53 protein-coding genes and 1 riboswitch (1 of these 54 running past the window's edge) are annotated in these 57,671 nt (G+C 49.7%); of the genes, 24 read left to right on the forward strand and 29 right to left on the reverse strand.

Features of this window, described 5'->3' with window-relative positions; all coding sequences use genetic code 11:
- The first annotated feature begins 129 nt into the window (after positions 1–129).
- Positions 130–1,332 (forward strand): 3-deoxy-D-manno-octulosonic acid transferase, encoded by a 1,203-nt coding sequence (locus JHJ32_RS14665; RefSeq protein WP_370584524.1) that lies wholly within the window; start codon positions 130–132, stop codon positions 1,330–1,332.
- Positions 1,333–1,335: 3 nt separating this feature from the next.
- Here the strand turns inward: JHJ32_RS14665 and hemW are convergent, their stop codons facing one another.
- Positions 1,336–2,469 carry a radical SAM family heme chaperone HemW gene (gene hemW, locus JHJ32_RS14670; RefSeq protein WP_200121460.1) on the reverse strand — a complete coding sequence of 378 codons (1,134 nt, stop codon included), beginning with the start codon at positions 2,467–2,469 and terminating at the stop codon, positions 1,336–1,338.
- A 29-nt stretch (positions 2,470–2,498) separates the two neighbouring features.
- On the opposite strand from hemW, the gene JHJ32_RS14675 reads away from it, so the two are divergent.
- Positions 2,499–2,921: a secondary thiamine-phosphate synthase enzyme YjbQ gene (locus JHJ32_RS14675; protein WP_200121461.1), complete on the forward strand. Its 423-nt coding sequence runs from the start codon at positions 2,499–2,501 to the stop codon at positions 2,919–2,921.
- Positions 2,922–2,986: 65 nt separating this feature from the next.
- Here JHJ32_RS14675 and JHJ32_RS14680 read toward each other — a convergent pair whose 3' ends face one another.
- From JHJ32_RS14680 to mutY, 9 genes are all read right to left on the reverse strand, one after another.
- Complete coding sequence (locus tag JHJ32_RS14680; protein ID WP_317043122.1) at positions 2,987–3,676, reverse strand: OmpA family protein; 690 nt, start codon at positions 3,674–3,676, stop codon at positions 2,987–2,989.
- A 110-nt stretch (positions 3,677–3,786) separates the two neighbouring features.
- Positions 3,787–4,548, reverse strand: coding sequence for a carboxypeptidase-like regulatory domain-containing protein (locus tag JHJ32_RS14685; protein ID WP_079718125.1), 762 nt, complete (start codon positions 4,546–4,548; stop codon positions 3,787–3,789).
- A 58-nt stretch (positions 4,549–4,606) separates the two neighbouring features.
- Complete coding sequence (locus JHJ32_RS14690) at positions 4,607–5,005, reverse strand: hypothetical protein (protein WP_079718124.1); 399 nt, start codon at positions 5,003–5,005, stop codon at positions 4,607–4,609.
- A gap of 4 nt (positions 5,006–5,009) precedes the next feature.
- Entirely contained in the window at positions 5,010–6,422 is a 1,413-nt protein-coding gene (rlmD, locus tag JHJ32_RS14695) for a 23S rRNA (uracil(1939)-C(5))-methyltransferase RlmD (RefSeq protein ID WP_200121462.1), read from the reverse strand.
- Positions 6,423–6,457: 35 nt separating this feature from the next.
- Complete coding sequence (locus JHJ32_RS14700; protein ID WP_079718122.1) at positions 6,458–7,033, reverse strand: TetR/AcrR family transcriptional regulator; 576 nt, start codon at positions 7,031–7,033, stop codon at positions 6,458–6,460.
- The gene (locus JHJ32_RS14705; protein ID WP_079718121.1) at positions 7,033–7,446 is read right to left on the reverse strand and encodes a hypothetical protein; all 414 of its coding nucleotides are present in this window, start codon (positions 7,444–7,446) and stop codon (positions 7,033–7,035) included. The genes JHJ32_RS14700 and JHJ32_RS14705 overlap by 1 nt, the downstream gene beginning before the upstream one ends.
- The gene (pheS, locus tag JHJ32_RS14710) at positions 7,447–8,487 is read right to left on the reverse strand and encodes a phenylalanine--tRNA ligase subunit alpha (protein ID WP_200121463.1); all 1,041 of its coding nucleotides are present in this window, start codon (positions 8,485–8,487) and stop codon (positions 7,447–7,449) included.
- Between the two features lie 81 nt (positions 8,488–8,568).
- Positions 8,569–9,018 (reverse strand): single-stranded DNA-binding protein, encoded by a 450-nt coding sequence (locus JHJ32_RS14715; RefSeq protein ID WP_200121464.1) that lies wholly within the window; start codon positions 9,016–9,018, stop codon positions 8,569–8,571.
- A 24-nt stretch (positions 9,019–9,042) separates the two neighbouring features.
- Entirely contained in the window at positions 9,043–10,095 is a 1,053-nt protein-coding gene (mutY, locus tag JHJ32_RS14720; protein ID WP_079718118.1) for an A/G-specific adenine glycosylase, read from the reverse strand.
- A 139-nt stretch (positions 10,096–10,234) separates the two neighbouring features.
- Here mutY and miaB point away from each other — a divergent pair, with 139 nt between their 5' ends.
- The 7 genes from miaB to groL all read left to right on the forward strand — a co-directional run bounded on the left by miaB (position 10,235) and on the right by groL (position 17,245).
- Entirely contained in the window at positions 10,235–11,638 is a 1,404-nt protein-coding gene (gene miaB, locus JHJ32_RS14725; RefSeq protein WP_200121465.1) for a tRNA (N6-isopentenyl adenosine(37)-C2)-methylthiotransferase MiaB, read from the forward strand.
- An 11-nt stretch (positions 11,639–11,649) separates the two neighbouring features.
- Complete coding sequence (locus JHJ32_RS14730) at positions 11,650–12,900, forward strand: sigma 54-interacting transcriptional regulator (RefSeq protein WP_079718116.1); 1,251 nt, start codon at positions 11,650–11,652, stop codon at positions 12,898–12,900.
- Between the two features lie 5 nt (positions 12,901–12,905).
- Positions 12,906–13,442: an LptE family protein gene (locus JHJ32_RS14735; protein WP_200121466.1), complete on the forward strand. Its 537-nt coding sequence runs from the start codon at positions 12,906–12,908 to the stop codon at positions 13,440–13,442.
- Positions 13,443–13,501: 59 nt separating this feature from the next.
- Positions 13,502–14,554 carry a hypothetical protein gene (locus tag JHJ32_RS14740; protein WP_200121467.1) on the forward strand — a complete coding sequence of 351 codons (1,053 nt, stop codon included), beginning with the start codon at positions 13,502–13,504 and terminating at the stop codon, positions 14,552–14,554.
- 13 nt (positions 14,555–14,567) lie between these two features.
- Entirely contained in the window at positions 14,568–14,906 is a 339-nt protein-coding gene (gene secG / locus JHJ32_RS14745) for a preprotein translocase subunit SecG (protein WP_079718113.1), read from the forward strand.
- A gap of 284 nt (positions 14,907–15,190) precedes the next feature.
- Positions 15,191–15,466, forward strand: a complete 276-nt coding sequence (gene groES / locus JHJ32_RS14750; protein ID WP_079718112.1) for a co-chaperone GroES — start codon at positions 15,191–15,193, stop codon at positions 15,464–15,466.
- A gap of 141 nt (positions 15,467–15,607) precedes the next feature.
- Positions 15,608–17,245 carry a chaperonin GroEL gene (groL, locus tag JHJ32_RS14755; RefSeq protein WP_079718111.1) on the forward strand — a complete coding sequence of 546 codons (1,638 nt, stop codon included), beginning with the start codon at positions 15,608–15,610 and terminating at the stop codon, positions 17,243–17,245.
- A gap of 96 nt (positions 17,246–17,341) precedes the next feature.
- Here groL and JHJ32_RS14760 read toward each other — a convergent pair whose 3' ends face one another.
- From JHJ32_RS14760 to JHJ32_RS14775, 4 genes are all read right to left on the reverse strand, one after another.
- On the reverse strand, positions 17,342–17,668 hold the full coding sequence (locus tag JHJ32_RS14760; RefSeq protein ID WP_079718110.1) for a nucleotide pyrophosphohydrolase: 327 nt from the start codon (positions 17,666–17,668) through the stop codon (positions 17,342–17,344).
- A 52-nt stretch (positions 17,669–17,720) separates the two neighbouring features.
- Complete coding sequence (dtd, locus tag JHJ32_RS14765) at positions 17,721–18,179, reverse strand: D-aminoacyl-tRNA deacylase (RefSeq protein ID WP_200121468.1); 459 nt, start codon at positions 18,177–18,179, stop codon at positions 17,721–17,723.
- Between the two features lie 30 nt (positions 18,180–18,209).
- Positions 18,210–19,445 (reverse strand): PQQ-dependent sugar dehydrogenase, encoded by a 1,236-nt coding sequence (locus JHJ32_RS14770; protein WP_200121469.1) that lies wholly within the window; start codon positions 19,443–19,445, stop codon positions 18,210–18,212.
- 129 nt (positions 19,446–19,574) lie between these two features.
- Positions 19,575–22,040: a TonB-dependent receptor gene (locus JHJ32_RS14775; RefSeq protein WP_200121470.1), complete on the reverse strand. Its 2,466-nt coding sequence runs from the start codon at positions 22,038–22,040 to the stop codon at positions 19,575–19,577.
- A gap of 52 nt (positions 22,041–22,092) precedes the next feature.
- A riboswitch (TPP riboswitch) is annotated at positions 22,093–22,221 on the reverse strand.
- A gap of 259 nt (positions 22,222–22,480) precedes the next feature.
- Here JHJ32_RS14775 and hemA point away from each other — a divergent pair.
- The 4 genes from hemA (at position 22,481) to hemL (ending at position 27,911) form a co-directional block, all read left to right on the forward strand.
- Entirely contained in the window at positions 22,481–23,722 is a 1,242-nt protein-coding gene (gene hemA / locus JHJ32_RS14780; RefSeq protein ID WP_200121471.1) for a glutamyl-tRNA reductase, read from the forward strand.
- Between the two features lie 100 nt (positions 23,723–23,822).
- Complete coding sequence (gene hemC / locus JHJ32_RS14785; protein ID WP_233632675.1) at positions 23,823–25,460, forward strand: hydroxymethylbilane synthase; 1,638 nt, start codon at positions 23,823–23,825, stop codon at positions 25,458–25,460.
- 69 nt (positions 25,461–25,529) lie between these two features.
- Positions 25,530–26,501 carry a porphobilinogen synthase gene (gene hemB / locus JHJ32_RS14790; protein WP_079718106.1) on the forward strand — a complete coding sequence of 324 codons (972 nt, stop codon included), beginning with the start codon at positions 25,530–25,532 and terminating at the stop codon, positions 26,499–26,501.
- A gap of 30 nt (positions 26,502–26,531) precedes the next feature.
- A complete protein-coding gene (gene hemL / locus JHJ32_RS14795) occupies positions 26,532–27,911 on the forward strand; it encodes a glutamate-1-semialdehyde 2,1-aminomutase (protein WP_200121472.1) in 1,380 nt (459 codons plus the stop codon).
- Positions 27,912–27,928: 17 nt separating this feature from the next.
- On the opposite strand, the gene argC is transcribed toward hemL, so the two are convergent.
- Genes argC through JHJ32_RS14810 form a run of 3 tightly spaced genes read right to left on the reverse strand, consistent with a single transcriptional unit; the run spans position 27,929 to position 30,872 of the window.
- On the reverse strand, positions 27,929–28,948 hold the full coding sequence (gene argC / locus JHJ32_RS14800) for an N-acetyl-gamma-glutamyl-phosphate reductase (RefSeq protein WP_079718104.1): 1,020 nt from the start codon (positions 28,946–28,948) through the stop codon (positions 27,929–27,931).
- A 2-nt stretch (positions 28,949–28,950) separates the two neighbouring features.
- A complete protein-coding gene (gene argG / locus JHJ32_RS14805; protein WP_370584531.1) occupies positions 28,951–30,141 on the reverse strand; it encodes an argininosuccinate synthase in 1,191 nt (396 codons plus the stop codon).
- Positions 30,142–30,161: 20 nt separating this feature from the next.
- Positions 30,162–30,872, reverse strand: a complete 711-nt coding sequence (locus JHJ32_RS14810; RefSeq protein WP_079718102.1) for an N-acetyltransferase — start codon at positions 30,870–30,872, stop codon at positions 30,162–30,164.
- Between the two features lie 420 nt (positions 30,873–31,292).
- Here JHJ32_RS14810 and JHJ32_RS14815 point away from each other — a divergent pair, with 420 nt between their 5' ends.
- Entirely contained in the window at positions 31,293–31,526 is a 234-nt protein-coding gene (locus JHJ32_RS14815; protein WP_079718101.1) for a hypothetical protein, read from the forward strand.
- On the opposite strand, the gene JHJ32_RS14820 is transcribed toward JHJ32_RS14815, so the two are convergent.
- Positions 31,516–33,639: a S9 family peptidase gene (locus tag JHJ32_RS14820; protein WP_233632676.1), complete on the reverse strand. Its 2,124-nt coding sequence runs from the start codon at positions 33,637–33,639 to the stop codon at positions 31,516–31,518. The two genes, JHJ32_RS14815 and JHJ32_RS14820, sit on opposite strands and share 11 nt — an antisense overlap.
- A gap of 471 nt (positions 33,640–34,110) precedes the next feature.
- On the opposite strand from JHJ32_RS14820, the gene JHJ32_RS14825 reads away from it, so the two are divergent.
- The 6 genes from JHJ32_RS14825 (at position 34,111) to lipA (ending at position 40,359) form a co-directional block, all read left to right on the forward strand.
- Complete coding sequence (locus tag JHJ32_RS14825) at positions 34,111–35,739, forward strand: S8 family peptidase (RefSeq protein WP_200121475.1); 1,629 nt, start codon at positions 34,111–34,113, stop codon at positions 35,737–35,739.
- A gap of 86 nt (positions 35,740–35,825) precedes the next feature.
- Positions 35,826–36,029 (forward strand): hypothetical protein, encoded by a 204-nt coding sequence (locus tag JHJ32_RS14830; RefSeq protein ID WP_139378750.1) that lies wholly within the window; start codon positions 35,826–35,828, stop codon positions 36,027–36,029.
- 9 nt (positions 36,030–36,038) lie between these two features.
- The gene (nth, locus tag JHJ32_RS14835) at positions 36,039–36,716 is read left to right on the forward strand and encodes an endonuclease III (RefSeq protein WP_200121476.1); all 678 of its coding nucleotides are present in this window, start codon (positions 36,039–36,041) and stop codon (positions 36,714–36,716) included.
- A 125-nt stretch (positions 36,717–36,841) separates the two neighbouring features.
- The gene (gene recA, locus JHJ32_RS14840) at positions 36,842–37,849 is read left to right on the forward strand and encodes a recombinase RecA (RefSeq protein WP_200121477.1); all 1,008 of its coding nucleotides are present in this window, start codon (positions 36,842–36,844) and stop codon (positions 37,847–37,849) included.
- A 53-nt stretch (positions 37,850–37,902) separates the two neighbouring features.
- Complete coding sequence (locus JHJ32_RS14845; RefSeq protein WP_200121478.1) at positions 37,903–39,360, forward strand: glycoside hydrolase family 76 protein; 1,458 nt, start codon at positions 37,903–37,905, stop codon at positions 39,358–39,360.
- Between the two features lie 117 nt (positions 39,361–39,477).
- Positions 39,478–40,359, forward strand: a complete 882-nt coding sequence (gene lipA / locus JHJ32_RS14850) for a lipoyl synthase (protein ID WP_079718094.1) — start codon at positions 39,478–39,480, stop codon at positions 40,357–40,359.
- 11 nt (positions 40,360–40,370) lie between these two features.
- Here lipA and JHJ32_RS14855 read toward each other — a convergent pair whose 3' ends face one another.
- On the reverse strand, positions 40,371–41,252 hold the full coding sequence (locus JHJ32_RS14855) for a bestrophin family protein (protein WP_079718093.1): 882 nt from the start codon (positions 41,250–41,252) through the stop codon (positions 40,371–40,373).
- A 27-nt stretch (positions 41,253–41,279) separates the two neighbouring features.
- Complete coding sequence (locus JHJ32_RS14860; protein ID WP_079718092.1) at positions 41,280–42,473, reverse strand: MFS transporter; 1,194 nt, start codon at positions 42,471–42,473, stop codon at positions 41,280–41,282.
- On the opposite strand from JHJ32_RS14860, the gene JHJ32_RS14865 reads away from it, so the two are divergent.
- The 3 genes from JHJ32_RS14865 (at position 42,456) to JHJ32_RS14875 (ending at position 46,687) form a co-directional block, all read left to right on the forward strand.
- Complete coding sequence (locus JHJ32_RS14865) at positions 42,456–43,019, forward strand: methylated-DNA--[protein]-cysteine S-methyltransferase (RefSeq protein ID WP_233632677.1); 564 nt, start codon at positions 42,456–42,458, stop codon at positions 43,017–43,019. The two genes, JHJ32_RS14860 and JHJ32_RS14865, sit on opposite strands and share 18 nt — an antisense overlap.
- 106 nt (positions 43,020–43,125) lie before the next feature.
- Complete coding sequence (locus tag JHJ32_RS14870) at positions 43,126–43,308, forward strand: hypothetical protein (RefSeq protein WP_079718090.1); 183 nt, start codon at positions 43,126–43,128, stop codon at positions 43,306–43,308.
- 70 nt (positions 43,309–43,378) lie between these two features.
- Positions 43,379–46,687: an exodeoxyribonuclease V subunit beta gene (locus JHJ32_RS14875; protein ID WP_200121479.1), complete on the forward strand. Its 3,309-nt coding sequence runs from the start codon at positions 43,379–43,381 to the stop codon at positions 46,685–46,687.
- On the opposite strand, the gene JHJ32_RS14880 is transcribed toward JHJ32_RS14875, so the two are convergent.
- Both JHJ32_RS14880 and JHJ32_RS14885 read right to left on the reverse strand, forming a co-directional pair.
- Positions 46,664–47,608, reverse strand: coding sequence for an NAD-dependent epimerase/dehydratase family protein (locus JHJ32_RS14880; protein ID WP_233632678.1), 945 nt, complete (start codon positions 47,606–47,608; stop codon positions 46,664–46,666). The genes JHJ32_RS14875 and JHJ32_RS14880 overlap by 24 nt on opposite strands.
- Before the next feature lie 57 nt (positions 47,609–47,665).
- Positions 47,666–48,388 carry a Crp/Fnr family transcriptional regulator gene (locus JHJ32_RS14885; RefSeq protein ID WP_200121480.1) on the reverse strand — a complete coding sequence of 241 codons (723 nt, stop codon included), beginning with the start codon at positions 48,386–48,388 and terminating at the stop codon, positions 47,666–47,668.
- A 39-nt stretch (positions 48,389–48,427) separates the two neighbouring features.
- Between JHJ32_RS14885 and JHJ32_RS14890 the strand changes: the two genes are divergently transcribed.
- Positions 48,428–51,325 (forward strand): PD-(D/E)XK nuclease family protein, encoded by a 2,898-nt coding sequence (locus JHJ32_RS14890; RefSeq protein WP_200121481.1) that lies wholly within the window; start codon positions 48,428–48,430, stop codon positions 51,323–51,325.
- Positions 51,326–51,331: 6 nt separating this feature from the next.
- Here the strand turns inward: JHJ32_RS14890 and JHJ32_RS14895 are convergent, their stop codons facing one another.
- The 7 genes in view from JHJ32_RS14895 to thiS are tightly spaced (at most 20 nt apart) and all read right to left on the reverse strand, a layout consistent with a single transcriptional unit that may run on beyond the window.
- Complete coding sequence (locus tag JHJ32_RS14895; protein ID WP_233632679.1) at positions 51,332–52,369, reverse strand: HesA/MoeB/ThiF family protein; 1,038 nt, start codon at positions 52,367–52,369, stop codon at positions 51,332–51,334.
- Between the two features lie 13 nt (positions 52,370–52,382).
- Entirely contained in the window at positions 52,383–53,534 is a 1,152-nt protein-coding gene (gene thiH / locus JHJ32_RS14900; RefSeq protein WP_200121482.1) for a 2-iminoacetate synthase ThiH, read from the reverse strand.
- Positions 53,535–53,539: 5 nt separating this feature from the next.
- Complete coding sequence (locus JHJ32_RS14905; protein ID WP_233632680.1) at positions 53,540–54,313, reverse strand: thiazole synthase; 774 nt, start codon at positions 54,311–54,313, stop codon at positions 53,540–53,542.
- On the reverse strand, positions 54,288–55,010 hold the full coding sequence (thiE, locus tag JHJ32_RS14910) for a thiamine phosphate synthase (RefSeq protein ID WP_079718082.1): 723 nt from the start codon (positions 55,008–55,010) through the stop codon (positions 54,288–54,290). The genes JHJ32_RS14905 and thiE overlap by 26 nt, the downstream gene beginning before the upstream one ends.
- 9 nt (positions 55,011–55,019) lie before the next feature.
- Complete coding sequence (locus JHJ32_RS14915) at positions 55,020–55,646, reverse strand: thiamine phosphate synthase (protein ID WP_200121483.1); 627 nt, start codon at positions 55,644–55,646, stop codon at positions 55,020–55,022.
- Positions 55,630–57,498 carry a phosphomethylpyrimidine synthase ThiC gene (gene thiC / locus JHJ32_RS14920; protein ID WP_200121484.1) on the reverse strand — a complete coding sequence of 623 codons (1,869 nt, stop codon included), beginning with the start codon at positions 57,496–57,498 and terminating at the stop codon, positions 55,630–55,632. The genes JHJ32_RS14915 and thiC overlap by 17 nt, the downstream gene beginning before the upstream one ends.
- A gap of 20 nt (positions 57,499–57,518) precedes the next feature.
- A protein-coding gene (gene thiS / locus JHJ32_RS14925) for a sulfur carrier protein ThiS (protein WP_200121485.1) crosses the window boundary here: on the reverse strand, positions 57,519–57,671 show its 3' portion. The gene runs 51 nt beyond the window's last position; 153 of the gene's 204 nt are visible here — the last part of the coding sequence; its start codon lies off the right edge, out of view; its stop codon occupies positions 57,519–57,521.

Here is a 57,671-nt window from a genome sequence, read left to right on the forward strand (position 1 = left end):
ACATAATTGCGCAGTATAACCGATTAAGGAAACGGTTTTGATATATTTGTTGCGAATATAAGGATTTACGTCAAGATGCGGGTGATCTATTTCTTCGGAATTAAAATTTATGGGCTATTAATTTGGATTTTGTCGCCTTTCAACGACAAGGCAAAAAAGTGGGTTCATGGACGGAAAGGATTGCTTGCACAGGTCGCCGAGGAAGCCGATGGGCACAAAGGTTGCGTTTGGTTTCATTTTGCTTCTTTAGGCGAATTTGAACAAGGCCGCCCGGTATTGGAAGCGATAAAAATTCATTGGCCGGATAAGCCAGTCGTTGTCACTTTTTACTCTCCTTCCGGATATGAAATACGGAAAGATACACCTTTGGCAGCAAACGTATTTTACCTACCCGAAGATACGCCCCGCAATGCTGCGGCCTTTATCCGACTAATCAATCCCGAAATAGCCATATTTACGAAATATGAATATTGGCATTTTTATTTTAGGACATTGGCCGCCAACAAGGTGCCGTTATTCCTTATTTCGACTATTTTCCGGCCTGACCAGGTATTCTTCAAGTGGTATGGAGGGTTCTTTCGTCAAACGCTTGGTTATGTAACCCACTTTTTTACCCAGAACGAGGAAAGCTGTGTATTGCTGAACAGCTTGGGCTTCACCAATGTAGAGCTCGCAGGCGACACCCGCTTCGACCGCGTAATTATGCTCCCCGAAACACGGAATCCTATCCCTGAAATCGAAGCGTTTGCCGATGGCAATCCCGTGCTGGTAGCCGGAAGTACCTGGCCGCAAGACGAACACCTATTAGCGGACCTACACAATAGGTTCCCCTCGTGGAAAATCATCATCGCTCCGCATGAGATCCACGAAGACCACCTCAGCACCATTGAGAAATTATTCCCACAAGCCATCCGGTTTTCAAACAATAGCCAATCAACTACAGGTTCTCCATCACTCACCACCGGCTCCCCACCACCGGCAAACGTCCTCATCATAGACAGCATCGGCATGCTTTCTTCGTTATATGCCTATGGCTCGATAGCGTATATCGGCGGAGGATTTGGAGCAGGTATACACAATACGTTGGAAGCGGCCACGTATGGGATTCCAGTTATTTTTGGGCCTAAATACCATAAATTTCAGGAAGCCAAAGACTTGGTTGCCAAAGGTGCTGGTTTCAGTGTGGAGGATGCGACCGAATTGGCAACTATTTTTGGCCAAATGACCAGTCGACAAAATCGGGAGCAAGCTGGAAATATCGCACGGCAATACGTATTGGCGCATGCGGGCGCAACCGATCGGATACTTAATTACTTAAAAGAAAGGTGGTAGCCCTTACGAACTTTCAACAAATAGTTCCGCAGCAATGTAATCCGCGAGTAGTTTACCCTTTTTTGTAAGTGTAGCTACCTCTCCCGCCAGCACGACTTCAGCATTCGCTATAAAAGGTTGTAGCCCTGAATAAAGTGCATCCCGATATTGGTTGTTAAACATTTGCTCCACCCTATCTAAGTGGAGGCCCCATATCGTCCGCAACGCAGTCATCACATATTCATTGAACTTATCCTGTTCGCTTAATTCTTCCCGTTCAAACGGCAACTGGCCCGCCTGTATTGCCCTGATATATTTCATGTTGTTGCTCACATTCCATTGCCGGCTCTGCCCATCGAATGAATGGGCCGATGGGCCGACGCCAAGATAAGGAACCCCCTTCCAATAATTGCTATTGTGACGAGCATAGTTTCCAGGCTTAGCAAAGTTGGATATCTCATAATGGATGTAGCCCGCGATATGGAGTGCATCCATCAAGTATTCAAACTGGGCCGCACTTTGTTTTTCATCCATAGCGGGCTGCCTACCCTTACGGATAAAAGCAGCCAGCGCGGTCTGTGGCTCCACAGTCATGCTATAAGCCGAGATATGCGGCACGCCAAATTCCAGCAATTTGCCGATGTTATACTCCCATTTGCCAGTTGTCAGCAAAGGATAGCCATAAATAAGGTCGGCAGTGACATTGGTGTATCCCACATCCTGCACGCGCCTGATCGCCGCCTGCGCGTCATCAGCAGTATGCGCACGATTCATCCAGCGCAAATCTTCTTCGAAAAAGGATTGGATGCCTATACTAAACCTATTGACAGGTGAATCCTTCAGTGCGTGCAGTTTGTCATTGCTGAGATCATCAGGATTGGCTTCAAGGGTAATCTCAGCATCAAACCGAACAGGGAAGTGAGCCGCAACGCCGTCTATAAGCTGCCGGATATCATCTGCGTCGAGCAACGAAGGTGTCCCGCCACCGAAATAAATGGATTCTACCGGCTGCCCATTTAAATAACGTGCCCGCATAGCAATTTCCCGCTGCATGGCCTGTAACATTTCCGTTTTATACTTCAACGAGGTGCTGAAATGAAAGTCACAATAATGGCATGCCCGCTTGCAGAAAGGAATATGAAAATAAATGCCAGCCATACTGCAAAGATATTCTTATCTTTCGAACCATGGAAATCTTCCAACAACAGCTTATATTGCCCGCACGGCCAAGAGGATTCCACCTCATCACAAAGGAGATAGAAGAACGACTATCCCCCATTACCAACTGGAGATCAGGAATATGCCACATTTTCATCAAGCATACATCTGCATCGCTCACCATTAACGAAAATGCGGATCCTACGGTGCGGATGGATTTTGAAACCTATTTCAACAAGGCCGTACCCGAAAACGATCCAGATTATCGCCATGACTACGAGGGAGCCGACGATATGCCCGCCCACATTAAAGCATCGATGATGGGGGTTTCGGTAACCATACCTATTGAAAATGGAAGGCTTGCATTGGGCACCTGGCAGGGAATATACCTTTGTGAACATCGAAATCACGGCGGCAGCAGGAGGTTGATGATTACGGCCTGGGGAATATAAACAGAAAAGCCGCAAACGGCTATCTCCATATTGCGGCTCTATCAGCGATTTTGCTAAATCAGGAATTAGGAATCACCTGCCTCCTTTAGTGCTTCCTCCTTCATTCTGTCGTTTGCTACGATGACTATCTCCACCCGGCGGTTCTGAGCACGCCCGGCTTCCGTATTATTATCTCCTATGGGTTCATGAAAGCTACGCCCTTCCGTCTTAATACGGCGGGCAGCTAACCCCTGCGACACCGCGTAATCCCTTACTGCTTTTGCCCTGCGTTCGGACAATCCTTGATTATAGCTGTCGGTCCCTTTGTTATCGGTATGCCCAATGACCAAGATATCGGTATTGGGTTCCTGATTGAGCGAAGCAACCAGCTTACCGATATTTTCGCGGGCAGCGGGTTTGACCTCTGTTTTATCAAAGTCAAATAATATGCCTGAATCAAACTTTACAATAATGCCTTCGTCAGCCTTGATAACTTCCGCACCGGGCACCGTCCGTTCGATCTCCGCAGCTTGCCTATCCATCTTTTTGCCAATCAATCCACCAGCCACACCGCCGATAGCTGCTCCGGCGAGCACGCCAACCGCTGTATTGCCCGCCTTATTGCCGATGATAGCGCCTAATGCCCCACCGGCCACTGCTCCCGTGGCTGCACCTTTCTGGGTATTGCTCATTGACTGGATAGTACTGCAACTTCCAAGCAGCATTGCTGATGTAGCGATTGAAAGTCCCATCAAGGCTATTTTTCTATTCATCATTACCATAACAATTGTCTTTTTTTTATTGTACGGGATAAACACAAACCAAATGCCAAACTGTACTAACCTTAAAGAGATGCGTCCAATTCACACTAAAAGAGACTTATGCACTATTTGACGGGGTTGGCCTCCAGTTTAGGCAGCTTTGGGGCAGCCGGGCGACCATCTCGGTCGAACTGTTTAAACGAATCAACGATGTAAGCGGTGATGTCGTACTCACCCCAATACTGCGCCTTTTCGAAAGATGGGCGGTACCAAATCATGAAGTTAGTGAGATCGTCACCATCAAGACCGGTCAACTCCCGAATTTTGCTCCTGCTGAACTTTCTGTCTACCTCGGTCTCCTCAAGTTCTTTTTCCATGTAATTACCAAAGCGCCGTGCATTCCGCGGTGTACGCCCCAATAGCTCATAAAGCGAAGTGATCGGATTGAATATATAGGCCAATGCCGGCGGCTTACCATCGTAATATACTCCTTGCTTCCTATAACTACGCATAGCATCACGGAGTTCGGCCTCCTTACTCATCCGGTTTACATCCACCTGTTCCAGCATGATACTCCCCGGCCGCATATCAATCAAGATATCGCTCAATGTTTTCACCTCAGTGGTCATCGACTGGTAACCCATGCTGTTTGCGATAAGCGTGTCACCAACCGACGCGTTTATCTCGAAGGTACCCAAACTACTGGAGGCCGTTGATTGACCGGTACGTTGATTCACAATGGTCACGTTCCCTATTCGCTTACTCGTGCCCGCCTCGACCACAATGCCCCGGATTATACCCGACTCTTGAGCGTAAAGCCAAAACGGCAACAGCCAGACGGAAGCAATCAGCGCTATTTTAGTACGGCGACTCATAGTTATTTCCATTTGACTGCTTTTTTTCCTAAACGTTTAACGGCTTTGTTTTCTTATCCGAGCGGGCAAATCATACGTTATACGGATAGAACACAAAATTGGCTCCTTCGGGAACGATAACAAACACACACATAAAATCCTCCGGCTTTTTGTACTGTTTGATGAAATGAGTTTTCCGTTCTTCCTTGATAATTCCACGGGACACGAATTCCTCCACAGTGGAAGCGTGGATAGACCATGCGGTACCCAATTCGTTCTTATCCAATATCAATTCACCCAGATTGACCTCGTGCTGATGAGCAATAAAAATCGGGTAAGCGGACAACCCTTCCGCCATAATCTCCACCGCAATTTCTTTAATGGACTCCCTATAAAAATCCAAATCCGCCTTAAGGCTTTTTAACGGGCTTTCTTTCTTCGGCTGCCCATCATCACCCGCTTGAGCACCAAGCAAATCTTGTAATTCCATAACCTTATCCTTTGAGTGTAAGCAAAGCTACATTTTCGACGTGTTGCGTATGCGGAAACATGTCCACCGGGCGAATCCGGCTTACCTCATATTTCTCACGAAGTAACGCCAGGTCCCGGGCTTGCGTAGCAGCATTACAACTGACATACACAATCTTAGCTGCCCCAATGGCTAAAAGCCGCATCACCACATCGGGATGCATTCCAGCCCTCGGAGGGTCAGTGATAACGACATCCGGCTTGCCCTGTGTTTCAACAAATTGGTCGGTTAGTACATCTTTCATGTCCCCCGCATAAAACCGAGTGTTTTGAATGCCATTAATCGCGGAATTGATCTTTGCATCTTCAATTGCGGAGGGTACATATTCCACGCCAACGACCTCATGTACGTGCCGGGCAACGAAATTGGCAATGGTGCCTGCTCCCGTATACAAGTCGTACACCCGTTCATTGCCCTCAAAACCGGCAAAATCACGGGTTATTTTATAGAGTTCATAAGCCTGTGCGGAATTGGTCTGGTAAAATGATTTTGCGCCGATTTTGAACCGTAACCCTTCCATCTCTTCGAAAATGTGGTCACGACCGGCATAGACATGGATCTCTTGATCAAAGATCGTATCGTTTTTCTTCTGATTAATGATATAAAGCAAGGAAGTAACCGCCGGAAATTCCAGTCGGAGGAACGCCATGGTTTGTTCGATAACATCCCGATCGGCGTAGGCAAACACAACAATAACCATCAGCTCGCCGGTAGAAGCCGTACGGATAATCAAGTTGCGCAGCGCCCCTTCATGCTGCCGGAGGTCGTAAAAGGATATCCCCCGCGCCAAAGCAAACGCCCTCAATTTATTGCGGATATCATTTGACGGCGGTTGCTGCAAATAGCAATGCTCAATATCAAGAATCTTATCGAAACGGGATGGCACGTGAAAGCCTAACGCGTTCATCTCCAGGCTTGCCTGTTCGTCGTCGACGTGGGTAAGCCATCGCTTATTTGAAAAGGTATATTCCAGCTTATTGCGGTAATATTGAGATTGTGGAGCCGGCAATATGGCCTCCATCATTGAAGTGTCGACACCCCCCAAACGTGAAAGCGCATTGGCCACGCTCTGCTGTTTGTAGGTCAATTGCGCGCCATAATCCATATGTTGCCATTTGCACCCCCCACATGTGCCGAAATGCTGGCAAAAAGGCGTCACGCGATAAGGCGACGCGTCTTTGAGTTGTGTGACCTTCGCTTCAGCAAAATTCTTTTTCTTGCGAACCAGCGTTACATCTACCACATCGCCGGGTATGGCTTTGTCTACAAAGACGACAAGTTCGCCTACGCGACCGACCCCCTTGCCTGCCTCGGCAATGTCTATAATTGAAATATCCGATAGCTGCCGTTCTTCAGGCAGCATCCTTCTTTTACTCATAAGGATGCAAAGGTACGGCGTTTTTTTACCACAACCTAATCTACCGTGGCTTTGACTAAATACGGCAAGATTTCCTTTTGGAAGGAGACAAAATTCTTCCGCACGTCGGCCTCACTAACCGATGTAAAAGCAAATGAAAACACAATGTTCTTGCTGGCCTTGATAAGAAAGGTAAGTTTATCCGGTGCCACTGCTTTACCGATTTCCGTATTGCCGATAAACGAGCTGACGAGCAAAAACTCCAAATCGTCTGATAAAGTACGGAGATACTCCTGTGTATTGGCGGATTCACGGATGAAATCCCAACCTAAAAACTCGTTGCAGATGGTGTAGGTGAGTCGGCTTACACGCAAAATGGTATTGCTCAAATACGTTTCAAGATCGGCCTGCTTGCTGTATTTACCCAATAAATCGTCTACGCTCTCACGGATGTAATCCATTAGGATAGCATGTAAAACCAGCTCCTTACTGTCAAAGTATTTATAAATGGTAGCTTTGGCGATTTTTGCTTTCCGGGCGATTTCATTGACGCTGGTTTTTTTATAGCCATAGCGCCGGAATAATTCTCGGGCTGCCTTTTTGATCGATTCTTTTACTTTGTCGGCTTCCATCAATTTGATATGATTATGGTTTCGCCATTCCGTTGTGCCCGATAGGGTTTAAGCGGGCACTCCGCAAGTTCAGCAGGCGATCCATTTATTAATAAATAGCGTGCACCGGAGCACGGATCCCTGGCAACAAGCCCCCCTTCTTCTACTTCCACAGCACACCGTCTTCCAGCATCCACCGTGCTGCAACGATCATAGGCGACATATCCTTGCCCGGTATTCACGACAATCAGCCCAGCTACACCGCCCCGCTGGGTTACGGCATACCCTCCTGGCGTATAAAGTTGAGAATACTGGACCATCGAAACCTGTTCCATGACCGGCACATCCTGAACCACATTGCACCCCCCCTTCTTGCAGGCCACTTGCAGTACTACGGCCGTTAAAAGCGCAATATACCCAGCCGCTTTAATCATCTATATAAGTTCTGTTTCAAATTGGCTTAAGAAGCGTACATCATTTTCAGAGAATAGCCTCAGATCCCGGATCTCATATTTGAGGTTGGTAATGCGCTCGATACCCATACCGAAGGCAAAGCCGCTATATGTCGAGCTATCGATGCCACAGTTTTCGAGTACATTTGGGTCAACCATCCCGCAGCCGAGAATTTCCACCCAACCTGTTCCCTTACACATCGCGCAACCCTTTCCTTTGCAGATGGTACAACTGATGTCCATCTCTGCCGAAGGTTCCGTAAAGGGAAAATAAGACGGGCGGAAGCGTACCTTGGTATCTTCACCAAACAATTCTTGCACAAAGTAGTACAATGTCTGTTTGAGGTCAGCAAAGGACACGTCTTTATCAACGTACAGTCCTTCAACCTGATGGAAAAAACAATGAGCGCGAGCGGATATCGCCTCATTGCGGTATACTCGCCCAGGCATGATGGCCCGGAATGGCGGCTCGCCGTTTTCCATCATCCTCACCTGCACAGAAGACGTATGGGTACGCAGCGCGATGTCATTGCCCTGCTGTTTCTTAATAAAGAATGTGTCCTGCATATCTCGCGCGGGATGTTCAGGCGGAAAATTAAGCGCAGTGAAGTTGTGCCAATCGTCTTCAATCTCCGGTCCTTCTGCAACGATAAACCCTAGTTTCTTGAATATCTCGACAATCTCCTTCCGAACCAGAGATAAGGGATGGCGCGAGCCAAACACAAAACCCTCGCCCGGTAAGGTAAGATCCGCTTCTGCCTTCTTTTTGGAAGTTTGCTTATTCGAAGCGAACTGCTCATGCAGATGCTGATATTTTTGTTCGGCCGCTTGTTTAAATTCATTAAGGACTTTCCCGAGGGAACGTTTCTGATCGGGGGATACTGACTTAAACTCTTCGAATAGAGTACGCACTACACCTTTAGCCACTAAAAATTTAAGCCGGAATGCTTCTACATCGTTATAAGATTGGGGTACAAACCGTTCAATCTCTTCGGAATACTGCTGTATTTTCTCTTGCAACATGACGCCAAAGATATGAAAATTCTCTTAAGCTTTTGGCTATCGCAATCAGCAGTGATATCCGCCTAATACCCCTGCAATAGGTCAAAACAAGGCATCTTCTTCGCCTTCGTTTTCCTTAAAATCCACGACAGTGCTATCACCCTCTACTTTTTTTGCAGGCTGCTGCCCTGTATTGCCCTGACCGCCCGAAGGCTCGAAGTCGCTTTTACGGCCCAGTAGGGTAAAGTTTTCAGCTACCACTTCAGTAGTATAGCGCCTAATTCCCTCCTTATCTTCATAGGTGCGTGTTCTCAGCTTACCCTCTACATACACCAGTTTACCCTTAAATAAATATTTCGCCGCTACTTCTGCTAATCCTCGCCACATGACAATATTATGCCATTCGGTCTGTTCAACCTTCCGTCCATCCTTATTAAACATTTCCGAAGTGGCCAAAGGAAAACTTGCAACCGTAACATTTCCCTCCAGATGACGAATTTCCGGATCTTTACCTAAGTGACCTACTAAAATAACTTTATTGATGCCTGACATAATAATTTAGGTATAATTGGTACGCTATTCAACCATATAATCCTTTAAAAACGAATAAATCAGCTTCGGTTTAGCTAATGTACCTAAATCTTTCGTAAAAACATAATTCCATTTCATTTTTTTGCTAACATACCCTTCATTTGCGTCGACAGCGATAAATTGGGCAAACAAGTTCTGGTGACTTAGCACGTGTTTGACCGGGCCCGCCACTAAACGCAAATCTGCTTGTTCCCCGAAACATTCAACCACTTCCTGCAGACCGGCCAATTCGTGTATCCCCATAAGGCAGGGCGTCTCTATCATCGGCAACTCATAAAGATTCTCCCAAATATCTCCTTTTCCTCGTTTATTCATCAACAATCGGCCCTCAGCTGCAACCACAAAATAGTTAAAATAGCGGTTGCGGCTGGCTTTTCCTTTTAATTTTACAGGCAACTGGCTTATCCGTTCTTCAGAAAATGCGCGGCAGTCCAAGCGAAGTACACAATTGGCGCAATCCGGATTCTTAGGTTTGCATTGCATAGCACCGAACTCCATCACTGCTTGGTTGTAAAGGCCGGGGTGCGTCCTATCAAGCAGGTCATCAGCCAACTTTAGAAAAAGCTTTTTCCCTTTCGATGAGTTGATAGGTTCATCAATCCCAAAATAACGAGCTAATACCCGGAATACATTACCATCAACCACGGCACGGGCTTCATTAGCCGCAAAAGACGCGATAGCGGCTGCGGTATACTCGCCAATGCCCTGCAACCGAATAAGATCATCATATCTCGTCGGGAAGACACCTCCATATGCTGAAACAACCGCCTGAGCGGCCTTATGCATATTACGTGCCCTCGAATAATAGCCCAGACCCTGCCAATGGAGCAATATTTCGTCCTCAGGGGCGTTAGCGAATGCGATAACATCGGGGTAATGCGACAGAAAACGGAGAAAATAGGGAAGCCCTTGTTCAACCCGGGTTTGCTGCAAGATAACTTCGGAAAGCCAGATAACATAGGGGTCACGGGTGTGACGCCATGGAAGGTCCCGTTTGTATTGCTGATACCAGCCAATGATTTCGCTTGAAAACGCCATGCTGCAAAATTCCTAATTTTTTCTTACACCCACCACCCGTGGTTCCGCCATTGTTTTGTTATCGATCGCTTCTTGCAATCTGCCAAACTGTCATTCATTAAAATTTTATTATTACCTTTGTAGGCTTAATTAACTAGCGATGTTTGAGACACCGACAAGTACGAAACAACACGACGAATCACGGCAAGGGGAGGCGCTGATCTTAGAAAAAGATCCGCAGAAAAGCAGCGGCCGTAAGTTATACATTGAAAGCTATGGCTGCCAAATGAACTTTTCCGACAGTGAAATCGTTGCTTCCATATTGCTCGACAAGGGATTTGAAACCACGCGTGACTACAAAGAAGCGGATGTGGTGTTCATCAACACCTGCTCCATCCGTGAAAATGCGGAGCAGCGTGTGCGCAATAGGCTCAAAGAATTTGAATCTGCGAAAGCCAAGAACCCAGGTATGGTTGTAGGTGTGCTGGGGTGTATGGCCGAACGCCTGAAATCCAAATTCCTGGAAGAAGAAAAGCTGGTGGATGTGGTTGTGGGGCCTGATGCTTACCGAGATCTCCCCAACCTGATTGAAAAAGTAGATGAGGGCTCCCGTGCCGTGAATGTTCTGCTGTCGCGCGAGGAAACATATGCAGACATCAGCCCCGTACGCCTCAACACAAACGGGGTTACTGCGTTTATCTCCATTATGCGCGGCTGCGATAATATGTGCTCGTTTTGCGTGGTGCCTTTCACACGCGGCCGCGAACGGAGCCGAGACCCGCAATCCATTGTCAAAGAAGCCCGTGACCTCTTTGATGCCGGATATCGGGAAGTAACCCTTTTGGGGCAAAATGTAGACTCTTACAAGTATGAAAATATAAACTTCGCCAACCTGCTCCAAATGGTGGCCTTGGTAGATCCGCTTTTACGTGTTCGTTTCTCCACATCGCATCCCAAAGACATCACCGACGAGGTATTGCACACCATGGCGAAGCATGAAAACATCTGCAAATACATCCATCTGCCCGTACAATCCGGCAACTCCCGGATATTGAAACTGATGAACCGCACGTATGACCGAGAATGGTACATGGAACGCGTAGACGCCATTCGCCGGATTATTCCGGATTGCGGGATATCAACCGACGTCATCACCGGCTTTTGCAGTGAAACCGAGGAGGAACATCGAGATACGCTCTCCATGATGGATTACGTAAAATATGACTTTGCCTATATGTTCGCATATTCCGAACGCCCGGGCACCTTGGCAGCTAAACGCTATGCCGACGACATTCCCGAGGAAGTGAAGAAGCGGCGTCTAACTGAAGTAGTCGACCGCCAACGCGAGCATAGTCTGGAACGGCTGAAAACATACGTGGGCAAAGTACACAAAGTGCTTATCGAAGGCACATCCAAACGTTCGGACAAAGATTATTGCGGACGCAATGATCAGAATACCATGGTCGTTTTTCCTATAGACGAACGTTATAAAAAAGGCGATTATGTAGACGTCCATGTCGAGTCATGTACTTCGGCAACGTTGATTGGTAGGATTATCGGTTAGCGAAATACTATATGGATATTCAGGACATCAAAAATAGATTCGGGATCATAGGTAATTCTCCCCTGCTGAACCGGGCCATCGATATTGCCCGGCAGGTGGCTCCTACCGATATCTCTGTATTAATCACCGGTGAGAGCGGCAGCGGTAAAGAAGTGTTTTCACACATTATCCACCAACTCAGCGCACGCAAACATGGCCCTTTCATTGCGGTCAACTGCGGAGCCATTCCGGAAGGCACCATAGATTCGGAACTTTTTGGCCATGAAAAAGGCTCGTTCACCGGTGCACATGAGGCCCGAAAAGGTTATTTCGAGGTGGTAAACGGCGGCACTATCTTTTTGGACGAAGTAGGTGAATTACCGCTGGGCACGCAAGCCCGGCTGCTTCGCGTCTTGGAAACGGGCGAGTATATCCGCGTTGGCTCTTCAAAGGTACAAAAGACTAACGTGCGTGTGGTAGCAGCTACGAATGTGGATATTTATGATGCTGTCCAAAAAGGCAAATTCAGAGAAGATCTTTATTACCGGCTCAACACCGTTCCGCTTCGTATACCTGCATTGCGGGACCGAAAAGAAGACATCCATCTGCTCTTTCGGAAGTTCGTAGCAGACTTCACCGACAAATACCGTAGCCCCAATGTACAGCTGACCGAAGATGCCCAACAGTTGCTGGGCAACTACCCTTGGCCGGGCAATGTAAGACAGCTGAAAAACATAGCCGAACAAATCGCCGTACTGGAAAAGGAGCGGCTGATTGACGCACAGATACTTCAGCAATATCTGCCAACGGATAACCGGAATACCTTACCGGTACATGTAGCAGCCGGAGGAAAGGACGATTTCTCTGAACGCGATTTGCTTTACAAGGTGCTGTTCGACATGAAAAAAGATATGGTAGAACTCAAAAAGCTAGTCGTCGAAATCATCCAAAATGGAATCAATTCCAGAATAGTTGAAGACAATTCTCCCTATATCAACAAACTATACCGGGAGGTGGACAGCGCTGCTCCCGAACAATTGGGGACGCCTTCTACGCTGACTATTCATCATCCGCAAGCGGGAGGGCAAAGCGAAGACTTTCATTTTCACACCCAAGAGGCCGAAGAGGTAGAAGAGGAATCGCTTTCATTGGTAGAGAAAGAGTCTGATTTGATCAAAAAAGCACTCAAAAAACACAAAGGCAAACGCAAATCCGCCGCACAAGAATTGGGAATATCCGAACGTACCTTATACAGGAAGATAAAGGATCTAAATTTGAATTGAGTAGCATGAGAGCACCAAATACCACAGGAGCAAAACTACGTCACCGCGCATTATTCTTGTTTGCTGCTATACTCATTCAAGCATGCGGCGTCAAATACAGCTTTACGGGAGGATCTATCCCCGAGGGAACAAAAACATACACCGTAGAGTTTTTTGAAAATACAGCGCCGATAGTCAACCCCACGCTCAGCCAATCATTCACCGAGGCGCTGAAAGAACGGATACGAAGCCAATCCAGCCTCAGCCAAGTAGACTATGACGGCGACGCGATTTTCGAAGGGCGGATTACCGGTTACAGTATTGCACCGGCCGCAGTGGAGGCAGGCACCGATCGCGCTGCCCTCAATAGGCTTTCGATAACAGTCAATGTAAAATACACCAATAATAAAAAGCCCGAAGACAATTTTGAGCAGGCATTCACCCGATTTAAAGATTTTTCCTCAGCGGGTGGTTCTATCCCTGCTCAGGAAGAGGCATTAATACGTGATATAAACCAGATGCTTACTGAAGACATTTTCAACCAGGCATTTGCTAATTGGTAACCAAGTCAAACACCGGCTCAACAATTAAACGTTGGCAATCTTTATATAAAGAACAGGTAGTGGAGCACATAGAAGATTATAAAGAATTATACAACAAAGCATTATCCGATCCATTGGGTGTTGATGATGAAACGCTGTCAAAACTCATTGACCGGTATCCGTATTCGCAGCCGTTGAGACACATTCAGGCACGAAAAAGCTATCAAGAGCACGGTTCATATACCGAATCTGCTTTATTATTTACCCCATTTGTCCGTTGGTTACATAACGATATCATCTCCGAGGAAAGCGAGAACCAGGATACCGGTTTGACAACGGGCGGTGTCGAGTCCGCATCTCCGGATATAGCGGCACCCGAAACAGGCTCCACGGTCATTGAACAAGAAGTGATTGACGCGGCGCAACCAGATCAGGCCCAACCTGCTCTTGGAGAAGAAGTACGTGATGATGCCAAGCTGATTGAACACCCTGCAAGTATCGACTATTTTGTTTTCGAGGAAAAAACCGAACACAAAGCCGAGCTTGAAGAAACCGAAAAGCCCCCCCAAGACGTCGTACCGCTGTCTCAGGCAACCCCGCATGAACGCGTGAGCCTTTATAACGACGAGCACATGCCATATAGTTTCCTTTGGTGGCTCAATAAAACCCGAATGGAGTTTGCGCATACTTATCAACCTTATGCACCGCTTAACAACCGGCTCCCCTATCAGAAGCCTGCGTTTAAGCAAGACGATGGGCAAATACTGGATCAACAAATCAAGGAAAACATCTTCCACTTACAATCTCCTGAAGAAAAATTGAGCGCTGAGTATAGGTCTCAAACGGTGTCTTTCCAAATTCCCAAAAAAATAAACCCCATTATTGAGCGATTTATCCGCGAGGAACCCCAAATTAAACCACCTTCTGCGGATAAAATTGATTTGGAAAATAAAGCCCGGAAAAGTGCCGAAGATCAGTTGACACTGGTCTCGGAAACGTTGGCAAAAATATATGTAGAGCAAGGGCTCTATCCAAAGGCCATCGTCATCTATAAAAAATTAAGTTTGAAATATCCCGAAAAAAGTGCTTACTTTGCCGCTCAAATAGCTGAATTAGAGAATAAATTAACGTAACGAAATACAGAACATGCAAACGTTGTTGATCATATTGATTATTTTGGCCTGTATCCTATTGTCTTTTCTTGTGCTTATTCAAAATCCGAAAGGTGGCGGATTGGCTGCTGGATTTGCCGGAGGCACCAACCTGATGGGCGTAAAGCGCACAGGCGATATCCTGGAAAAAGGCACATGGGGTTTGGTTATTGCTATCATGGTGTTTTCACTCATTTTAAACGTTATGGGACCTTCCACGGGCACTAGCGGCGGTGGCTTGACAGACCAAATCACCCCTACGGCTCCAGCAACTTCCCCTGTTCCGCCGGCCGAAATCCCCGGAGCAACACAGGATACCGACACGACACAATAAGAACGGCAACATAACCGTTGCTGACATGACATAAGGCTGAAGGCCTCCGGTAAATCCGTGAGGCTTTTTCTTTTCTTTGGTAAACAACCCAATAATTCGGGCCGCACATTACTGCCAACTACACTGACATCCTGACACCGATATGACGAAACACTTGCTCATCCACCGGTCATAAAAGTGAAAAAATGGCAAGGCCACGGGGAAGAACGAAGACTTGGCATAGTTGATGAAGTAAGGAGAGAGGAAAATTAAAAACACATATTAAAAATTAAATAAAATCAATTATGGCGTTAAGTATTAAACCTATCGGAGACAGAGTGGTGGTGGAAGCTGCCCCTGCAGAGGAGAAGACCGCATCAGGTATCTACATCCCGGATACTGCGAAGGAAAAGCCACAACGAGGAACGGTCGTGGCCGTTGGTGCTGGAAAAACAGACGAACCTTTGACTGTAAAGGTAGGCGATCAAGTGTTGTATGGTAAGTATGCCGGCACCGAAATCACTTACGAAGGGAAAGAGTATTTAATCATGAAGGAATCCGATATCTACGCTATTGTTTAGCTAGTACAATCGGACCTCGATGTAATTTTCTTCGTGGGTATTTAATAATTAATGGTAAACTTATAGGTTACGATTGCGAGATAGCGACTGGCTCATGGAGATCTCGGATCGCATGTTTAACATCTCAAATCAATTAAAAAAATGGCAAAACAAGTAAAGTATAATGTGGAAGCGCGTGATGCTCTAAAAAGAGGAGTAGACACGTTGGCAAATGCGGTGAAGGTCACATTAGGCCCACGTGGACGCAATGTGATTATCGAAAAGAAATTCGGCTCACCTTCAATCACTAAGGACGGTGTCACCGTTGCAAAAGAAATCGAATTGAAAGACGCGCTTGAAAACATGGGCGCACAAATGGTGAAAGAGGTAGCCTCAAAAACTGCCGACCAAGCAGGTGACGGTACGACCACCGCTACTGTATTGGCGCAAGCCATAATCGCCCCCGGCTTGAAAAGTGTAGCCGCCGGTGCTAACCCAATGGATTTGAAACGCGGTATCGATAAGGCTGTAGCAGCCGTGGTTGAAAGCTTGCAATCGCAATCGCAAACAGTCGGCGAAGACAATAACAAGATCAAACAAGTAGCCAGCATCTCTGCAAACAATGACGAAGTAATCGGCTCCTTGATTGCTGAAGCAATGGAAAAAGTCGGCAAAGACGGCGTCATCACTGTTGAAGAAGCCAAGGGTACTGAAACTGAGGTGAAAACCGTAGAAGGTATGCAGTTTGATCGCGGCTATCTCTCACCTTACTTCGTAACCAATACAGACAAAATGGAAGCGGAGCTGGAAAATCCTTACATTCTGATTTATGACAAGAAAATCAGCAACATGAAGGAATTGCTTCCCATTTTGGAAAAACAAGTACAAACAGGCAAGCCACTGCTGATTATTGCTGAAGATCTTGACGGCGAAGCCTTAGCTACCTTGGTGGTAAACAAGATTCGCGGCTCGCTGAAAGTAGCAGCAGTAAAAGCTCCCGGCTTCGGCGATCGCCGTAAAGCGATGTTGGAAGACATTGCAATCCTTACCGGAGGCACTGTTATCTCTGAGGAAAGAGGATTCAAATTGGAGAATGCCGACCTCAGTTACTTGGGGCAAGCTGAAAAAGTCGTTGTTGACAAAGACAACACCACTGTCATCAACGGTTCCGGTAATCCTGAGGACATCAAAGGTCGCGTAAACCAAATCAAAGCCCAAATCGAAACTACCACGTCTGATTACGATCGCGAGAAGCTGCAAGAGCGCTTAGCCAAGTTGGCTGGTGGTGTGGCGGTATTGTATGTAGGTGCCGCTACGGAAGTGGAAATGAAAGAAAAGAAAGACCGTGTAGATGATGCATTGCATGCAACCCGCGCTGCCGTAGAAGAAGGCATCGTAGCTGGTGGCGGTGTGGCATTTATCCGTGCCGGCGAGGCATTGAAAGACCTTAAGGGGGCCAATGAAGACGAAAACATCGGTATCGAAATCGTCAAACGGGCCATCGAAGAGCCGTTGCGTCAAATCTGCAACAACTCCGGCATCGAAGGTGCCATTGTTGTGCAGAAGGTCAAAGAAGGCCAAGCAGATTATGGCTACAACGCACGTACGGGTGATTACGAAAACCTCATTGGTGCAGGCGTGATCGATCCGACCAAGGTATCTCGCGTAGCATTGGAAAACGCTGCATCTATCGCTTCTATGCTGTTGACCACCGAAGTGGTTTTGGCAGATGAGCCAGAAGAAGAAAAACCTGGCGCTGGTGCTCCCCCAATGGGTGGAGGCATGGGCGGAATGATGTAACAATTGCCCCGGTGCGCCGGGGACCATCATATACGCAAAAACGGTACATCCTCGAAAGTGATGTACCGTTTTTCTTTAAAGCTCAATTTGGTTTAGTTAACTAAGCTTCTCGTTATTCCGGTGCCGATCCGCGTCCCTGATATTTTTCTTTTCAAGATTTTTAACCAAAGCGTCGGTAAGATCTATATTTGTCTGGTTTGCAAGGCAGATTAGCACAAAAAGCACATCCGCCATTTCATCGGCAAGATCCACCTGCTCATCTGATTTTTTAAAGGACTGCTCACCGTATTTGCGTGCCATAATACGGGCTACCTCCCCTACTTCCTCCATAAGGATAGCCGTATTCGTCAATTCGTTGAAATAACGGATGCCCGTCGTATTAATCCAGTGATCGATTTGTTCCTGCGCCTCTTTAATGGTCATGATAAGTGTGTTATTGATGTGCACAACACGTTTAAGGTGTTGGGCTGTTAACCTAATGATTGTCTTTATCCTTGGTATCCATAACGATGGTAACCGGCCCGTCATTGACAAGCGAAACCTTCATATCGGCACCGAATACCCCCGTCGCGATAGGCTTGCCCAAGCGGGCAGATAACTCCGCTACCATGGCCTCGTACAGCGGGATCGCTTTGTCAGGTCTCGCCGCACGGATAAAAGAAGGACGGTTGCCCTTTTTTGTCTGTGCAAACAGCGTAAATTGCGATATCAATAAAACATTGCCTCCGATATCCTGAATGGATCTGTTCATCAGTCCGTTTTCATCGCCGAATACGCGCAAGTTTGCGATCTTTTGTGCCAACCAGGCCACGTCGTCACGGTCATCAGCCTCTTCGATTCCCAGCAATACGACAAAACCCTGTTTAATCAATCCGGTGACGGCCCCGTTTACCTGGCACGAAGCCTCAGATACCCGTTGGATAACAGCCCTCATCTCCTTCGAGCCTTTTGGCAGCTACAGTGGTTACTTGCCAATCCGGTACAGCCGTCCCGCATCCGTAACAGCATATAGCGCGCCATCTTTACCCTGCTGCACATCACGAAAGCGCTGGGCTTGATCTTCCAGCAGGCGTTCTTCGCCCACCACTTTGTTGTCTTTGATGACCAGTCGAGCAATGTGCACACTGCTTAGTCCGGCAATAAACAAGTTGTTTTCCCATTCAGGAATCGAATTACCGGCAAAGAATGTCATCCCACTGGGCGATAGAACGGGGTCATAATAATATACCGGTTGCTCCATGCCTTCCTGCTGCTGGATGGCATCGCCAACCAGATTTCCGTTATACTCAATACCGTAGGTAATGGTGGGCCAGCCATAATCCTTACCCGGCTGAATGAGATTGACCTCATCCCCGCCCCTCGGACCGAATTCTGTCTCCCACAGGTCACCGGTCACCGGGTGGAAAGCAAGCCCCTGTACATTGCGATGTCCATACGAATAAATTTCGGGACGGGCATCGCTCCTGCCCTCAAAAGGATTGCCAGGCGCGGGCTTACCGTCGGTTGTGATTCGCAGTATCTTGCCCAATGCAGAGTTCAAATCCTGCGCTTGCGGCCTCGTGACAATGTCCGAGCGTTCGCCCGTGCTCACGAACAGATATCCGTCCTTGTCAAACAAAATACGCCCCCCGTAGTGCAGGTTGCCTTTGTGCGCCGGCGTGGCCTGATAGATCACCTGTGCATTTTCAATGGTCTTTTCGTCGGCAGCCAGCTTTCCCTTGGCTACAGCGGTAAGCGTTCCATTCGGCGTATCTTGGGAAAACACCCAATAAACCATACGGTTGCCCTCAAAAGCGGGGTCAATGGTAATGCCCAATAGGCCGCCCTGCCCTGCATCGTTGACCGCCGGCAGCCCTGTAATCGGTTCACTCAGCTTGCCTTCTTGTGCAGCTATCCGTAATGTACCGCTCTTTTCGGTAATCAATAATCGACCATCCGGCAGTACAGCAATTCCCCAAGGCCTATTGAGCCCCTCACTCAATACCGTAACGTCATAAGGCGTATTGGTTTTGACACCAGCTATTCGGGTCTGCCCCTCAAAAGCCGGTTTGTAATCCGTATTAGGAGCTTTGGTTTCCACAGGCGCATAGGTTGAGTCCGCCTGGACATCCTGTTTTTCCTGGGGAGCAGACGAATCGCATGAGGAAACCATCAAGGTGAGTCCCGCAAGCGCGCCTATCGATCTGAATGTATATTGCATAGCGAAAAATTTCTCTAAAGATAACGACATTTTGGCCAAAAAATCAATGCTATGGCTACACACAAAAAAACAAGTGCACCGCTATTTTCACATAGCACACTCATCATTACCACGTTAGGGCGCAAATCACTAAAACCGGAGATTCAATCCCAACAGAAAGTTAGCTGTCGCTTGTGGATAATAAAAATTGTAATCTATTCTATCGGTTTCGGACATATAGTATCCCCATGTATAACCGTTTGACGAATATCTTTCGTTAAAAACATTATTGATCAGTAACGTCATCCCGATATTTTTCAAATTCCACAAGGACGTATTGTAGGAAAGGCGGACATGATTAACCAAAAAGCCGTCAATGCTTCGACCTGCATGGCCCGTATTATCCAGGTATTGCCTCGATACATATTTAGACAACAATGCCAGTTCAGCGCGTTCCCATGGCTTAAAAAGCAGCTCGCTGGACGCCACCCAATCCGGCGAAAACGAAATGTCGGTGGTTTCATAAAAATTTTCCACATCGCCCACCACTTCAATAAAATCCTTTATTTTGTTTTGGCTGTAAGCGAGCGTTGCCCCCCAGGTAAACCAACGTACCGGTGCCCATCTACCGTCAACCTCCAATCCGATGCGATAGCTATTATCAACGTTCCGGCGCAAAGTCGCTCCTACATCATTGAGCTGTCCGGTAAGTACCAACTGGTTCTTGTAAAGCATCGCATAGCCGTTTATACCAACATTAAATCGCGGCGATCGGATGCGATAGCCAGCTTCGATATCATGCAACTGCTCCGCTTTGGGTGTTTGATCAACAGGCCAATCAGTAAAATCGCTGCGCACCGGTTCTTTATTAGCCAAGGCATAGGAAACGTACACATTGCTTGCGGCCGACAAGTGATAGGTAAGCCCCAACTTGGGGTTAAAGAAATCGAAGGTCGCATCCTGTGTAATGTCACGTAGGTCGTTGTCTATACCACCAATGGCGTAATCAATATGCCGGTACTGGATATCCGCAAATAAGAACCACTTGCCGAGTTGATACGAAGCTTTCGCATAGGTATTAAAATCCTTTTTCATTGCATCGCCGTCATAGTAGCGATAGGCCGTCCGGAATGCACCACGCACACTAGGCGGGTACATTCCCCCTGTGGCCAATGGATACTGAGACCACACAATATCGCCATAATGCCCACCTTCGTACTGATTATACCCTCCACCCCAGGTCAGTTGGAGCCCCTGATGATTCTCAAACACCAGTGAATACGTACCACCGTAAAAATGATTATCCAACCACCGTTGGCGCACCAGATCGGTAGCTGTTATGGTGTTGCCTTCTATCACCACGGGAGGCAAACCATAATCGACATAGTCATCATTGTCCCTGAATTGCTCGTAATACCCTTTACCACGTGTATAATGCAACGCTGTGTTTAGTGTCAACCTTCCATTCAAGGCTGTGGAAAACAACAACTGATAATGGGTCTGTTGGTAATTATCGGTCTCGTTGTCGTACAGGTATTTGTTATACCGCCTGTCGGAGTGCAGCAAATTATTGCGCTCATCGTCGTTCAATCCATCGTCATCGGCATAGGCATTCATCGCCGCCACGTCTCCAGTGAGCCGCGATTCCGGCGTGCCATACCAGGCTTGGTATGTTTTCTCCCTGCCTCCAAACACATTCGCACGAAGCAGGCTATTTTTGCCGTGCCAGGCACCTGAAAGAAAAAACGACTGTAAATCAGCGGTTGCCCGGTCGATGTAGCCATCACTTGTGATACGCGACAACCGCCCATCGAAACTAAACCGATCGTCAATAAGCCCTGTCCCAAGCCGTACGGTATTTTTCCATGAATTGTAGGAACCAAAAGAGTTGTCTAATTCGGCATATGGTTCAGCGTTGAGCGTATTGGTTTGGATGTTTAAGCTGGCACCAAAAGCCCCAGCACCATTGGTAGAAGTACCTACACCACGTTGTATCTGAATATTATCTATGGAGGAGGCAAAATCCGGCAGATTGACAAAAAAGGACCCCAAGCTTTCAGCGTCATTCAATGGGATACCATTGATTGTTACGTTCGTCCGCTGCGCGTCGCTTCCACGTATACGCATACTCGTGTACCCGATACCAGCCCCCGCGTCGGAAGAAATCACCACCCCCGGTGTCTGATCGAGCAGATAAGGAATATCTTGCCCCAGGTTATTTTTAGCGAGATCCGCTTTACTTAGGTTTTTGTAGGTGGTAGCGGTATTTTCAGTGGCTCGTGTTGCCTGCACCACGACTTCTTCCGTCAGCAGCGTAGCCCGTTGCAGCTCAAGGTGGATCTGTTGCTCTTGATTGAGAACGACCTGCCGAACCACCGGCGTGTACCCCAGATGGCTGATCGTAATCGTGTATGCACCCGCTTTCACATTGCGGATGACAGCCTGGCCTTCTGCATCCGTCTGTCCTTGATAAATGGTTCCTTCCAAACGTACGGAGGCTCCGGGCATAGGCCTATCACTATCCGCATGCCGTACCTGTACAATGATGTTGTGCTGGGCGATAGAAACGCCCGCGTACGTAACTAGCGCAATCCCTGCGATTAATCTTTTAAACATTTGAAGTTGTATTTTAGTTAAACATTACTGCCATAAGGGGTCATAGCAGTCCCGTCATTTAACTTACCTTCCCTACGCCGGCATTATCCGGATCAGGTGCTTGGCACCATGGCGCCAATGGGTATGATCTCAGCCTTAATTCGTGTCTGCTTGAACAAACAAGGCACCCCTAATCGAATGGACAAATCTATGCTATTTTTTACGCTATAGCAAATTGTGTATTTTTGCTGTTAGTAAAAAAGAAAGATCTATTTTGGCAGTTTCTGGGCACAGGAGCTTTTTTGCTTTATGCGCGGGGCTTTTCGCCCGCTATGCCGGACAGGCGTGGCGACCGTTAATTTATAACCATTCTAAATATCTGTGTTTTACACGTTTCTGACACAGGTCAGAACATAGATGTTGTACTTTTGTTACCGGAAATTAGTGAGCATAGTACAACCTTGAAGAATCTCAAAGTCATAGCATTCACCCACAAGCATGTGGATCTGAAGGATTTAGGCAACCTTGTTATCTGCAACGAGGAGCTGGAGAGTCGGCTAATTAATCTTAAAAACAGCTTTGACATTCCTGAAATTTTTTATATCGGCACCTGCAACCGTGTGGAGTTTGTCTTTTATGGAGCACATGAACTAAAGCCCGCGTTTGTCAAGGAGTTTATGCATAAGCTCAATTTCTGTGTCCCTTCCGAGCGGCTGGAGTGTTTTCTGGGGCAGGTAACCACATATGAAGGCCTAGACGCACTCAATCATCTGCTACGCATGTCATGCTCTTTGGAAAGCTTAGTGGTGGGCGAAAAAGAAATCCTTGCCCAGGTGCGCAAAGCCTACGAGCGTTGCCGACAGAGTGGATTTACGGGCGACTTTTTACGGCTGGTGATGAACCGTTTAGTCAAGACAGCCAAAGAAGTGTATACACACACGCGGATATCCAGGAACGCCGTTTCAGTAGTTTCGCTTGCCTATCGTAAACTACGGGAAATGAAATTGCATGAAAATCCACGCATCCTGATTATCGGCGCAGGCGAAACCAATCAAAATATAGCCAAATACTTACAGAAGCATCGGTTTTCCAATTTTGTAGTATTCAACCGCACATTAGCAAACGCGCTCGCGTTGAGCACAGAGCTCAATGCCAAAGCTTACCCATTGAGTGAACTGGCGCATTACAAAGGTGGCTTCGACATCATGATTACCTGCACCGGTGCACCTGAAGCAATAGTAGACACCACCCTTTATCAATCACTTCTCAACGGAGAGACAGACAAAAAGGTTATTGTTGATTTAGCAATTCCAAACGATGTCCACCCCGATGTACTGCAACACTACCCGACCCACTACATCGAGGTAAGCAGTCTACAGGCCATAGCCTCCAAAAATCTACAGGAGCGCTATGAAGAACTTGCCCATGCAGAACGGATTATTGCCGAAAACATCCGCGAATTTATTCCAATATTAAAACAACGCCGCGTTGAACTCGCTATGCGTGAGGTACCTGAAAAAGTAAAGGAAATCCGTTCATTTGCACTCAATGAGGTCTTCGCTTCCGAGGTCAATGCACTGGATGCCAATTCGAGGCAGGTACTCGAAAAAGTCATTGATTATATGGAGAAAAAATACATCAAGGTACCTATGGTCATGGCGAAAGACATCTTGGTAAAAACAAACCAGATTGACATCAATTAAATTGGCTAATTTCTGCTATCTGCTCCTCTTTCATCCTCTCATGTTTATATTCTTTTAATATATCCGTTCGGGGTAATACTTTTATTCATTAAATTTGCTTATGCTAATAGAAGAACCCTTGGTAAATACTGCGGCAACAAGCACACAAAAAATTGATCGAACACTTATTATAGGTACCCGCGGTAGTGAGTTGGCGTTATGGCAGGCCAACTACATTAAAGACAGGTTGGCCGATATAGGTGTCCGTGCCGAGCTTAAAATTATCAAAACCCAGGGTGATATTGTACAGCATTTACGGTTAGACAAGCTGGAAGGAAAAGGTTTCTTCACAAAGGAATTGGAAGAAGAGTTATTGAGTGGAGGTATTGACTTAGCCGTTCACTCGCATAAAGATCTCCCTACATTGCACCCTGTTGGATTGACTATTGCAGCGGTGAGCTCCCGCGAAGATCCTGCTGAACTGCTCATTATTCACAAAGATTGCGTCGATCTCAAAAAAAGGCTGGCCCTAAAGCACAATGCCATTGTGGGCACTTCGTCAAACCGCCGAAAAGCCCAGCTATTGGCCATGCGTCCTGACCTTGAGTTTGACGACCTGCGGGGAAACGTGCTGACGCGCATTGAAAAGCTGCGTGATGAAAACTACGACGCCATCATGTTAGCCAAGGCAGGTCTTACCCGCATAGCTGCAGACTTAAGCGACTTTCATGTGGAAGAATTGCCTCCCGTGGAAATAATCCCCGCTCCGGCTCAAGGCGTATTGGCCGTACAAATCCGCGAAAGCGATAAAGCGCTATATCAGGTCCTGCAAGCTATTCATGATACCGAGGTAGCTGATACCATTGCCGTAGAACGCAAAGTATTAAACTTATTCGACGCGGGATGCCACGCACCCCTTGGTTGCTATTGCCGCAAGCAGCAGGGCAAGTACGAAGTGTGGACGTCGAAAGCGGATAGTGAGGACGAATTCCCGGATCGACTCTACCTTTCATCCGACAGTCCCGAAGGCTTAGCCGAACGGATTGCCGCTAAGTTTGATAAAAACCGGAAATTCCCTTCCCAGGTATTCATCACACGGGACATCTCAGCTGCAAGCTATTTTTACCGCGCTATGGCCAAGCATGGCATTGCAGTAGACGGCCGCTCCCTCATCCGGATATTTCCAATCATTAATAAACTCGATCCCTACATCCTGAAGTACGTAGACTGGATCTTCTTCGGCAGCAAAAATGGGATAGAAAACTTTTTCCGACTAGAACCACGGCTCAGCAAACGGACAAAATTTGCCGTTATCGGACGGGGTTCGGAGGAGATGCTACGACAATTTGGGCATGCTCCTGATTTTTCAGGAGAGCGGTTAGGCATCAATATGGAAGAAATTGCTACCGAATTTGCTAAGATAGCATCCGGAACCACGGTGCTCATCCCGCGAGCCAAGGATTCGCTTGAAACCATACAAAAATCATTAACCGCAGACACGAAAATCATCAATTTACCGGTATATCAAACCCGGATGGACACAAATGTAGACAAATCCAACGCAGATGTACTCATCTTCACCAGTCCAACTAATGTAGAAGCTTATTTTGCGGATAATTTAGTCGAACCGGGACAAAAAATCATCTGCATCGGACGCTCTACAGGTAAACGGATTGAAGAGCTGGGCCTTCCTTACACGCTTCCCTATTCACCGGACGAAATTGGGTTGGCCGAAGCGGTTTTTGGACTTGATTATTAATTTTGGAATTATAGCTGTACCTGATGCCCGGCACGGCTATAGCGCACACAAAATAAAGATACTGAACACATGCTGATACGTCCTAGAAGGAACCGCAAATCGGCGGTTATACGTGATATGGTACAGGAGACACGACTAAGCGCCTCCAATCTGATATTCCCATTGTTTATCATCGACGGAAAGGATGTACAGACAGAGGTGGCGTCTATGCCAGGTATTTACCGATACTCCATTGATAGGTTACTACGGGAAGTGGAGGCGTGCTTGAACCTTGGATTACGTGCATTTGATCTGTTCCCCAATATTGACGAGGCACTGAAAGACAAATATGCGTCCGAAAGCTTACGGGAAGACAGCTTATACCTTCGGGCCATCCGTGAGGTAAAACAGCATTTCCCCGAGGCCTGCGTGGTCACGGACGTAGCGATGGATCCTTACAGCAGCGACGGACACGATGGCATTGTAGAAAATGGCGAAATCCTCAATGATGAAACCTTGGACATTCTGGCTAAGATGGCCTTGGCCCATGCACAGGCTGGCGCTGATATTATTGCCCCATCGGATATGATGGATGGCCGGATCGGCTATATCCGTAAGGTACTGGATGAAAACGGCTTCTCCAAGGTATCCCTCATGTCGTATACCGCAAAATATGCCAGCGCTTTTTATGGCCCTTTCCGTGATGCGCTGAATTCAGCCCCAAAGCACGGTGATAAAAAGACGTATCAAATGAATCCGGCAAATCAACGGGAAGCCTTGATAGAAGCCCATTTGGACACGCAGGAGGGTGCCGATTTCTTGATGGTGAAACCTGCGCTCCCCTATTTGGATGTCATCAAATTACTCAAAGACAATTTTGACCTACCAATTGCTGCATACAACGTAAGCGGGGAATACGCCATGATCAAGGCTTCTGCGCGCAACGGCTGGCTTGATGAGCAACGGGCCACGATGGAGGTGCTTATGGGTATACGGCGTGCGGGCGCCACCGCAATCCTCACCTACCATGCGAAGGAAGTGCTGGAAAAGAAATGGCTTTAGGGAATAAAGAAAAACACGATCATATTTATTATGCTGAATTCACTGAAAAAAGCTTTTGGCGGAAGCGATGACACCCGGCCATCAGCCGGAAAGAAAGGAGATATCTCACGGGAGAAGTCTGCAGAACTTTATGAAACAGCCAAAAATTATTTCCCGGGCGGGGTTAACTCACCCGTGCGGGCATTCAAATCGGTTTACGGCACCCCGTTATTCATTGAACGTGGTGACGGTTGCTTCCTTTGGGATGCAGACGGGAACCAGTTTATCGATTTCTGTTGTTCATGGGGGCCACTGATATTGGGCCACAATCACCCTAAAATACGCGAAAAGGTAACCAAAACGCTTGCGAAAGGATTAAGCTTCGGCGCCCCCACAGCACTGGAAAATGAGCTTGCCGAGCTTATACTCAAAAATAACAGGTACATTGAAAAAATACGCTTCGTCAGTTCGGGTACGGAGGCGGTGATGTCCGCCATTCGCCTGGCTCGTGGGTATACCGGGCGCGATAAGATTATCAAATTCGAAGGCTGCTACCATGGCCATTCCGACGCACTGCTGGTCAAAGCTGGATCGGGTTTGGTTACCTTTGGCGAAACCTCTTCGGCTGGTGTACCAAAGGCGTTTGCAGACGAAACGATTGTTATCCCTTTGAATGATAAGACGGCCTTGGAGACAGCCTTCGCGAACTTCAAAGAACAGATTGCAGCGGTCATCATCGAAGGAATCCCGTCAAACAATGGTTTGCTTATCCAAGAAAGCGCGTACATACAATTCTTGAGGGATATCACCAAGGCAAACGGCAGCTTGCTCATTTTTGATGAGGTCATCACGGGCTTCCGTTTGGGATTTGAGGGGGCCGCTGCCCACTATGATGTACAGCCGGATATCATCACCTATGGCAAAATTATCGGAGGAGGGATGCCCGTCGGCGCATACGGTGCTTCAACCGAACTGATGCGCCTTATTTCGCCCGACGGCGGCGTTTATCAAGCGGGTACGCTTTCAGGCAATCCGGTTGCTATGGCAGCAGGAATAGCACAACTCACCGAATTACGCACGAGCAACTTCTATAAAAATCTCAATACCAAAACCGAAGAATTTGCCGACGCTATCCAGCGATATGCCAAGGCTAAAAATTATCGGGTTAACGTGTTCAACGTAGGTTCAATCTTCTGGTTTGCGTTTACCGATAAAGCCCATATCCGGGCTGCCAGCGACATTGACCCAGCCAGCATGGAGTACTACAAAACCTTTCACCGCGAACTGCTCAATCGGGGCATTTACCTCGGCCCTTCGGGCTATGAGGTAGGATTCGTCTCCGCAGCTCATAGCAAAATTGAGCTTGAGAAGGCAAAACGCGCAATTTTTGAAAGCTTGGATGAAGTATTTCGGCATAAGCCCGCGGTTTGATCCGTAGGCTTATGCACTTAAAATGCCACGCTCTTCAATCGTAGGCCGGCCGTCTCTTCAAGGCCAAACAACAGGTTCATATTCTGCACGGCTTGGCCACTGGCTCCTTTAAGCAGGTTATCGATAATGCTTACGATAAACAGTTTATCGCCGTGCTGCTCCACATGCAGGAGGCATTTGTTTGTATTCACCACCTGTTTCAAATCGATAGCTTTCTTACTTACATGAGTAAACGGATGCGAGGCATAATATGCCTCATACAGCGCGTAAGCCTCGGTTTCACTAAGCTCGCTATCCAAATAAATGGCTGATAGAATCCCTCGAGTAAAATCACCCCGTTGAGGGATCATATTGATTCGCTGTTGTGCCCTTTGCAACAATGAGCTTCCGTCGGCCGGCAGGAAACCAGGCTGTAACGTTTCCAATGATTCTGTTATTTCTTGCAGGTGCTGATGGGTAAAGGCTTTGTAGACGGATAAGTTATTATTGCGCCAACTGAAATGCGAAGTCGCCGAAGGCTTTTGGCCCGCACCCGTAGCCCCCGTTGTCGCATTCACATGAACCTGATTCGGTAGCAGCCCGTTGGCAGCCAATGGTAGCAGCGCCAACTGGATACCCGTGGCAAAACACCCCGGGTTGGCAACATACCGTGCCGTACAAATGATTTCGCGTTGCAGTTCAGGCAAACCATACACAAAAGAAACACCTTGATAAACAGAGTTATCACTTAGTCGATAGTCTTGTGAAAGATCAACAATCCTCACATGCGGCTCAATGACATTGGCTTCCAAAAATTTCCGGGCATCGCCATGGCCAACGCAGAGAAACAGCACATCGATATCGTTGTGGTGCATGTCGCTAAAGCGCAAATCCGTATCACCAAGTAAGTCCGTGTGTACGTCTGAAACCTTATTGCCCGCATTGCTCGCACTATGCGCAAATGCAATATCGACATAAGGATGATAAATCAGGATGCGCAACAGTTCGCCGCCTGTATATCCCGCCGAACCAATAATGCCTATTTTAAGTTTGGTCATGCTCACTGCTTTTCGTTCACCTTGTGCCAAATAGACACTTGATTGCCAAATATCTTGGAGAATCCTTTTACATCATCACCGGACCAAGTATTATTCATTTCACCATAGCTTCCAAATTTATTGGACATGAGGTCATGCGGCGATTCAACACCTATTACAACAAACCGATATGGATGCAATTCGACGAAGACCTTACCGGTTACGGTTTGTTGAGCGCTTTGCAAGAATGCCTCAATATCTCGCATCACTGGATCATGCATCTGCCCTTCATGCATCCAATTGCCGTAAAACGCCCCCAGTTGATCTTTCCAGCTCAATTGCCATTTAGTAAGTGTATGTTTCTCCAGCGTATGATGCGCCTTAATGATAACCAAAGGCGCAGCCGCTTCGAATCCTACGCGGCCTTTGATACCAATAATGGTGTCGCCCACGTGGATATCCCGTCCTATGCCATACGGCTGAGCGATGGCCTGCAGTTCTTGTATGACCTTCACAGGACCGATACGGTTGCCATCCAATGCCACCGGCTCGCCTTTTTCGAAATCAATGGTCACGCGGCGGGGCGTCTCGGAAGTCACCGGTGTAGGCCAAGCTTCCTCAGGCAAGGTTTCATGCGAAGTGAGTGTCTCTTTCCCGCCTACAGAAGTACCCCAGATACCTTTATTAATGGAATAGCGTGCCTTTTCAGCATTAAACGCAACACCGTGCTTATGTAAGTATTCGATTTCTTCCTCCCGGCTCAGCTTTAGATCACGTATCGGTGTGATGATCGCCACCTCGGGGATGAGGGTATTGAAAATCATATCAAACCGCACCTGGTCATTGCCCGCACCGGTACTGCCATGGGCCACATATTCTGCACCGATTTTCTTGGCATAGTTGGCAATAGCGGTAGCCTGACTCACCCGTTCGGCGCTCACAGAAAGCGGATAAGTGGCATTTTTCAACACATTGCCGAAAATAAGGTATTTAATGCTGCTGTCGTAATAGTTTTGTGTCTCGTCTACCACGGCATGTGACTTTACGCCAAGGGAATACGCCCGCTGTTCAATTTGAGCGAGCTCATCCCCAGAGAATCCGCCTGTGTTGACAATGACCGAATGGACCTCCAGCCCCAAATCCTTTGACAAATAAATACAACAAAACGAGGTGTCGAGTCCTCCACTGAATGCTAATACGACTTTCTTCATTATTATTTTAGTAAATGATGTAACTATACCGTTCTTGGATGCCGGGCTATAAAAGCCGTAATCATCTTTTTGGTGGATTTCCACAATTTCGCTTCTATCCGTTTTAAAAGCGACGACTTCTTGGTAATCTGTTTCAGCCGTTCCTTCGCCTTCGCCTTCATTTCGATCCGTTCGCGCAATTCCCTTTCTTTTTCTACCGGATCCCAAAGCATGGCTGTACACATGCAATTTTTGCGCTGCTTGCCCGTGAGAATATCATAATTAACACAACTTTGGCAGCCTTTCCAAAACTCTTCATCTTGTGTAAGCTCGGAATATGTCACTGGCTCGTATCCCAGTTCTGAATTGATTTTCATTACCGCCAATCCGGTAGTAAGCCCAAATATCTTCGCTTTGGGATATTTCTCCCTGGAGAGGTCGAAGATACGTTTTTTTATGGCCTTTGCCAACCCTACCTTCCGGAATTGGGGATTAACTACCAGCCCTGAATTGGCCACAAAGTCGCCGTGGCTCCAGGTTTCGATATAACAAAAGCCAGCCCAGGCTTTGTCTGATTTGCGCAGCGCTATCACTGCCTTCCCCTCCCGCATCTTGTTTGCTACGTACTCCGGACTGCGGCGAGCAATACCAGTCCCCCTGGCTTTTGCCGATTCGGCCATTTCATCGCAAATCTGTTGGGCATAACCAACATGCTGTTCGGTTGCAGGAATTACCAAAAAATCTGAAAGTTCCATTGACTAAGGACCTCAAAAACTGAAAACAGCCAACCGAAGTTGTGTGTCTTCCATGATGTAAAAAAACGCTAAAAATCATTGATGATGTACAGCTATCGGACCTAATACTGTACGTTTTTCGGAAGGGATGCCCCACTATTAAGCCCGGGGCAATATGGGTCGTCGGAATCGAAGCACCGGTCGTTCGGCGGTTGATTTTTCACACAAAAAACACATCGTGTGGTGCTGAAAGCACGACACGGTAGGCGCTGCGATTATAGTTTTTGTGTTCATCGTTAAAGCTATTACAGCCTTGCTGCAATTTGGGTGCCAAATATAAGCTTTTTTTCTTTAACCAAATATTTTTTAACGAATTAATAGCTGTTTTAACATTTACCAATATTTGCAAACCATAGGTTTTCTTCCGACCTTTGTGGCATTATGACTGGAACCAGTTGGTTTTTTATCGTTATTTTCGCTATACCACTCATCGCCTTTCTCATCTGGTTGATGAAGCAGGACAGGCGCAAGGGAATCTGGGGGATCATCATTATCGTCATCCTCGCCGCAGGTGCCATATTCGCCTCTTCAAGAGCGAGCAGAAATGCCGTACAGAATTTCGAGATGCGAAAAAAAGAAGCGCAGGAAAAAAACACATCCTCGTCTACTCCCTAACCCCTTCCAGTGCCAACAGGAACGCGTATTCCAAGGCCATTTCCTTAAGGTAATCAAACCGTCCGGATGCGCCACCGTGCCCAAAGTCCATTTCGGTTTTCAGGAGGAGCACATTATTATCGGTCTTCATCGCGCGTAGCTTAGCTACCCACTTAGCAGGCTCAAAGTACTGAACCTGGCTATCATGCAAGCCGGTAGTCACCAATATATTGGGATAGTTCTTGGCCGCTATGTTTTCGTAAGGGGAATAGCTTTTCATATATAGGTATGCTTCTTCATCGTTGGGATTTCCCCATTCGTCATACTCGTTGGTTGTCAATGGTATGGTTTCGTCAAGCATGGTGTTGACTACATCCACAAACGGAACCTGTGCGACGATACCATGCCACAGGTCGGGTGCCATGTTCACTACAGCCCCCATCAATAGTCCGCCCGCGCTGCCTCCCATCGCATACAGATGTTCGGGGGCAGTATACCGCTCCGCCACCAGAAACCGGCCACACGCGATAAAATCGGTAAATGTATTTTTCTTTTTTAACATCTTGCCGTCTTCGTACCATTGCCTGCCCATTTCCTGTCCGCCCCGTATATGAGCAATCGCATAGACAAACCCTCTATCCAACAAGCTCAACCGCGCAGCGCTGAACGATGGATCCATCGTGGCTCCGTACGAGCCGTATCCATACAATAGCAATGGAGCGTTGCCATCCTTTCTCACCCCTTTTTTGTACACCAGCGAGATAGGCACCCGCGTACCGTCCTCGGCGGGAGCATACAAGCGCTCGGTCACATAATCCGCCACATTATAACCCCCGACTACCTCTTGTTGTTTCAGCAGCCTCTTTTCTCGCATATTCATGTCATAATCGTATGTAGACGAAGGCGTGGTAAGTGAGGTATAGCCATAGCGAAGTGTAGCCGTTTCATACGCGGGATTAGCGGATACGTAAGCCGTATAGGCCTCCTCCCCGAAATCCAAGTAATGCGCTGTGCCGTCTCTCAAATTTCGGATAGCCAACTGAACAAGCCCATTCTTACGTTCGGACACCACCAAAAAATCCTTAAACTCCTCCACATCCTCCAACAGCACATCCTCCCGGTGAGGGATTACCTCCTGCCAGTCTTCTACTCCAGTGCGATCCAATGGACACTCCATCAGCTTAAAGTTCTGAGCATGGTGGTTGGTCACAATGAGAAACCGATCTTCCAACGCCGTCACACTGTATAGCACATCCTTCATACGGGGTTGAAACACCTTAAAGGTACCTGCCGGATTATCCGCCTCCAAATAACGGATTTCGGATGACAGCGTACCCCCGGAGTATATATAAATAAATCTATTTGACTTGGCTTTGGCTACCCCGATATAGTTTGTATTGTCCCGCTCGTGATATATTGTAACGTCTTCTTTGCTATCGGTACCCAAGGCATGCCGCATAATCTTCTCCGTAAGCAACGTAGACGGATTGTTTTTTGTATAAAAAAGTGTCCGGTTATCATTAGCCCATACAGACCCGCCCGACGTACCGGAAATCACGTCTTCCAAGATTTCACCGGTCTCCAAATTTTTGATATAAAGGGTGTACTGACGCCGCGACACGGTATCCACACCATAAGCAAGCAACTTGTTATCTGGACTAACATTGAAGCCTCCTGCTGCATAATACGGGTATCCTTCGGCCATGGCATCGATATCAAGGAGCACCTCTTCGGACGCATCCAGCGAGCCCTTTTTCCGGCAGTATTTGAAGTACTGCTTACCTTCTTCGGTACGGGTGTAATAATAATAGCCATTTTTGAAGTATGGCACGGATTCATCTTGCTCCTTGATGCGGCCTTTCATTTCGTCGAATAGCTTTGCCTGCAACGGCTCGGTATCCTTCATCATTGTATCGGTGTACTGATTCTCCGCTTCGAGGTAGGCAATAACGGCTGCCGAATCGGGCCCCTTTTTGAAATAATCGTTCAGCCAGAAATAATTATCAATCACCGTATCCCCATGTAGTGTACGGACATGCGGCTTTATGTCCGCCACAGGCGCATCGGCATCAGGCCATTCATACGGTGTCCGACTAATTTTGGTTTGGGTACAAGCGGAAGCTATTGTGCTCATTAGCAACATATAAATAATTTTAGTATCCATGAGAGTAAAAGCTAATAATAAACCAATGTGAAACAACTATTCGCAAAGTGTGGAGCGGCACACCCAGACACGTTAGGAAAAACGGTAGCACAGTTGTCAAATAAGATGCTTTGTTCACACGGTGGTTACTCCAATACAAACTAAGATAAAATTGCTTTTTTTAACAAGTGTTTGTTTTCTTTTGTGTTTATGCGTTTGCCTGATACTGCTCTCCAACCACCGCTGAAGAATAAGTTTTATGATGATCTGGAATAAATTCTCATTAATGGATTAAACTTTTTCCCCCGATACTTATCAAAATGAGACGATTCGCGTCTTTGTTAGGTAAGTTGCCGGCCGCTTGTCCGCCATTGAACAGCTTACCGCAAAAGATGAATTTTAATCATTACGTCGCGGCAATAAACAGTATATTTGCCCGCACACTTTAAAAGAAACCACTGTATGGCGTTCCACAAATTGCTCAATGCATTTTTCATCATTCTGTTACCCCTTTTTTCTTTCGGACAAACAAAAAATACGCCGCCTGCCAATTGGTTCAATCTGGATTATGAGCAAGATGGGGTTATGGGTATTAGCACTGAGAAAGCTTATGAGCAGTTACTGAAAGACAAAAAAAGCACCCCCGTAATTGTCGCCGTGATTGACGGCGGTGTAGATGTCAATCACGAAGATCTTAAAGATATCATCTGGATAAACGAAAAAGACAGTACGATCACCGGTGTTGATGAAGACGGCAATGGCTACATCAACGACAAGCATGGATGGAATTTTTTGGGCAATGCCAACGGTGAAAACGTGCAATATGACAATTTGGAGGTAACACGCTTGGTGAGGGAACTGGAGCCTAAGTACGTATCCGTGCTGCCCACTACCCCCATGAGCGGAGAAGAACGCAGGGAATTCCAGGAATACCAAAAAATGGTCACTTACTATGCCAACAAAATGCAGGAAGCACGGTTCGGGCAGATTAGTTACACCGGCTTGAAACGTACAATCGATACGATGGTGGCCCGGATGGGCAAGGAAAACCCGACGCTTGCTGACTTTGACAACTATCGACCCGAAGGGGATTTCGAAAAGATGGCATTGAAAATTGTCCGTAAAGAACTGAAAGACAAGCCTGATTTCAATAAATTTTATGAAGAGCTCGAAGAGGGGGTTACCCACTTCAATAACCAAGTCAACTACCACCTCAACAAAGAGTACGACTCCCGTCCTATTGTAGGCGATGACTATGAAAACAGTCGTGAACGCTATTACGGCAATCCCGACGTCATTGGTCCGGACGCCGATCACGGCACCCATGTGGCCGGTATCATTGGAGCGATACGCAATAATGACATGGGCATCAAAGGCGTGGCGGATGATGTGCGCATCATGGTGCTACGCACTGTACCTGATGGAGACGAACGTGACAAGGACGTAGCCAATTCCATCCGGTATGCGGTGGAAAATGGCGCAAAAGTCATCAATATGAGTTTTGGCAAAGCATTCGCCAAAGACAAGCAGGTGGTGGATGACGCTGTGCAGTTTGCCATGGAAAATGATGTACTTCTTGTCCACGCAGCTGGCAACGAAGGCCAGGATAACGACGCCAATCCCAACTTTCCCAACCGCAATTACGTCGACAGCCTGGGCATCAATAAAGGAGAAGCCGACGCATGGATAGAAGTAGGCGCTAGCCACTGGAAAAATGACGGGGATCTGATCGCTTCGTTCTCCAACTATGGCCGCCGATCAGTTGATGTATTTGCTCCCGGTGTTGATATCCACTCGACCATGCCTGGCTCGACCTACAAGGACCAGCAGGGCACCAGCATGGCTGCTCCCGTGGTAGCCGGGCTTGCGGCGCTAATACGCTCCTACTATCCGCAGCTTCCAGCGGTGGAGGTGAAGCGCATTATCATGCAGTCTGTCACACGCGTAGACCAGCGGGTAAAAGTAACCGGACCCGACGGCCGGAGCATGCGGGTGTCCATGAATGAAATTTGCGTAACAGGTGGTATCGTAAATGCATATAAGGCACTCCAGCTCGCTGCTGAAAAAGCCGCAGAACCCGCTAATAAATAGCAAAATTTCCCAGACCATCACCAAGCATCATACTAATACGCTGTTTATGGCGTTATAATGTACGTATGACTTATTGATTGATGCTTATGACAGAAACTTATACCACGAAAATCCCTACCCAGGGAATCATCAAAAAATTAGACAAGGAAAACATCCGGCTGGATTTTGATGACGAATTGCTCTATGATCTGATAAAAGGCCAGATGGATGCACTTCTACGTCAACCACATGCCCGGAGCATCAGCAAAATCACCTCCTACTCTAAGGCCAGGCGTACGCCATTGATATGAGAAACAGCAATGCTCAAGAAGGAACGGTACCGGGCCTTTGTTGCCCATTTTTCTACTCATAATCCAGATGCTCAGACCGAATTGAATTATAGCAATCCCTATGAATTGCTCGTAGCAGTGATCCTTTCCGCGCAATGCACGGACAAACGCATCAATCAGGTAACGCCTGCGTTGTTCAGCCGTTTTCCTGACGTCGAAAGCCTCGCCGCAAGTTCTCCGGGTGAAGTCTACACATATATCCGAAGTGTAAGTTATCCAAACAACAAAGCGAAACACTTGGTGGGAATGGCACAAAAGCTGATAAGTGATTTCGGTGGCGTTGTACCACAAAAGATAGAAGACCTTCAAAAGCTCCCTGGTGTAGGCCGTAAAACCGCCAACGTTATTGCATCCGTGATCTACCACGCCCCGGCTATCGCCGTGGATACACATGTGTTTCGGGTAGCCAATCGTATCGGACTTACCGATAACGCCAAGACTCCACTCGCCGTTGAAAAACAATTGGTCAAATATTTACCGAAAGACACTTTGGCAATTGCCCACCATTGGTTAATTTTACATGGCCGATATATCTGTATAGCCCGGAAGCCCAAATGTGAGGAATGCCCCATTACATGGATGTGCCGGTACTATGAGAAAGTTGGCAGGTTAGCAGACCAGAAGACATTTCAAAATCGAGAAGATTGAATGTCCCAGAACCCGGTGCAGCCGTAGCCGAATAATAACGGCGGCCAGCCGCCAACAAAAAAAACGAAAAAAATTAGTATATAATCCGAATAAATTTTACCTTTGACCGAATAATTACTAAAACTATGAGCAACCAAGATAAATTGAAGGCTTTACAGCTTACTTTAGATAAACTGGAGAAATCGTACGGGAAGGGCACGATCATGAAGTTGGGTGATTCTGCAGTTGAGCCTATAGATGCCATATCCACCGGTTCCATCGGGCTAGATATTGCCTTAGGTATCGGCGGTGTGCCGAAAGGCAGGGTCATCGAAATATATGGTCCTGAATCTTCCGGTAAAACAACGTTGGCCACACACATCATCGCCGAATCTCAGAAAAAAGGTGGTATTGCTGCCATCATTGATGCGGAGCATGCGTTCGACAAATATTACGCGAAAAAGCTGGGTGTAGACATTGAAAACTTATTGATTTCCCAGCCTGACAATGGCGAACAGGCATTGGAAATTGCGGACAACTTAATTCGATCTGGAGCTATCGATGTTATCGTCATAGATTCTGTCGCTGCACTTGTACCTAAAGGTGAAATTGAGGGCGAGATGGGCGACTCCAAGGTAGGACTCCAAGCCCGTTTGATGTCCCAGGCCCTACGTAAGCTTACCGGCACGATTTCCAAGACAAACTGCTGCTGCATCTTTATCAACCAATTGCGCGAAAAAATCGGTGTCATGTTTGGTAACCCTGAAACAACCACCGGTGGTAACGCCCTCAAATTTTATGCCTCTGTACGTTTAGACATCCGCCGCATGGCACAAATCAAGGACGCAGACGAGGTAGCCGGCAATCGGGTAAAAGTAAAGATTGTAAAGAACAAAGTAGCTCCCCCATTCCGTGTCGCCGAGTTTGATATCTTGTTTGGCGAAGGCATCTCCAAAGCCGGCGAAATCATTGATTTGGGAGTAGACTTCAATATTATCAAAAAATCCGGATCCTGGTTTAGTTATGGTGACACCAAACTCGGGCAGGGACGCGACGCCGTGAAGAATTTGCTCCTTGACAATCCTGATTTAATGGATGAACTGGAAGCGAAAATCAAAGCGGAAGTAACCGCTGAAAAACTAGAGGAGCTATAAAGCTCCTTTTTTGTTTCCCCAAGGGTACTGCGTGACTTACAAAACTAAAAAACATGAAATCGCTAATACTCTTATATTTGTCACTTACATTAGCCTCGGTTACCTGTAGTGACGGTCCAAGCAGTTGGAAAAACCAAGGCCCTGCCGGCGATGGCGGGAATATGACTGATACCGCCAACGCCGATATTTCGGGGCGAAATTTAATGCGCGCCATCGAAATCGCCGATGAGGCCGTTGCTCGTTACTTCAGCGGCGACGACATGGCCATGGCACGGTTCTACAATCCCTATACCGACGTACGTTCGGAGGAAAAAGGAAGTGTATGGATGTACACGGCTGCAATAGAAGCCGTCAATGCTATCCTGCATGCGTTGGAGACGCAACAGGCACAGGGGCAGCATGCACGTTATGATGCGCACTTCGGGCGTTATTGCAATCTGCTCCACCGGCTGTATGACAACTTGGCCTACTACCAGGGCACCTTCGAACTGACTTCATTTACCCAAACCCGCGAATGGTCGGTCTATGGCGTGCATCGTTCCTCCAGCAAGGGTACCGCCAACGTTGCCGGTATCGAGAATGTATACGACGACCAGCAATGGCTGGTCAGGGAGCTACTACATTCCTATCAGCTCACCGGAGAACCCCGATATCTTGAGCAAGCTGAATACCTGACAAGCTACGTGTTGGATGGGTGGGACTGCACACGCGATGAATCGGGCGAGGAGCATGGTGGTATCCCATGGGGTCCCGGCTATACCACCAAACATGCCTGTAGCAACGGTCCCTTTATTAGCTCGTTGGTATGGCTACATGAACGATATGCCGACAATAACGAAGAAATTACCCACCGCTACATCGGCACTAACGGTAACCGTGAAACAAAAGCGATGAAAAAGAGCGACTACTACCTACAGTTTGCGGAAGCCGTGTATGCCTGGCAAAAAAAACACCTGCTACGGGACGATGGTGTGTATGACGACTTTTTAGGAGGCTGCAGAAATTGTGAAATCACCTACGAAATAAATAATGGCGTTCGATACCGTGCCAACACGCCTTTGACCGACCGCGTGGGGCCACCATATTCCTACAACACAGGGGCGATACTCTCCGGCGCAGTAGATCTTTACCGTGTAACCCAAAAAGCAACTTACCTGGATGACCTAAAGAGCCTGTCCAACAACAGTTTTTGGCACTTCGCCAAGATGAGCGAAACACTACCTGGATATTACGTATACGACGTAAGCGGTTTCAACAACTGGTTCAATGGGGTACTTATGCGTGCGTATGTAGCGGCTTATCCCTTTTATGACCAAGTTGGCCCGTATATCAATACATATCAGCAAAACCTTGACTACGGGTACGACAATTTCCTGCATAACGGCTTACTGCCTCCCGACCTGCTGCAGGGATGGAATGAAGACAACCACAACGTTGAAGGGATGTTTGAGTTTGCCTTTGCGGCAGAATATGCCCTGCTTGCAGGGTATGAGTCGACAAAGGAAAATTAAACAATCTGTGCAAGGGCGGCGGGCTAACGTGCCGATGTTTGCTTACCGAATGTCAGAATATCGGGCACCGGGGAGTAGGTATAGACAATTTCAAGATTAATCCCTAACTTTGCCTTTATGATTGAACTTCCCGTCATTCCAGCAAACCAATTGCAACGTAAGCCCGATTGGTTGCGCGTAAAGCTACCGGTAGGTAAAGAATACAGGCATGTGCGCGGATTGGTAGACGAACACAAACTCCATACCATCTGCGAGAGTGGCAACTGCCCCAATATGGGTGAGTGCTGGGGCGCCGGCACGGCCACCTTCATGATATTGGGCAACATCTGTACCCGCTCTTGTTCATTCTGTGCCGTGGCTACGGGACGGCCCTTGGCGGTTGATTGGGATGAGCCCAACCGGGTGGCTCAATCGGTGAAACTCATGCAGGTGAAGCATTGTGTGATCACTTCGGTAGACCGCGATGACCTCAAAGACGGGGGCTCCACCATTTGGGCCGAGACCGTCAATGCCATCCGCCGCGAAAGCCCCGGCACTACGCTGGAAACCCTCATCCCCGATTTCAAAGGCAACTGGGAAAACCTGGAACGCGTGCTGGCCGTGCGGCCTGAAGTGGTATCGCATAACCTCGAGACTGTACGCCGTCTTACCCGCGAGGTGCGGATACAGGCCAAGTACGACCGAAGCTTGGATTGCCTACGCCGCATCGCCGCTGCCGGGCTGCGTACCAAATCCGGTATCATGCTCGGTTTCGGCGAGACAGAATCTGATGTCATCGAGGCGATGACCGACCTCTATGAAGCGGGCGTGCATATTCTCACCCTTGGTCAATACCTGCAGCCCACCAAGGCACACCATCCCGTGGTGGAGTGGATTACTCCCGACCAGTTCAAGTATTATCAAGAAGTCGGATTACGGATGGGCTTTAAGTACGTAGAAAGTGGTCCGTTGGTACGATCGTCCTACCACGCAGAGAAACACCTGTTTGATATGCAATGAGCGGTCGTCCCTCAGCGGATAATCTCTTCTATATGTTTACGGATATTCTCTCCCATTTTGTCAATGGGTAGGTCGTCGGGATCTTCCCCAAACGGATCTTCAATGGATTCGGCGATAATTTCCAATGATGCCATCACGTAAAAGACAAATGGCACCGCGGCAATAACGAAATACCCCATGGAAAACACATAACCCAGCGGTAGGGTAACGACGTAGAGGATGATAAACTTCTTGATAAACGAGCTGTATGACCAGGGTATGGGCGTATTTTTGATCCGCTCACAAGCGCCGCAAATATCGGTCAGCGCCAACAACTCGTTGTTAACCACAATCAATTGGTCGCCGGTAAGCAAACCTTCCTTATACAGACGATTCGTACGGGTGTACAGCAGCGCAGCCACCTGATTCGGCCCATGCTTGCGGCTGTCCAGCACTTCAAATTCGGAGTGGTATTTTTCATCGAGCATAAACTTCGTCCTATTTGAACGCAGGTGCTCAAACAGCGTATGGGCGTACATAGCAATGGTTTTCCGGAAAAAATCCCGGTTGGCCTCATCTTGTGGTGTAAGGAAGGCATTTAACTTAATTGCCATGTTGCGGCTCGCGTTGGTCAATGCTCCCCATTGCTTCCGTGCCTCCCACCAGCGATCATATGCTGTATTAGTACGAAAGACCAGCAGGATAGACATAACAAACCCCAATAGATTGTGCAAAATCGTGATGTTTCTTACCCAGCTCCGCTCGGACAGTTTTAAATACTCGAGTTCCCAATAGGCAATTCCCCATGAATACAGACCCATCAGTAGCAGCAACGGGAATAGTTTGCGTATCGTATCGGACTTATGCAACGTAAACGTAGCATGAAACCAGTCTTTGGAGCTATAAACAATCATAACGCAAACATAACGAATTGGCCGAGATCACAAGTTGGTAATTTTTTCGCCGCTGCTGTCGTTCCGGTAGCCCAAAAGATATAACCAGGCAATGACTGCTACACCAGCAGCGCCATATAGAATAAGCGGTATACGGAAAACCGCATCATGGTATATCCAACCCGACACCAATGCCCCGATACCGATTCCTGCCTCTAGCGCGATATACATGGTAGCCATTGCTTTGCCACGATGTTGAGGATGGCTGAGGTCTATCGTCCAAGCGTTTACCGCCGGAGAAAGAATACCGGTAGCGATCCCGTATACGGCCGCCCCCACCATCAGCCAAAGGAGGTTATCGCCCCAGCCCAATATAGATAACGATAATATAAGGGCAATCAGCCCATACTTGATCACCACCACCCGACCATACTGATCGGAAAGCCGGCCAGCAACGAAGCGAATCAACAATGAAGCGATCGTAAAGACGACGAAAAACACGCCCCGGTTGGCCACACCGAGATGCCCCGACCAGTCGGGAATCAGCGTCAAAATGACTCCATAGGCCACATAAGACAGCAAGGTAACAATGGCCGCTGGCATTACGCGGCCATCAATGATATCCGTGCGCGCGATGCGGAAGGATGACCACCGCAACGGTTGCCGCTGTTCCGGAGCTAAAGTCTCCTTCATATTCATCAATATCACGATGGAAAGCAATGCAAAAACTGACGAGCAATAAAATAATGCATCGATGGAATAATATTGGCTGATGGCACTGCCCACCGCCGGACCAATGGCCATCCCCATGCTGAAGCAAAGCCCGTGGATACCCGCCGCTTCACCCCAACGCGCCCTGGGCACCACATCAGCCACGTACGCTGCTGTGGCCGTGGGCTTGAAACCAGTGGAAAATCCGTGAACAAGCCTTAGGAACAGGAAGCCCGCCACACTGCCCAGCACAGGATAAAGGAATCCGCATACAAAACAAACCACAGATCCCACAGCCATCACCGGCACACGGCCTATCGTGTCGGTCAACTTGCCGCTGAACGGGCGAGAAATACCGGCCGTAAGCGTAAACAGGGCAATGATAAGCCCTTTGTATTCACCGCCGCCCAAGCTGCTCAAGTATGCCGGTAGCTCGGGAATCAGCATGTTAAAACTCGCAGAAAACAGTAGCGAGCTCAGGCAAAGTAAGGCAAATGGTATATTATAGATGGGATGCGAGAAACGCTGCATGGTGGTGGCAAAGTTAAAGAAATCATCCGGCAAGCTGACGGAAATTCAGTATCATTGCGTATGGAGCCCCAAGAAGCCTTTATACAGACCCCGCTCGGTATTACTGCCATCAAAGGCAGCACAAGCGGCCTTACATCGATTTCCATCTCCGATCCAGGAACCACACCAACTTCGGCAATTGTTCCAGAGCGTCTCAAACCAGCGGTGAAACAGCTGCAGGAATACTTTGACGGGAAACGCACGACGTTCGACTTGCCGCTGAATTTTAAAGGCACCGACTTTCAACGTCGGGTTTGGCAGGCTTTACTTGACATCCCGTTTGGGAAAACCTGCTCCTATCTGGAGCTCGCACGGAGGTTAGGCGATGTGAAAGCTATTCGTGCAGTAGCGGCGGCCAACGGACAAAACCCCTTTTGGATTGTGGTGCCATGCCACCGGATCATCGGCAGTGACGGCTCCCTCATCGGCTATGCGGGAGGACTGTGGCGGAAAAAATGGTTACTCGAACATGAAAGCCCCTATAAACAACAGTCGCTGTTCGTGTAAAGAAAGTATACACCGAGCCTGTGGTTTTATATTCGGGAAAACATCGACTGCTCCTGATTGTTTTCCTTCAAACGGAATGTTCCGTACAGCAAACAAGTAGTTAGCCATGAACGACAACAAGAAAACAACACCACCGGAAAATGAGGAAAAAGACGATCTGAAGGAAACGGAGAAGGACGAAGAAAGGGAAAAACAAGAGCGTAGGATGGACGAGGAAGTCGAGCAAACCTTTCCGGCCAGCGACCCGCCCTCCTATTCGCAACCTGGGCACGGTAAGCGCAAATCGTAAGTCGGCATGTATACGGAAGGAAGGCGGCTGTGCGTAAAATTCCTTATCTTCATCCCGAAAATACAGGACAATGCCCACCGTACCTCCACTGAAAATACTGAAAGCCTCCGCTGGGTCCGGCAAGACCTTCAGCCTTACGGCGCATTACCTCACGCTGCTGTTTTCAGGCGAAACCAAATATCGGGAGATACTGGCCATCACCTTTACCAACAAGGCCACAGCCGAAATGAAAGGCCGCATCCTTGAGGTGCTGGAAGCACTGGCCATCGGGGATGGAAAGCAAACGGATAAAGCCACCGGCTACCGCGAAATCCTGCTGGAAGCTTATCCGCAGTGGGATGCGGTCACGTTGCAGCAACGTGCAGCGGCGGTGTACCGCAAAATCCTGCACGATTACAGCCGCTTCGCCGTGAGCACCATCGATGGGTTTACGCAGAAGGTTATCCGCGGCTTCACGTTCGAACTGGGTATCGACGCGGGATATAAACTGGAAATGAACATCCGCAAGGTCAAAGCCGACCTCGTGCTCCGCCTCAACCGCCTGCTGGACGAGCGCCCGGACCTGCTGCAGTGGATCATGGACTACGCACAGGTGCGGATAGACCGGGATGAAAACTGGAACTACCGCTGGGCGCTGAGCGATCTGGCTTCGGAAATCTTTAAGGAAGATTTCCAGGACTTCGACAAGGCGGTAGCGGACATCCCCGAACAGGAGCTGTTTGCCAGCTTGGACAGCTACTGCAAAGCGGCCATCAAGCAGTTTGAGGATGCTTTTGAGCAGCTGCTCAAAATGGCCGCCGACACCTTCGCTGCCTCGGGTGTGGATGTGATGGATATGGCGGGGAAGTCGCGAAACCAGCTGGGTAAGCTGGCCAGTCTCTCGGCGCAGAACCCGCACGATACCGTTAAAAAACTGGAGAAGTACATCCACAACCCGGATGAATGGCAAAAAGGCGGGCTGACCGGGCAGGTGGCCGCGCTATACAGTGAACTGAACCCGATACTGGAAAGGCTGTATAATCTGTACACCGAGCAAAGTCCGGATTACTACCTGGCCAAAGCCATCGACGAGAACCTGTATTACCTGCGCCTGCTCAAAGAGATGAGTACCCTGCTCGCCGAGTGGCGCCGGGACAACGGTGCCCAGCTCATCAGTGACGCGCAGATACTGCTCAATAACATCGGCATCAACGAGTCGGGCGATCCGACCTTCATCTGGGAAAAGACGGGCAACCGTTTCCGCCATTTCCTCTTCGACGAATTCCAGGATACGTCGCGCAAGCAATGGGACAACCTGCGCCCCTTGCTCATTAACGCCATGGGAAATGCTTCGGGCAGGCACGCCGAACACCTCATCGTGGGTGATGTCAAGCAAAGTATTTACCGCTGGCGCAATGGCGACTGGCGCATCCTGCTGGACCGTGCGGAGCAGCAGATCGGCACGGCATTCAACATAACGGATACCGCTGCACTCATCCGCAATGAAACGCTGGAGGTGAATTACCGCAGCCATGCCAACATTGTGGCCTTCAACAACTACATTTTCGAACGTGCCCCCCAATGGCTGCAACAACGCCTGAATGACCGCATCTTCACTGAACTGGGCGAAGAGCAATATGCACGCTGGTGGAAACCCTCCGGCAACCACGATACCATCATCCGGGCTTACCGGGATAGCCTCCAGCAACTACCGCCCAGCGCAAAGAAGCCAGGCGGTACCGTACAGGTGGAATTCATCGATGTAACGAGCAACAACCACCGCGCCAGTGCGGTGAAGGAAGAAGCACTCACCCGGTTGGCCGGTACGCTCATCGGCTGGCTGTCCGCGGGCACCTACCGGCCGGGGCAAATCGGCATCCTCGTACGCACCAACAACGAAGCCCGGGAAGTCATCCAGTACCTGCTCGATAAACAACGGGAAGCGTCCGTGACATTTGACGTGATATCGGGCGATGCGCTGGCCCTGGCCAACCATCCTGCCATCCGGCTACTGGTGGATACCCTGCGTGCGTTGGTAGGCAAACTGCCCGACGTGGCGTTGTACACGGCCAACTGTGTGCACCTGTACAGCCAACTGATCCGCCCGGGCGAAGCAGTATTGCCGGATGACTGGACGCGGATAAGCACCTGCAAGCCCACGGAACTGGCGGGACTGCTGCCCGAACCGCTGTGCAGCAATTGGGAGGCATGGTCGCAGTTGCCGCTGGCCGAACTCATCGAGTCGCTTATCGTGGCATATGGGCTGCAGAAAAACGAGGAAAGCCTTCCCTACCTCTTTGCCTTCCGCGACCTCGTTGCCGCATTTACGGCCACTGGCGAGCGCGGAATACCGGCATTCCTCACTTACTGGGAAGAGGATGGCATCGACCGGGCACTACCTGCCGCGGGCGGGGCAGATGCCGTAGAGGTCTTGACCATCCATAAATCCAAGGGACTGGCGTTTGATGTGGTGATGATTCCCTTCTGCAGCTGGCCCATCGACGGGCGTACCAACGGCAATTTCTGGGTAGGTACCGAAGACACGCCCTATGCGCTGCTGCACAAAACCCCCGTCAAGTACAAGAGCGACCTTGGCAAGTCGCGCCTATACCAAGCATATTTCGAAGAGATGCTGTTCAACTACATGGATGCCCTCAACACATTTTACGTAGCCACTACCCGCACGCGCAAACACCTCTATGTTACCGCTCCCGGCAAGAAAGGCGATAGCGAAATCAACACACTGCTTGCCGGTGACCTGCTGCTTGAGGTATTGCCCGGCATTGCGGATGAACTGGAAGTGGCGTTCCGCAGCGGCATCCAGGTGGGTGACGTTCCAGCACCGGATACCCGCGTAACCGAAGCCCCCGCGCCCGACGGCTGGTCTTTTGCCTACTACCCCGCCTCCGCGCGGCTGAAGGAGGAGCTGGTCCGGCCGGAGATACAGGCCGAACTGGACATCGTACGGCTGGATGCCGCCAAACGCCAGGGGCAATTGTTGCATGAGCTGATGGCCGGACTGGTTTCGGCAACGGATTTGGACGCGCATTTGGACGCATTGCAGACGGAGGGCATGCTCATGGAAGACGATCGGGCGGACGTACGTACCCTCGCATTGTCGACCTTGAGCCACCCGCAACTGGCCCAGTGGTTCAGCGGTGACTATGAGCACTGGGACGAGCGGAGCATCATCCTGCCGAATGGCCGCACCATGCGCCCTGACAAGGTGCTGGTGAGTCCGGATGAAACCATCGTGGTGGACTTCAAATTTACGCAGCACGAAGACGATGCACACCGCAGGCAAGTATCCGATTACATGCTGACGCTCCGAGAAATGGGCATGCCTGACGTGAAAGGGTATGTGTATTATGGAATGTTAGGCACGTTGGTGGAAGTCTGAATAGCGGGAGGCCAGCACCGCCTTCATTCCCGCCTCATAGGTTGTCGGTGTAAACCCGAATTCGCGGCAAAACCGTTCACTGTCAAAAAAATAATGCTGGTTGTACTGATATTGCATCTCTACCAACTCAGCAATTGTCCGGCTAAAAAGCCCGCCAAACCGCAGCATCCATGGCCGCAGCAGCATACATGCCGGCTTCGTGCCGTACAGGGCAGCCGCTGTTTCGATAAATTGCTGGCCGGTCCACCGCTCGGCCGAGGTAGGCAGGTGCCATACCTGGCCGTATGCACCGGCGGTATTCCCTAAAATCGCCGTAGCTTTTGCCGCATCGGGCGTATAGGTAAACGAATGGATTTTGTGAACGTCGCCTTGCCATTTGGGTTTCTTTCCTTTCGCCATATCCTCCAGCACCAGCAGATTGAGCAACCCGTTACTAGCGTCCGGTCCATAGAAATCGGCACTTCGTGCAATGAGTGCTCGCAACGAATGATCAGCCATAGCTTTATCAATCATACGCACCAATTGCGCGCGCACTTTTCCCTTCCTGGAAGGCGGATCTATCCGGCTCTTCTCGGTCATATGTGGGATACTGTCTTTATCATACATGTATACATTATCGAAAAACACCAACCGGCTCTGATGCGCTAAGCAGGCATCGATCACATGCTGCATTACCGTCGGCCATTGGCGCTGCCATACCCGGCTGTCATAAGGCAATCCGACTGTCAGATACACCACATCCGAGCCTGCAACGGCTTCCGATACCCGCGAGGCATCCAATAAATCTGCAGGGAATAACTCGTCATTTTCATTTACGCGTGTGGGATTGCGGGCGACCAGTCTTACCTTTGAGGTGAACGCCGTCAGTTCCTTCGCCAACAGGTTACCGATTGCTCCCCCAGAACCTAATATCGTTTGCATACCAATTAATTTTATACAAAACTACGGTGCGGTATTTATCTCGGACGATGACTTGGGTTAAGATTTTTGATTGGCAATCATCCGTTTTCTAATTCTGCTGAGGCTTTCGGGTGCCACGCCAAGATATTGGGCGATATACCGCTGCGGCACGCGCCGCAGCATCTCGGGGTTTGTCTTCGTCAGTTCTTCAATCTGCTCTTCGGGCGTTTTGGACAAAAGCGATCGAATCCGCCGGATAGTATCAGTAGCTAAATTTTCGACAATCAGGCCGAACAGCGAGGCTACAGCCGGCGACTCCTTAAGGCAGGTTACGGCATCCTCGCAAGTCAACACCAGACAAGCTGCAGGCTCTAAGGCAATAATATGCGTGGCCGATTTCGCCTGCCTTGAAAAACTCTCCAAATCGGTCACAAATTGATGCTCAAAAGTAAAGTTACATGTTCGTTCATCACCGCGCTCATTGAAGAAATATTGACGCAACGCGCCTTTCATCACAAAAAACACTTCATGAGCCACCTCGCCTTCCTTAAGCAATAATTCTCCGCGTTGATACTGCTTCTTCTTGAAAAAAGAATAGAAATATGCCGCATCCTCTTCGGATATCGGCACATATTTTCGCAAAGCAGCCAAAAAGTTATCCATGGCTTTAAAGGTACAGAAACTTCCTTGCTGCCGCAAATCGGCCTTAAGGGCGACCGCCTGTAACCCGCGTCCGGAGTGGTCGTTGCAATGGGTGGTTGAACGAAGACAATTGCCCGTTAATTTGTAAACGATTTTCATTATGTTTGCTCGGCGAACGTTAAACTCCAGATTCCCGGCATGCCCCCATTCCTCAGACAAGTTGCAGCAGATTTATTATCGCGCTTTGGCGATGACCTGAAAGACGTGGCTGTCGTGCTGACCAACAAGCGTCCCATCGTATTCCTGCGGAAGCACCTGGCCGACCTGTCGGGCAAGCCGCTTTGGAGTCCGTCATTTTTTACCATCCAGGAATTTCTTCGGCAGTCGGCCTCCCTGCCGGAAGCCAGTCCGCTCACCCAATTTTTTGTCTTGCATGGCCTGCATAACGGATTGCTGCGGGAGGAGGGACGGCCCGAGGAGTCGCCGGATGAGTTTTATCCCCTGGCCGAAACCATCCTGAGTGATTTTGCCCAGCTGGACTATGACCTCGTGCAGCCGGAAGAAGTTTATGCCGAGCTGCGCGACATCGCCCTGCTTCAGCAGCGCTTCCCCCACCTCTCGGCCGAACAGCAGCGGTTTATGCGGCAGTTTTGGGAATCGTTTTCCGTGGGCAAACAAACGGCCATCCAGCAGAAATTCCTGCAGCTGTGGGGGCGCCTGCCTCGGCTGTACCAACGGTTCAAAGAAGAATTGGCCCGCCAGCGGCTGGCCACAACGGCTGGCATTTACCGCGACCTCGTGGAGGGGCGTGCCGCCAAGCCTAATTTCCTTGCGGCATATAAACAGGCCGCATTTGTAGGCTTCAACGCGCTCAACCGTTGCGAAGCAAGCCTGTTCACCCGGTGGCAAGACGCCGGAAAGGCGTTGTTCTATTTCGACGCAGACAGCTACTACCTCGATGACGAGTTGCAGGAGGCTGGGCTCTTCCTCCGCAAAAATATCCGGCAATACGGCCTTCGGAATGCGCTGGGCGATTTCCCGGCCGTATTGGGCGCAAAAACCGACCGCATTGAGCTGTTGGCTACCGCGGGCAAGGTGGCACAGGCCAAACTCCTGCCGAACTTGTTGGCCGACCGGGCGGCGGACCGTGAGGCGCCCACCAGCACGGCCGTCATCCTCGCTGATGAGAGCCTGTTGATTCCGGTGTTGCAAAGTTTGCCGGATGGCCTGGATTTTAACGTGACCATGGGCTATCCACTCATGCAGTCTACCTTGTTCGGGTACATCGACGGGTGGCTGGCCGTCCAGCAGCAGCTGGCTGCCAATCAAGGCCGTTTCGTGCATCACCTGGATGTGGAAGCCATGCTCACCCACCCGCTTAGCGGTATATCGCTTGAAGAGCGGATGGCGCTGCAAGAACAGATAACCGCCAACGAATGGCTTGAAGTGCCCGCCGCTGAACTCCGGCTGAAGTCAGGCAGCTATCCGGCCTTCTTCGTTCTGCATAGCAGCAATGAGGCCGTGCTCCAGGCACTGCACGTCTTATTGGACGGCGTGCTACACCACCGCCAGCGTACCGATACCCTGCGGCATATGGAAGCCGTGCTCATCCTGGCGGTGAAGAAAGCGCTCAATCTGCTGCAGGAAGGGCTGGCCAACCACCCTGAATTGCCGATGCCTTTCCTGTGTGCACTCATCCGGAAGGCGCTCCAAGGCGTGTCGGCTCCCATCGAAGGCGAACCGTTAAAGGGCATCCAGATTATGGGGCTGCTGGAAAGCCGCTGCCTCGACTTTGATGAAGTGTATGTCGTGGGAGCGAACGAGGGGACATTGCCCAACATCACGGCGGCGCCTACTTTTATTCCCGACTCCATCCGACGCGCACATGGGCTGCCGGTGCTGGAAAACCAGGATGCCCTCTCGGCATACCTGTTTTACCGCTTGCTGCACCACCCCAGGCGCATTACCGTGGTATACAATGCCGTGGTGGATGACAGCAACAGCGGCGAGGTGAGCCGGTTTGTACGCCAGCTGGCTTTTGAAAGCCGGTTTGCGTTTGCCCACCGCAGCCAGCAGCAACCCATCAAAACGATATCCGCACCGCCTTCGCTCAACCTGCCGAAAACCGGGGCGGCGTGGCACAAGCTGAGCCGCTACCTGGACGATACGAACCCAGACCGGCCGAAGCTCTCGGCCTCAGCGCTGACCACCTACCTGCAATCGCCCTTGCTGTTTTTCCTCAAATATGTAGCAGGCATCAAGGAACCGCCCAGGGTGACGGAGGAGTTTGAGCTAAACCGACTGGGCTCCGTGGTGCACCGGGCGATGGAGGATGCGTATACCGAGCTGAAAGCGGAGAACGACCCCATCACGGCTCAAGGCATCCGCCAGCAAATTAAGGCGTTGCCGCGTACCTGCCTGCAAGCGCTGTCAAAGGAACTATACGGCGAGGCCGGAAGGATACAAACGCCCAACAGCATGCAGCGCATCCTGCTCAAGGTCGCCGAAGAGTATGCCGCGGTGTTTCTGCATTATGATGCCACGCACGTGGCCCCGCTGCGCATCGTGGAGCTGGAAAACGAGCGCGATTATTCCTTTGCCTTCCCGATTACGGTGCAGGGCCAGCCCCGCACGGTGCGGCTATACGGCATTATTGACCGGGTGGATGAAGTGAATGGCAAAACGCGCATCGTAGACTACAAAACGGGGCGCGACGAGGTGAAATACAATGGACTGGACACGCTGTTCGCACCGGCATCGGCCAAGAGCAATAAGGCGATGATCCAGACATTGTTTTATACCTATGTGTATGAGCAGGTAACGGGCAAGCGCGGCGTGGAGCCCAACCTGTACATTGCCCGCAGGCTACGCAAAGAAGGGCCGCTGTTTTACATGAGCGGGCGGGGCGGGCGGTACCTTGCCGAAGGTGCAGCATTGGAAGACATCAAAGCCCAATTCGAGGTATTCCTGCGGCAGACGCTGGAGGAGCTGTTCAACCCGGACATTCCCTTCCGCCATAATCCTGATGCGGTGCATTATCCCAACGACCCGTACCGGGAGTTTATCGGGATGCCTCACCCGGCGGAAGACGAATAACGGCAATTACCCCAACCGCTCTGCAATTGCGGCGATGCCATGTTTCTTGGCCACCTCCACGGCCATACGGCTGCGCTTCCCCGTGGTGCAGTAAAAAACAACCGTCCGGTCATTACCGGCCCATTCGGCCGCACGCTGCGGCAATTCATGAAGCGGAATGTTAATGTGGTCATCCGCGTGACCTTCTTCGTACTCCCACGCTTCCCGTACGTCCACCAACAAAGCGCCACCGGGCAGAGCACTCACTTCAACAGGCCTTCCCCCGGACTCCGCTTCCGGGACATAGCTCGTCTGTAATGCCTGGATATGCTTGTTTTCCTCAACGGCTGAAAAGCTGAACTGCTGATAACCGTTGCCGCGGATATCCACCAAAAGCAACCTGCCTGCCAGCACTTCGCCATACCCCCCTAACACTTTAAGGGCTTCATTAACCATCAGGGTACCGATGATGCCCGGCAACACGTTGAGCACGCCATCGATGGCACATGAGCCGCATTCGGCCGGCGGCTCAGGGTACAGGCAGCGGTAGGTGGGCCCTCCCGCATAATTAAATACTGACACCTGCCCCGTGTAGCGGTCGATAGCGCCCGACACGAACGGCACGCCTTGGATGACGCAGGCATCGTTGACCAAATACCGGGTTTCAAAGTTGTCCGTGCCGTCTATCACCAGGTCATGCCCGCCGACGAGCGACAGTGCATTGCTGGTTGACAGCGCTTCGGCATAGGCAGTGAACCGGACAAGCGGCTGCTGGGCGGCCAACCGCCGCACGGCCGTTTCGGCTTTGTTATTTCCGACATCGCCTGGCGAAAACAGCACCTGCCGGTGCAGGTTGTGGTAACTTACCGTGTCGGCATCGATGACGCTGACGTGCCCTACACCAGCCATGGCCAGGTATTGCAACACGGGGCATCCCAGCCCCCCTGCCCCCACAACCAATACACGGGCGGCTTTCAGGCGCTGCTGGGCTTCCCGCCCGAAGCCGGATAATTTCAGGTGGCGGTCGAAATAATGGATTTCCGTTTGTGTCAGTTGCTGTGCCATATTCAAGACAAACTTAACCAATTTCTTCCGGTAACGGGAATTTGCCGTTGGTCTCGCCGCCATGCAACGCGTGGTCCCAGTCCTTCCAGACGGGTTGATACCCTGCTTCCCTGATGACCTGTGCGATGATGGCCGGACTGCGCCCGTCGTCAATCTCAAACTGCTCAAGGCTCTGAGGCTCCACAGCATAACCACCGGGATTGGTCTTCGACCCGGCACTGATGGACGTAATCCCCAGCTTGATGATGTTGTCGCGAAACCGCGGACTTTCACGGGTAGACATGGACAGCTCCACCTCGCCATTGAACAGCCGCCATGCACAGATTAGCTGCACCAATTCCCGGTCGGTGATGACCGACTTGGGCTGCAGGCCGCCCACATGGGGACGTAGGCGGGGAAAGGACACCGAAAATTTGCTCTGCCAGTACGTCCGCTCAAGGTATTGCAGGTGCAGCGCCGCAAAAAAGCTATCGGTCCGCCAATCATCGAGCCCGAGCAAGGCGCCGATGCCGATTTTATGGATACCGGCCCGGCCAATACGGTCAGGGCATGCTAACCGGTAATCGAAGTTGGACTTTTTGCCCTTGGGGTGGTGCTTCCGGTAATCTTCCCGGTGGTAGGTTTCCTGATAAACGAGGATGGTGTTCACGCCCCGTGCACGCAGCTCGGCATAGTCAGCCTCGTCCAATGGCTGCACTTCCATGGCAATATGCTGGAAATGCTGTTTCACCAAGGGGAGCATCTGGCGGAAATAGGACATCCCCACGAGCTGCTGGGCCTCGCCCGTGACCAACAGGATGTGCTGATACCCCATCGCCTTCACGGCAAGCAATTCCTGCAGCAGTTCTGCAGCTGTTAGCGTTTTGCGGGGAATTTGGTTATCCAGGCTGAATCCGCAGTAGGTGCAGATATTTTGGCATTCGTTGGAGAGGTATAGCGGTGCGTACAGTTGGATGGTCTTACCGAAACGTTTTTGTGTGGCCTGCTGGCTGAGTAGCGCCATATGCTCCAGATAAGGTGCGGCCGCTGGAGAAATCAACGCCTTGAAGTCGTCCAATGTCCGTTGTTTCCTGGCCAACGCCCGCCGGACCTCCGCATCGGTCTTATTGTAAATAGACCGCAGCTCCTCGTTCCAATCGTATTGGTTGAATATCGATGTAAACATACTTTCTAATCCAAAAATGCCGTAAGCGGGCTTGTTGCGGAAGCGACCGATTGCTCGCCGGGCAGCCCGGCGAGAAAAGCCTGCCGCCCTGCACGGACCGCCCATTTGAACGCTTCAGCTATCTGCACCGGGTCGCCCGCCGTAGCCATTGCGGTATTGACCAGCACGGCATCCGCACCCAGTTCCATCGCCTGTGCGGCGTGGCTGGGCGCTCCAATGCCCGCATCTATCACCACCGGTACGTTGGCCTGATCAATAATGATGCGCAGCATATCCAGCATGGCCAGCCCTTTGTTGCTGCCGATGGGTGCGCCCAATGGCATGACGGCTGCCACGCCTACTTCTTCCAGCCGTTTGCACAGCACCGGATCAGCATGGCAATACGGCAGCACCACAAAACCCAGCTTAACCAATTGCTCGGCGGCGGCCAGCGTTTCAATCGGATCGGGCATGAGGTATTTCGGGTCGGGATGAATCTCCAGCTTCAACCAGCTGGTTTCCAGCGCTTCCCGCGCCAATTGCGCAACAAATACCGCCTCCGTGGCATTACGTACGCCGGAGGTGTTCGGCAGTAGTTGGATATGTGCATGCGCTAAATGCCGCAGCAAGGTATCTTCTTCCTGCCCGGTGTGCTCCACGCGCTTCAGTGCGACCGTCACAAGCTCGGTTTCCGAAGCCAGCAGGGCATTTTCCATCAGTTGATGGTCGCCGAATTTCCCTGTACCTGCAAATAAGCGGGAGGAAAATGTCTTGTCAGCTATTTTTAGTATGTCGTTCATTTTTTTGGTGATTGGTGGTCAGTGATGGGTGGTGGGTAATCGGTGAAGGGTGATGGGTGTTCAGCTGTGCGATAATGGCTTCGCAAGCGGTTGCCTTGTCCATGGCGGCGTGTATCGCTCCGGAAACAGCTACACCATGTATACCCGTATTTAGCAGTCCGCCGATATTTTCGGGGGTAATGCCGCCAATAGCTATTATCGGGATGCGGACACCGTGGATCCGCGCGGCGGCTACAATCCGGTGTATACCTTCCCCTCCCAGTACGGGGCTTAGCTTCTCCTTTGTCGATGTAAAACGGAAAGGCCCTACCCCGATGTAGTCGATGTCGTATTGGCTAAGCCGGAGCACATCGTCCAAGGTATTGGCGGTGCAGCCTATTATCTTGCCGGCACCAAGCAGATGCCGTGCTTCCGATGGGTGCATATCGTCTGCACCAAGATGCACACCGTCTGCATCCGCGGCTTTTGCCGCGTAGACATCATCGTTGATGATCAACGTGGCGCCGTAGTGTCTTATTCGCGGAAGTATCCGCAGCGCCTCAGCCAACCGCTCTTCTGTACGGGCCTCTTTCATGCGCAACTGTACCCACGAGCATCCGCCCCGACAGACGTCTTCCACCTGCTGGGCAATAGGATAATCGGGTAATGGGTGCGTGATGTAATGCAATTTATCAATGGTGTTCACGTTTCTCCTCATTAATCATTGTCAATTCATGGCCGATACCGGTCGCAGGGTCGCAGCCGCCGCTTGGTACGTCTCAAACCGTTGGAGTGGTTGCCCGCCCTTCCAGATATATCCCAGGGCGGCAGCAGCACCAAACCCATGTGACGACACGGCGGGTAGCCGTTCTGGCGTAATTCCGCCCAAAGCGACCCACAGCGTATTTCCTTTAGGCCGGTGGCTAGTCAGTAACGGTGCATTGCCCAGATATCCCTTTTTGGAAATACTGTCAAACACCGGACTGATGAACGCACGGTCGGCCACCCGGGCAGCAGCCGAAACCTCGGCAGGTGTGTGCGTCGAACAAGACACCAACCCCTCAACGGGTGGCACCCCTTTTTCAAGCAGGACACCCAACGGAAGATGCACACCCAGCAGGCCGAATTCAGCAGACAACGCCATGTGCCCGTGGATAACGATACGTTTATGGAAATCGGCGTGGATTCTTCGCAACAGCGCCCGCATCTCGTATCGGCTCGATTGGGGCTTGCGCAGGTGAAGCCCGGATAAACCCGCTTCAAACATGCTGTTGAGCACATCGGCTTCTCCCGGAAAGAAATCTTCTTGCGTAATCACCAGCAGTTGCATACGGCCATCAAGAATAAAGTTCAAAATTATTTTCCCGAAATTCTTTCGCCTTCTCCTCCATCCCCTTTGCCCGGGCTTCCGCACTGTCTATACCATTGTCCTCGGCATATTTCCGCACATCTTGCGTGATTTTCATGCTACAGAAATGCGGGCCGCACATGCTGCAAAAGTGGGCCGTTTTGGCCCCTTCGGCCGGCAGCGTTTCGTCGTGATATTCGCGGGCCGTATCGGGGTCCAGCGCTAAGTTGAACTGATCCTCCCAGCGGAACTCAAACCGGGCCTTGCTCATGGCATTGTCCCGATGCTGCGCACCCGGGTGCCCCTTGGCCAAGTCTGCGGCATGTGCTGCTATTTTGTAAGTAATAACCCCGTCTTTGACATCCTTCTTATTAGGCAGGCCAAGGTGTTCCTTGGGCGTTACATAGCAAAGCATGGCGGTGCCAAACCAGCCGATCATCGCGGCCCCGATGGCCGAAGTGATATGATCGTAGCCCGGCGCAATATCCGTGGTAAGCGGCCCCAACGTATAGAATGGGGCTTCTTTACATGCGGCCAGTTGCTTATCCATGTTGGCCTTTATCATGTGCATCGGCACATGCCCCGGTCCTTCTATCATCACCTGCACATCGTGCCGCCAGGCGATTTCCGTCAGCTCACCCAAGGTATCCAGTTCGGCAAACTGCGCCTCGTCGTTGGCGTCGGCGATGGAGCCGGGGCGCAGGCCATCACCCAGGGAAAACGCCACATCATACCGCTTCATAATTTCGCAGATATCCTCGAAATGCGTATACAGGAAACTCTCCTGGTGATGGGCCAGGCACCATTTAGCCATAATAGACCCACCACGCGACACGATACCGGTTGTCCGTTTCGCCGTCAACGGCACATAAGGCAACCGCACCCCCGCGTGGATGGTGAAGTAATCCACCCCTTGCTCGGCCTGTTCGATAAGGGTATCCCTGAATATTTCCCATGTCAATTCCTCCGCTTTACCTCCCACTTTTTCCAACGCCTGGTAGATAGGTACCGTGCCGATGGGCACGGGCGAGTTGCGGATGATCCACTCGCGGGTTTCATGGATGTTTTTACCCGTGGAGAGATCCATCACCGTGTCGGCGCCCCACCGGATTGCCCACACGAGTTTTTCGACCTCTTCCTCGATGCTGGAGGTCACCGCCGAATTGCCGATGTTGGCATTGATTTTCACGAGAAAATTACGCCCGATAATCATGGGCTCCGTCTCGGGATGGTTGATGTTGGCGGGAAGTATTGCCCTGCCCAGGGCTATTTCCTGCCGGACAAACTCCGGCGTGATGAAGCCATCATGCACATGTGCGCCAAAATTCTGGCCTTTGTGCTGCTGCCACATCGCGTCGTCCTTGCGGTAACATTGCTCCAGCCGCTGGTTTTCGCGGATGGCGACAAACTCCATTTCCGGCGTAATGATACCTTGCCGGGCATAATGCATCTGCGACACGTTTTTCCCCGCTTTGGCCGCACGGGGTGTCGCACTATGCTCGAACCGCAGGTAGTCCAGTGCAGGGTCGGAAAGGCGCGATTGGCCATACGCGGAAGATACCCCCGGCAGCATGTCGGTATCGCCACGTCCGGCAATCCAGCGTTCGCGGATGCGGGGCAACCCAAGCCGCACATCGATATCGACATTAGGGTCGGTATACGGTCCGCTCGTATCATACACGGTTACGGGCGGGTTATCCTCCACCTCATTGCGGAAGCGGTCTGTGGTTTTGGAAAGCGAAATTTCACGCATGGGCACACGGACATCATGGAGCGTTCCTGACACATAGATTTTTTTTGACTGCGGAAATGGTGTCCGTGTGATGGTGGTTTCGTTAGGGAGCTTTTCGGTTTTCATATCGTTCTATTTTGGATGGGTTATCCCCCCTGGGCCGCTTTGATTACCATGATGCGATCCCGGGGTTCAAGGAGTTTGGTATTCCAATGGCTTTGTGGGATAATGGTTTCGTTGACCGCTACAGCCACGCCTTTGGCGTGTACGACGCCATAGGCACGCAACACTTCCGAAAG

It is taken from the genome of Parapedobacter sp. ISTM3 (genome assembly GCF_016533505.1).
Taxonomy (GTDB): domain Bacteria; phylum Bacteroidota; class Bacteroidia; order Sphingobacteriales; family Sphingobacteriaceae; genus Parapedobacter; species Parapedobacter luteus.

Coding starts and splice junctions, on each gene's coding strand:
- hemW (WP_200121460.1), bottom strand. CDS start 2,469: ATGGCTGGCATTTATTTTCATATTCCTTTCTGCAAGCGGGCATGCCAT.
- JHJ32_RS14675 (WP_200121461.1), top strand. CDS start 2,499: ATGGAAATCTTCCAACAACAGCTTATATTGCCCGCACGGCCAAGAGGA.
- JHJ32_RS14680 (WP_317043122.1), bottom strand. CDS start 3,676: ATGATGAATAGAAAAATAGCCTTGATGGGACTTTCAATCGCTACATCA.
- JHJ32_RS14685 (WP_079718125.1), bottom strand. CDS start 4,548: ATGGAAATAACTATGAGTCGCCGTACTAAAATAGCGCTGATTGCTTCC.
- JHJ32_RS14690 (WP_079718124.1), bottom strand. CDS start 5,005: ATGGAATTACAAGATTTGCTTGGTGCTCAAGCGGGTGATGATGGGCAG.
- rlmD (WP_200121462.1), bottom strand. CDS start 6,422: ATGAGTAAAAGAAGGATGCTGCCTGAAGAACGGCAGCTATCGGATATT.
- JHJ32_RS14700 (WP_079718122.1), bottom strand. CDS start 7,033: ATGGAAGCCGACAAAGTAAAAGAATCGATCAAAAAGGCAGCCCGAGAA.
- JHJ32_RS14705 (WP_079718121.1), bottom strand. CDS start 7,446: ATGATTAAAGCGGCTGGGTATATTGCGCTTTTAACGGCCGTAGTACTG.
- pheS (WP_200121463.1), bottom strand. CDS start 8,487: ATGTTGCAAGAGAAAATACAGCAGTATTCCGAAGAGATTGAACGGTTT.
- JHJ32_RS14715 (WP_200121464.1), bottom strand. CDS start 9,018: ATGTCAGGCATCAATAAAGTTATTTTAGTAGGTCACTTAGGTAAAGAT.
- mutY (WP_079718118.1), bottom strand. CDS start 10,095: ATGGCGTTTTCAAGCGAAATCATTGGCTGGTATCAGCAATACAAACGG.
- miaB (WP_200121465.1), top strand. CDS start 10,235: ATGTTTGAGACACCGACAAGTACGAAACAACACGACGAATCACGGCAA.
- JHJ32_RS14730 (WP_079718116.1), top strand. CDS start 11,650: ATGGATATTCAGGACATCAAAAATAGATTCGGGATCATAGGTAATTCT.
- JHJ32_RS14735 (WP_200121466.1), top strand. CDS start 12,906: ATGAGAGCACCAAATACCACAGGAGCAAAACTACGTCACCGCGCATTA.
- secG (WP_079718113.1), top strand. CDS start 14,568: ATGCAAACGTTGTTGATCATATTGATTATTTTGGCCTGTATCCTATTG.
- groES (WP_079718112.1), top strand. CDS start 15,191: ATGGCGTTAAGTATTAAACCTATCGGAGACAGAGTGGTGGTGGAAGCT.
- groL (WP_079718111.1), top strand. CDS start 15,608: ATGGCAAAACAAGTAAAGTATAATGTGGAAGCGCGTGATGCTCTAAAA.
- JHJ32_RS14760 (WP_079718110.1), bottom strand. CDS start 17,668: ATGACCATTAAAGAGGCGCAGGAACAAATCGATCACTGGATTAATACG.
- dtd (WP_200121468.1), bottom strand. CDS start 18,179: ATGAGGGCTGTTATCCAACGGGTATCTGAGGCTTCGTGCCAGGTAAAC.
- JHJ32_RS14770 (WP_200121469.1), bottom strand. CDS start 19,445: ATGCAATATACATTCAGATCGATAGGCGCGCTTGCGGGACTCACCTTG.
- JHJ32_RS14775 (WP_200121470.1), bottom strand. CDS start 22,040: ATGTTTAAAAGATTAATCGCAGGGATTGCGCTAGTTACGTACGCGGGC.
- hemC (WP_233632675.1), top strand. CDS start 23,823: ATGCTAATAGAAGAACCCTTGGTAAATACTGCGGCAACAAGCACACAA.
- hemB (WP_079718106.1), top strand. CDS start 25,530: ATGCTGATACGTCCTAGAAGGAACCGCAAATCGGCGGTTATACGTGAT.
- hemL (WP_200121472.1), top strand. CDS start 26,532: ATGCTGAATTCACTGAAAAAAGCTTTTGGCGGAAGCGATGACACCCGG.
- argC (WP_079718104.1), bottom strand. CDS start 28,948: ATGACCAAACTTAAAATAGGCATTATTGGTTCGGCGGGATATACAGGC.
- JHJ32_RS14810 (WP_079718102.1), bottom strand. CDS start 30,872: ATGGAACTTTCAGATTTTTTGGTAATTCCTGCAACCGAACAGCATGTT.
- JHJ32_RS14815 (WP_079718101.1), top strand. CDS start 31,293: ATGACTGGAACCAGTTGGTTTTTTATCGTTATTTTCGCTATACCACTC.
- JHJ32_RS14820 (WP_233632676.1), bottom strand. CDS start 33,639: ATGAGCACAATAGCTTCCGCTTGTACCCAAACCAAAATTAGTCGGACA.
- JHJ32_RS14825 (WP_200121475.1), top strand. CDS start 34,111: ATGGCGTTCCACAAATTGCTCAATGCATTTTTCATCATTCTGTTACCC.
- JHJ32_RS14830 (WP_139378750.1), top strand. CDS start 35,826: ATGACAGAAACTTATACCACGAAAATCCCTACCCAGGGAATCATCAAA.
- nth (WP_200121476.1), top strand. CDS start 36,039: ATGCTCAAGAAGGAACGGTACCGGGCCTTTGTTGCCCATTTTTCTACT.
- recA (WP_200121477.1), top strand. CDS start 36,842: ATGAGCAACCAAGATAAATTGAAGGCTTTACAGCTTACTTTAGATAAA.
- JHJ32_RS14845 (WP_200121478.1), top strand. CDS start 37,903: ATGAAATCGCTAATACTCTTATATTTGTCACTTACATTAGCCTCGGTT.
- lipA (WP_079718094.1), top strand. CDS start 39,478: ATGATTGAACTTCCCGTCATTCCAGCAAACCAATTGCAACGTAAGCCC.
- JHJ32_RS14855 (WP_079718093.1), bottom strand. CDS start 41,252: ATGATTGTTTATAGCTCCAAAGACTGGTTTCATGCTACGTTTACGTTG.
- JHJ32_RS14865 (WP_233632677.1), top strand. CDS start 42,456: ATGCGAGAAACGCTGCATGGTGGTGGCAAAGTTAAAGAAATCATCCGG.
- JHJ32_RS14860 (WP_079718092.1), bottom strand. CDS start 42,473: ATGCAGCGTTTCTCGCATCCCATCTATAATATACCATTTGCCTTACTT.
- JHJ32_RS14870 (WP_079718090.1), top strand. CDS start 43,126: ATGAACGACAACAAGAAAACAACACCACCGGAAAATGAGGAAAAAGAC.
- JHJ32_RS14875 (WP_200121479.1), top strand. CDS start 43,379: ATGCCCACCGTACCTCCACTGAAAATACTGAAAGCCTCCGCTGGGTCC.
- JHJ32_RS14880 (WP_233632678.1), bottom strand. CDS start 47,608: ATGCAAACGATATTAGGTTCTGGGGGAGCAATCGGTAACCTGTTGGCG.
- JHJ32_RS14885 (WP_200121480.1), bottom strand. CDS start 48,388: ATGAAAATCGTTTACAAATTAACGGGCAATTGTCTTCGTTCAACCACC.
- JHJ32_RS14890 (WP_200121481.1), top strand. CDS start 48,428: ATGCCCCCATTCCTCAGACAAGTTGCAGCAGATTTATTATCGCGCTTT.
- JHJ32_RS14895 (WP_233632679.1), bottom strand. CDS start 52,369: ATGGCACAGCAACTGACACAAACGGAAATCCATTATTTCGACCGCCAC.
- thiH (WP_200121482.1), bottom strand. CDS start 53,534: ATGTTTACATCGATATTCAACCAATACGATTGGAACGAGGAGCTGCGG.
- JHJ32_RS14905 (WP_233632680.1), bottom strand. CDS start 54,313: ATGAACGACATACTAAAAATAGCTGACAAGACATTTTCCTCCCGCTTA.
- thiE (WP_079718082.1), bottom strand. CDS start 55,010: ATGAGGAGAAACGTGAACACCATTGATAAATTGCATTACATCACGCAC.
- thiC (WP_200121484.1), bottom strand. CDS start 57,498: ATGAAAACCGAAAAGCTCCCTAACGAAACCACCATCACACGGACACCA.